This is a genomic window from Chloroflexota bacterium (genome assembly GCA_015478725.1).
Lineage (GTDB): Bacteria > Chloroflexota > Limnocylindria > Limnocylindrales > CSP1-4 > C-114.
The window spans coordinates 1-55,952 of record JADMIG010000005.1; the positions used below are offsets into that span (position 1 = coordinate 1).

Sequence of the window (55,952 nt, forward strand, 5' to 3'; positions counted from 1 at the left end):
ATCAGGAAGGGTCGTGACAGGCCCCGATCAGGCCCGCCGGGCGCTGGAAGTTCGGCCTAGCGGCCCTTCTTGTGGGCTCGGGCATCCGCCTCGAGATCATGGCGCCTGAGATGCGCCTGGATGTCCCGCTCGCGGGCCTGGGCGATCGGTCGGGAGAGGCCCATGTTCGGGAGCATCGAGTGTCCCTCGACGTCGTCCTCGGTACCCTCGCGAGTCGTCGCGCCCTCGCGGGCCGTCGCGCTCTCGCGCGCCGTGATCCCTTCGCGCGGGCCCTTGCGGCTGCGCTTCACCTCGTCGGCTGCCATCGTCGGTCTCCTGTTCGGACATGCTCCCCGGCGTCGGCGATCCGGGCTGGGGCCATCTTCTGCCAGCGCGACTCGGCCGTCCAGTGACAGTCGAGACTCCGCCGGTGTCATCCATCTGACGCCCATCGTGGGCACGGCCCCCCGCTCAGGACCGCGGGATGGGTCGCATCGGGAAGACGCCCACGACGATCGGGGTGACCGGATCGTGCGACAGCTCGAAGCCCACCTCTCCCGCAGCGAGGAGCTCACCGAGCATCCGCCCTTCGCGATCCGGCAGCCCGAGGTAGATGCACGATCCGTCCACGATCACCGCGGTCACGTCATCATCGCCTCCGTCGATCGCGAACCGACGGCGGATCTCGTGCATCGGCAGATATGCCCGGCTCTTGACGAACCGCCGCAGCTGTGCCGTGGTGCACGTGCTCTGATGGATCTGCTCCACGGATCCGGGCGCCGAGGTGTCGGCCGGTGGCACGTCTGCCGATGGCGCGGGGTCGGTCGGCGGCGGTGGATCTGCTCGCGACACCGGATCCGGCAGCGGCTCCGGACCGCGCTCAGGTCCGGACGCCTTCGTCGACTCCGCCGCCGGGCGTTGGACGGACGATCCGTCATCGAGCACCACCGCGGCGAGCGGCGGGCGGGCGACCACGGCAGCGGTCGGTGCGCCGCCGGTCTCGGACGGACGGGCCGCCTCGACGCGATGCGACCGCGGGTGCGGGCGCGCTCGGTCCACATGGCGATGGGCGTGGCGACTCATCGGATCGCTCCGCTCCACGCAGGTCGGGCGTTGCGCCATGGTACTGATCGCTGCGACGCAGCTGCATCGCGGATGGGCTCGGTCATGTCGTCAGCGCTGCTGGTCCATCCTCTGGGCGGGCGGGACCGTCCGAGGATGATACCCCGCCGCAACCACCGGGTCCGGACTACCGTCCGTCGACGACGCGCAGAGCCCGATCGGCTTCGTTGAGCACGTCCGGGCCTTCCTCACCGCAGACCACGATATCTTCGAGCCGCATGCCCCACCGACCGGGGTAGTAGATGCCGGGTTCGATGCTGAAGGCCATGCCCGGCCGCAGGGGCTCCGACGAGCCGGCGACGATGTACGGGTCCTCGTGCGCTTCGAGACCGATGCCGTGACCCGTCCGATGGATGAATGCCGGGCCGTGACCGCCGGCCGCGATGATCGAGCGAGCCGCCGCATCGATGGCCTCGGGTGCGACTCCCGGCCGCACGGCAGCCGTGGCGGCCGCCTGGGCTCGACGGAGCAGGTCGTATGCCGCGACGAACTCCGGCGGCGGGCCCGCCGCGGCGTCGCCGCCGGCGACCCAGACGACGCGGGTGATGTCGCTTCCGTAGCCGCCGAGTGGCCCGCCGATGTCGAGGACCAGCGGCTCCCCGGTGTCGATCCGCCGGTCCGAGGCCGCGTGATGCGGGGAAGCCGAGTCGGGGCCCGCGGCGACGATCGCGAACTCGGCCGTGTCGTGTCCCTCGTCCATGAGCCGGTCGCGGACCTCGCGGGCGACGTCCGCCTCTGTCCGGCCGACGAGGCGGCCGGCCGCGATCGCGCCGATGACCCGGTCTGCGGCATGAGCCGCGAGGCGGAGCAGCGCGATCTCGTCGGCGTCCTTGACGATCCGAAGGGGGGCCGTGACGGTCGATCCGCGAACGAAGCGCGAGCCTGGCAGCATCGCCTGGAGGCGGAGCACGTGGCTCGCCCAGAGCGTGTCCGTGACCGCCACGATGGGCGACGGGAGCGACATCCGGCCGCCCGATGGCACGCCGACGGCTCCTCGCCCGGCCGTGGCGCGCACGAGATCCGCGACGATCGCATGCGGATCCTCGCTCTCCTCCCAGGTCCGGATGGACACGAGACCTACCGGCGCCGCCGCCGACCGGGCGGCCGGATCCGCCTCGAGGCGAGGGGCCACGAGCGTCGGCACCGTCCCGGCGTCGGCAGTGACGACGAGCATCGTCAGGCGCTCGAGCGGGATCGCGTCGTAGCCGGCGAGGTAGCGCAGGTCCGGCCCGACGCCGACGAGCAGGGCGGCGAGACGCTGCTCCGCGAGGAGTCGGCGGGCGGCGGCGAGCCGCTCCGCGTACCTGGAGGCTGGGATCGTCGGGCGCTCGGCGAGCGCGGTCATCGGGAGCCGACCGGAGTTCCCGGCGCACGATCGGCGAGCCAGGCGGCGATCGTCGCGGGACCGTGGTCCGCGAGCCGGCGATAGGCGAGGACGCGTCCCGCGCCGGCCGCGAGCGCGCGCCGTCGGAGCGCAAGGTCGTCATGCTGTCCCACAGCGAGGACGCTGGCCCCGATCGCGACCGCCGCGGCCACCGCCTCGACGCCGTCGTATGCCCGGGCGGTGAGATCCACGATGGCGGCGGCATCCTCGTCGACCCGCAGGGCCACCTCAAGCGCGTTCAGCGTCCGGACGGCGACCGGTTCGCCACCGGCGGTCCGGATCGCCGCGACGAGGCGGGTCGACCAGATGAGGTCGTCGGCGAGGACGACGACCCGCCGTTCCGTCACCTCAGCCGACGATCTCGGCGATGCGGTGGAAGACGTCCCTCGCGGTGACGATCCCGGTCGGGCGGCCGAGCTCGACGAGGGGGATGTGCCGGAAGCCGCCGACCGCCATCTTGTTGATGGCGACGGCGACGGTGTCGTCCCTGCGGAGGACGACCGGGTCACGGGTCATGACGTCGCCGACGGTGAGCCCGGCGAGCCTGCGGCCGGCGAGCTTGAGGAGTGCGTCGCGTTCGGTGAAGATGCCGACGAGCCGGCCGCGGTCCACGACGAGCAGCGCGTCCACCGCCTCGTCCCGCATGGACTCGAGCGCCTCGCTCATCGGGGTATCCCGGGCGACCATGAGCGGGGCCTGGGACGCGAGCCCGGAGAGCCGCGCATCGAACCGGGTGTGGGGTGCGAGGCGGTCGGACCCCGTGAGCGGTGTGCCGCACCGGTCGCACTCATCCTCGCCGGCGATGTTGTCGAAGCCGCAGGCGGGACAGATCATGGTCGGTCGTCCGGTTCGACCGTCCAGGTCTCGCCGCCGTTGAGGAGCTTCTCGAGATCGCCCTCGCCGCGTTGCTCGACGGCGGCCGCGAGCTGGGCGCTGAGGAGCTCGTCGTGGGTCGGGCGTTCGACGTCCCGGATGACGCCGACGGGGACCGGGAAGTCCGGGAAGAACATCCGGCTGAGCATGAACGCGAGGTAGGGGTCCTCGGCGTGCTCATCGTGGACGAGGATGTCGTCCTCCGCGACCCCGTCGACACCGAGCTGGACGACCTCGGGGTGGAGGCCGCGGAGCCGGATCCCGCGATCGCGGTCCTTGCCGAAGAGCATCGGGCGGCCGTGCTCGAGGACGAGCATCCGATCGTCGCGGACCTCCCGGTCGGTGAACGATCGCCAGGCCCCGTCGTTGAAGATGTTGCAGTTCTGGAGGACCTCCGTGAACGCCGAGCCGCGATGCCGGCCGGCCCGCTCGAGCGTCTGTTGAAGATGCTCGGTATGCGTATCGACCGAGCGGGCGACGAACGTGGCCTCCGCGGCGAGGGCGACCGAGAGCGGCATGATCGGGTGATCGATCGTCCCGTCCGGCGTCGACTTCGTCCGCTTGCCGAGCTCGGAGGTGGGGCTCGCCTGGCCTTTGGTCAGGCCGTAGATCCGGTTGTTGAACATGACGAGCTTGATGTCGACGTTGCGGCGCATGGAGTGCAGGACGTGATTGCCGCCGATCGAGAGCGCGTCGCCGTCGCCGGTGATGACCCAGACCATGAGGTCCGGGCGGGCGGCCTTGAGGCCGGTCGCAAGCGTCGGCGCTCGACCATGGATCGAATGGAAGCCGTACGTGTTCATGTAGTACGGGAGGCGGCCGGAGCAGCCGATCCCGCTGATGAAGACGATGTTCTCCTTCGGATACCCGAAGTCCGGCATGACCTTCTGGGTCTGGGCGAGGATCGAGTAGTCGCCGCAGCCGGGGCACCAGCGGACCTCCTGGTCCGACACGAAGTCCTTGCGGGTGAGCTGGGTGAGGACCGCCTGGTTCGCCGGGCTGAGCGCCGGCGGCTCGAGGGGGGTCGGCGCGGTCGGCGGTGTGGCGATGGCTCGATCGGTCATGAGACGGTCTTCCCTTCGAGGGCGGCTTCGGCGGCTTCGACGATCTCGGTGATCCGGAACGGCTTGCCGCGGACCCGGTCGTAGCTGATCGCGTCGACGAGGTAGCGACCCCGGACCAGCAGCGCGAGCTGGCCGAGATTGATCTCCGGGATGAGGACCCGGCGGTAATTCGACAGGATCGTCCCGAGGTTCCGCGGGAACGGATTGAGATGGCGGAGGTGGGCGTGGGCGACGCTCTGGCCAGTGGCCTGGAGTCGTTCGGCGGCGCTCCGGATGGAGCCGTACGTCGAGCCCCAGCCGAGGATGAGGAGGTCGCCGCGCTGCGGACCGAAGACGGTGAGCTCCGGGATGTCGTTCGCGATGCCGGCGATCTTGGCCTGGCGGAGGAGCTGCATCCGATGGTGGTTGTCCGGGTCATAGCTCACGTTCCCGGTGACATCCGCCTTCTCGAGACCGCCGATCCGATGCTCGAGGCCGGGCGTCCCGGGCACCGCCCACGGACGGGCGAGGGTCTTCGGGTCGCGATCGTACGGGTGGAAGCCCGCGCGTTCCGTCCGGTTCTCGACGCCGATCTCGGGCAGGCTCGCGACCGACGGGATGAGCCACGGCTCGGCTCCCGTGGCGAGGAACGCATCCGAGAGGTAGATGACCGGGGTCATGTACGTGAGGGCGATCCGGACGGCCTCGAACGCCATGTCGAAGCAGTCGCCCGGCGTCGCCGGGGCGACGACCGCGACCGGCGAGTCGCTGTTCCGTCCGAAGAGGACCTGCAGGAGATCCGCCTGCTCGTTCTTCGTGGGCATCCCGGTGGACGGGCCGGCCCGCTGCACGTCGATGACCACGAGCGGCAGCTCGACCATCACCGCGAGGCCGATCGCTTCGCTCTTGAGCGCGATCCCCGGCCCGGACGTGCCGGTCATCCCGAGGGCACCGCCGTAGCTCGCGCCGATCGCCGAGCCGATCGCGGCGATCTCGTCCTCCGCCTGGAACGTCTTGACCCCGAAGTGCTTGTAGCCGGATAGCAGGTGGAGGATGTCGGAGGCCGGCGTGATCGGGTACGAGCCGTAGAAGATCGGGCGTCCGGACTTCCGGCTGGCCGCGACGAACCCGAGCGCCGTCGCCTCGTTGCCGGTGATGTTCCGGTACCGGCCGGGCGGTAGATGGGCCGGCGCGACCCGGTAGTGCGTATGGAACATCTCGGTCGTCTCGCCGAAGGCGTAGCCGGCCTTGAGCGCCCGGGCGTTCGCCTCCGCGATGACCGGGCGGGCCTTGAACCGATCCTCGATCCAGCGGAGCGTCGGATCCATGCTCCGCTCGTAGAGCCAGAACATGAGGCCGAGGGCGAAGAAGTTCTTCGTCAGGTCGATCTGCTTGTTCGACATCTCGAGACCGTCAAGCGAGCGCGCGTTGAGGCTCGAGATGGGGATGGGGAAGACCGTGTACTGGCTGAGCGTCCCATCGTGAAGGGGGTTCTCGGCATAGCCGACCTTGTGAAGGTTCGTCGGCGTGAAGGCGTCCTCGTTGACGATGAGCGCGCCTCCAGCCGGCAGGTCGCCGATGTTCGCCTTGAGGGCCGCCGGGTTCATCGCGACGAGGACGTCCGGCTGATCGCCCGGGGTGTGGATGTCCGTGCTGCTGAAGCTCAGCTGGAAGCCGGAGACACCGGGCAGCGAGCCAGCTGGCGCCCGGATCTCTGCCGGGAAGTCCGGGAGGGTGCTGATGTCATTGCCGAAGACGGCGGCGGTCCGGGTGAACTGCGTGCCGGTGAGCTGCATCCCGTCGCCGGAGTCGCCGGCGAACCGGATCGTGACGCGTTCGAGCTCCTGCGTCGGAAGATGACGCTCGGCGATGGTCACGCTCCCTCCGACTCCTTCATCTGCTGGTGCGGGCGGGGCGGAAGGTTGAGGACCTCCTCCGGGAACGCCTCCGCGAGATAGCGCAGGACGTCCTGCGGCCGGACGATCCCCTGGAGGGTGCCGGTCGCGTCGACGATCGGCACGTTCCGGTAGCGACCCGTCTCCATGAGCGCGACGGCGGCGGCGATGGGGTCGTCGAGCCGGAGCGTGTGCGGCTCCGCGTTCATGAGCGCCTCGACGGGCCGATCAAGCTCCTCATCCGTACCGACGAGCTGGGCGACGATGTCGCGCTCGGTGAGCACGCCGAGCAGCCGCCCCTTCGCGTCCGCGACGACGACGCTGTCTCCGGTCCCCGTCCCCTGGATCGCGAGGAGGCACGTCGCGAGGCTCGTCCCGGGCGCGACACGGACGGGATCACGGCGCCGGAGGACCTTGATCGGCTCGTCGAGGAGCGTGGGGACCCGCTCGGCGACAGGGCGCACTCGTGTTACATCGCTCACGTCGCGAAGTGTAGGACCGCATCGGAAAACCGACCAGCCGCTGGAGGGGCGGTTGGCGTGGCGTGGCGCCGCCCGTCCTCCGGAGCGGCGGCGGCCGCGCCGGCGTTTTCCCCGCAGATCGACTCCTGCGGACCGTTAGTGAGCCCGCGGCCTCGGATTCGATCAAGACGCCGCGCAGACTCGCAGTCCACGCACGAATCGGCGGGGCGGCTGATCGATCTCGCCGTTCCGAGCGCGACTCCCGTCGGTAAGCGCCTGGAGCAGTCGATCAGCGATGAAATCGGCCCGACGACCTCGCGGCCGCAAGCGGTCGGGGCAGGCCGGACTGCGAACCCCTGGTGTCGGGCGAGCCGAGTACGTCGGGCGTCAAGAGCGTCCGGTCCGATACGTCGGGCGTCGAGAGCGTCCGGTCCGATACGATCGGGCGACCATGGATCGTCGTCGCGCCGTCGGGGTGCTCATCGTCGTCGTCTCCGCCTGCGGATTCGGCTCGGGAGCGCTGTTCGCCAAGCCGGCCTACGACGCGGGCATCGACTGGCTGACGCTCCTCGCCTGGCGCTTCGCGATCGGGGCGACCCTCGCCTGGCTGTGGCTCCTGATCTCGCCGGCGCGGCGGGCCGGCCTCCGCGCGATCTCGCGCCGCCAGGTGGCCGGTGCGCTCGCCCTCGGCGCCCTCTACACGGGGAACGCGTCGACCTACTACGCCGCGCTCGAGACGGTCTCTGCGTCGCTTGCAGCCCTCATCGTCTACATCTACCCCGTGCTCGTGGCGGTGCTGACGCTGCGCATCGGGCAGCCCCTCGAGGGTCGTCGCGCATGGGCCGCCCTCGGCGTCGCGACGCTCGGGGCGGTGCTGGCGATCGGCGGCATCGACACCACGCATACGCCACCCCTGAGTGGACTCCTCCTCGCGGTCGCCTCGCCGCTCATCTACGCCTGCTGGATCGTCCTGTCGGCGCGTCTCGGCGGCGAGCGGCGGGATCGGGCGGGCCACGAGGACGAAGCGGGAGCCGCTGCTGCCGTAGCGAGCGCGCTCATGATGACGGCGAGCGCGACGATCTTCTGGGTCGTCGGACTCGCGGCGGACCGGCCGCTCGCCCCGACCTCCATCCCGGCAGCTGCGTGGGCGCCGCTCCTCGGCCTCGGCATCGCCTCGACGTTCGTCGCGATCCAGCTGTTCTACGCCGGCGCCCGGCGGATCGGCGCCGCCCAGGCGGCCCTCATCAGCACGGTCGAACCGGTCTACACGATCACCCTTGCGGCGCTCCTCCTCGGCGAGTTCCTCACCCCGATCCAGCTGGCCGGCGGGGCACTCATCCTCGGAGCGGTCCTGCTCGCCCAGACGTCCGGACGGGCGCGGACCGCGGCGCCGGAGCTCCGGCTCGCCGACGAGTGACCATCCGAGCGCCGCGCGGTCAGTCCGGGAATGCCTCCGCGCCGCGGGAGGCGAGCTCGGAGGCCTCGCGACCGCCATCCTCCGGTGGCAGCCACGAATACGGGTAGGCTGGGTCGTCGAGCTCGGCCGCCTGGCGCGTGAGCCGCAGCGGGTGGAAGGTGTCCACCATGACCGCGAGCTCGTCCGTCCGTTCCTTGCCGATCGACGCCTCCGCGGTCCCGGGATGTGGGCCGTGAGGGATCCCCGCCGGATGAACGGTGAACGAGGCGATCTCGACGCCGCGCCGGCTCATAAAATTGCCGGCCACGTAATAGATGACCTCGTCGCTGTTGATGTTGCTGTGGTTGTACGGCGCGGGGATCGCGAGCGGGTGGTAGTCGAACTTCCGCGGCACGAACGAGCAGACGACGAAGTTCCGGCCCTGGAATGTCTGGTGGACCGGCGGCGGCTGATGGACGCGGCCGGTGATCGGCTCGAAGTCGCCGATGTTGAAGATGTACGGCCAGAGATAACCGTCCCAGCCGACGACGTCGAACGGGTGGTGGCGGTAGTGGTAGGCGGTGATTCGACCGCGGACCTTGACATCGACGACGAACTCGCCGGTCTCCGTCCGTGGCGGGACCGCCTCCGGGATCCGGATGTCGCGGGCCGAGTAGGGCGCGTGTTCGAGCAGCTGGCCGTACTCGTTCCGATAGCGCTTCGGCGACTCGAGCTCGGACGGGCATTCGAGCCACAGCATCCGCTGTTCGGAGCCGGCATCCGGGGCGAGCCGCCACGTCGTCCCGATCGGGATGACGATGTAGTCGCCCGGGCCGTAGCGGAGCGGCCCGAACACCGAGTCGAACAGCCCCTCCCCCTCGTGGACGAAGAGCATCTCGTCCGCCTCGCCGTTGCGGTAGAAGCGGTCCTCCGGCATCGACTCGTCCGGCCTGACGATGCCCATCACGACATCCGCGTTGAAGTACAGGGGGATCCGCCCGCCGATCGCGTCGCCGCCCGGTTGGACCGCGCCGGTCTTCGTCAATCGGTGGCGGTGGAGGCCGTCGACCGCCTCGTCGAGCCGCACCTCGCGGACCGCCTCGACCCGGTGCGTCCGCGTCGGCGGCGTCACGTGGTAGAGGAGGCTGCTCCGCCCGACGAAGCCCTCGACACCGAAGAGCTCCTCGGCGTAGAGGCTCCCGTCCGGAGCCCGGTGCTGCGTGTGGCGCTTGTGCGGCACGTTGCCGCGCGAGATGTAGAACATCGGGCGAGCCTCCTTGGCGGACGAGTCTAGTCCGGCGTCAGCCGCCCGGATCGTCGCCCACGATCGCACTCCGCCGCTCGAGCAGGGCGACGTCGCGCCAGCGGCTCGCTGCGTCGCGGCCGAGTCGCCGCTGGACGCCGACGATCCTGAAACCGGCCCGCGCGTGGAGGGCGAAGCTCGCCGCGTTCTCGGCGAGGATCCCGGCCTGGAGTGTCCAGACCCCGGCAGCCTCCGAGGCCGGGATGAGCTCGCCGAGGAGCGCCGTGCCGACACCGCGTCCGTGCGCGGCGGGATCGACATACACGCTCTCCCAGGCGACCCCGGCGTAGACGGGTCGGTGCGCGTACGGACCGAGTGCGGTCCAGCCGATGATCCGCTCATCGAGGTCCACCGCCACGAACCGGCACTCCGTCCGATGCGCGGCGTCCCACCCGTCCCACTCCGGCGCGTCGCGTTCGAGCGTCGCGTTGCCGCTCGCGATCCCCGCCTCGTAGATCCGGCGGACCGACGGCCAGTCCGCGGCGCGCATCGGCCTGATGAGGGTCATCGGCGATCGCGCGATGGCGGGCGGTCGACGATCGGTGTCCGGAGCTCGCCGAGGCGCTCGATGCCGAGCACGACCTCGTCGCCAGGTTCGAGGTAGCGGCCGAGGGTCTCGTCCCTCACCTCGAGGAGGCAACCGGTCCCGACGGTCCCACTGCCGATGAGGTCGCCCGGCCGGAGGCCGACGTCGGCGGACGCACGGGCGAGCATCTCGCCGAAGGAGAACCGCGCGTCGCTCCACCTGCCCCGGCCGATGGGATGCGTGATGCCTGCGGCGTCGAAGACGGTCGCGGTCATCGCGAGGTCCGGACCGGTCGCCCCAGGTCGGCGCGCATCGGCGATCTCGTCCGGGGTGACGAGCCACGGGCCGATGGAGCTCGCGAAGTCCTTGCCCTTCGCCGGCCCGAGCCGGACGGTCGTCTCGTCGCGCTGGAGGTCGCGCGCCGACCAGTCGTCGAGGATGCAGTAGCCGCCGATCGCCTCCTCCGCCCTCGCCGGGTCGAGATCGCGAGCCGGCGTGTCGACGAGGGCGCAGACCTCGAGCTCGAGATCGAGCTCGGACGAGCCGCGAGGTGCCCAGACCGAATCATCCGAGCCACGGAGCTCGGAGACGTTGCTGAAGTAGAAGACCGGCAGTCGATACCAGGCCTCGGGCACCTCGCCGCCGCGACGCCGCCACATGGCGGCGACGTGGCCCTCGAAGGCGTAGAAGTCGCGGAGGCTCGGCGGGCGCAGGATCGGCGGCCCGAGGCGAAGATCGCTCGCGGCGAGGATCGCGTCGTCGTCCGGATCGTCCGGATCGTCCGGATCGTCCGGTTCGCTCGGCTCGGTGAGCGCGAGGAACCCCTCGAGGATCGCCCGCAGGGCTTCGACGCGACGACCGGCGGCGAGGTGATCGTCGAGGGTCGTGACCGGCGAGCGGAAGAGGCCGTCGTTGTGGGCGAGGCGCGGATCTGCCGCGAGCAGACGGCGTCGCGCGACCTCGAGGTCGAGCCACCCTCCCGGGGACGGCGCGGCGGCAGCCGGACCGCCGAGTGCGGCGGCGAGTCGCCACGGCGTCCCCGCGGGCGCGTGACGTTCGCGGACGTGCGCGATCCTCATGGGGACTAGAGGTTCCCGCGCCGCGCCTGTTCGATCTCGATGGCCTCGAAGAGCGCCTTGAAGTTGCCGACCCCGAACCCGCGCGACCCGTGCCGTTCGATGACCTCGAAGAAGAACGTAGGCCGATCCTGCACCGGACGGGTGAAGATCTGGAGCAGGTAGCCCTCCTCGTCGCGGTCCGCCTCGATGCCGAGCTCCTCGAGCGTCGCCATCGGCACGCCGACATCCCCGACGCGTTCGGCAAGCGTCTCGTAATACGCGTGCGGCATGCCGAGGAACTCCACGCCGTTCTCTCGGAGCGTTCCCACGGTCGCCACGATGTCGTCCGTGCGGAGGGCGATGTGCTGACAGCCGGGCATGCCGTACCAGTCGAGGAACTCCTGGATCTGGCTCTTCTTCTTGCCGCTGGCCGGCTCGTTGATCGGGAACTTGATGCGGCCGGAGCCGTTCGTCATGACCTTGGACATGAGCGCCGAGTACTCGGTGTGGATGACCGAGTCGTCGTAGTGGATGAGCTGGCTGAAACCGAACACGTCGCGATAGAAGTCGACGAAGCTGTCCATCTCGCCGAGGGCGACGTTGCCGACGCAGTGGTCGACCTCGAGGAGGCTCATCCCGGCGGCGGCACGGGCGGGCCTGCCGATGCGGCGATACCCCGGCGCGAACACGCCGCTGTAGGCGGACCGATCGATGAAGCTGTGGCGCGTCTCGCCGTAGGTCCAGACTGCCGCACGACGGAGGACGCCGTCCGCGCCGCCGTCAAGCTCGAGCGGCTCGCTGGCCGAGCGAGCGCCCCGCGCGGTCGTCTCGCGCCAGGAATGGGTGACATCCTCGACGGTGAACGCGATGTCCCTGACCCCGTCGCCGTGAGCCCTGACATGCTCCGCCACCTCGCCGTCCGGGGTCAGCGGCGCGGTGAGGACGAACGTGATGTCGTTGCGCCGCATGACGTAGCTCGCCCGGTCGCGGACGCCCGTCTCGAGGCCGGCGAAGGCGACCGGAGTGAAGCCCCACAGCGCTCGGTAGTAGGCGGCCGCCTGGCGCGCGTTGCCGACCCAGAACTCGATGTGGTCGATCCCGGCGAGCGGCAGGAAGTCGGCGGCTCGGGCGAAGGCTCCCGGATCGAGCCGCGCACCCGCCTGGTTCGCCGTCCCGAGGTCCGTCGGCAGTATCTGGGTCATGGGTGTGTCCTCCGATGCGACGCGGTCCGCGCACATGCACGAGGGACGGTGCGACACTTCGGTCGCCCATCGATCCGGGCCAGTATGGAACGCGGTCATGGAGCGTCAAGCGACGGCAGAGGAGCCTCATGTCCGATCGACCGACCCGGTCAGCCGCGATCGAGCGGCTGGAGCACGCCGGACGCGACATCCACGACCTCGGGCCGCGCGTCGAGGCCGGCGCGCCGTGGCCGCTCGCCGACCGGTTCGGCACCGAGCCCGAGGCACGTTGGGGGCCGCCCGAGATCCTCGCCCACCTCGCCGAGATGCTCCCGTTCTGGCTCGGTGAGATCGAGCGGATCGTCGCCTCCGCGCGTCCGTCGCCGTTCGGACGCGTCGCCACCGACGCCCTCCGGCTGGCGACGATCGAACGGGACCGCTCGCTCCCGCCACGTGAGTTGTTCTCGCGGATCGCGAACGACCTCGAGCGCTACGAGCGCCGCCTGCCGGAGCTTGCCGAGGCCGACCTCGCCGCGGTCGGGATCCACCCGCGATCCGGCGAGCTGTCCGTCGCGGACGTCCTCGAGCGAATGGTGGTCGGCCATCTCGAGGAGCACGTGGTCCAGATCCGCGAGGCGATCGGCTGACCCGATGTTCATCCTCTACGCGGTCGTCGTCGGAATCGTCGCCGGGTACCTGACGGGCGGCCGCCTCGAAGGCCTGGCGACCGTCCGGTTTCGCTGGGCCGGGCTCGCGATCGCCGGCTTCGCGATCCAGCTCATCCTCTTCCTCGGTCCGGTCGCCGAGGCCCTCGATGGCGCGCCGGCGCTCGGTGTCGCGGCCTATGTCGGATCGACGGCACTCGTCCTCGGCGCCGTGCTCGCCAACCTCCGACTGCGGGGACTCGCGATCGTCGCGCTGGGCGCCGCGCTCAATGCGGCCGCCATCGTGGCGAACGGCGGGATCATGCCCACCACGGTCGGGGCGCTCGCCATCGCGGGGCGCGCTCCCGGCATCGGTTTCTCGAATAGCGCGGTGCGGGTGGATCCGGCGCTTCCCTGGCTCGTGGACCGGTTCGGCCTGCCGTCATGGCTTCCGCTCGCGAACGTCTTTTCGCTCGGCGACGTCATCATCGGGCTCGGCATCGCGATCGCGGTGGCGGCCGGCATGCGCGCCCGCTCGAGGACCGCGGACGCAGCCCCCGTCCGACCCGGACCGCGGTAGTACGAACGGGCCATTGGGCGTCGTGCGCGCACGCGCTACCGTGCGCAGCCTGGAAGCGGTGTCGCTTCCCATCGGAGTCCCGTCCAGGGCACACCCGTCGCAAGGCGGGGTCGCAAAGCCAGGGATCTCCCCCGCGAGGGCAGAGACCGCCCGGCCGCCGGAACGACGATGCTGGACCGCTCAGAGGTGACGATGTGGACGCGGACCTGGCGCGCTTCACCGTGGTACCGGCGCCATACGGCGGCGGCGCACTCACCCTGGGGAACAGGAAGACAGGTTCGTCATGAAGCTCGTGATCAAGTCGCAGGCGCTCCGCGTCCTCCTGGCCCTGGGCGCGCTCGCCAGCTCGGCTCTCGTGCTCGAGGCCGGCAGGCGCTGGTGGTAGGCCGTTCCGGCCGCTGAGGCCGGGGCCGCAGCCCGAGACCGCCGGCTCGTCCGGCGGTCTCGTCGCGTCCGGGGCGGGACGAGCGAACGCGAGACGACGCGGATGGACCCGCTCGCGATCGCGGCGCCGGCGCGTATCGTACGGACGGCGACCGCTCCGCGTCCCCGGCGGGGCGACCGTCGCCAGCCGACGAGACGACGTCATCCGACGGAGAGGAGCCCGACGTGTTCACCCTCGCCGTCTCCCCCCTCGAGCTCGTCGTCCGCTCGATCCTCGTCTACGTCGTCTTCTTCGGTGGTCTGCGGCTGTTCGGCAAGCGCGAGATCGGCCAGTTCACCCTCTTCGACCTCGCCCTCGTCCTCCTCGCCGCGAACGCGGTCCAGCCGGCGGTCACCGGTCCCGACGCGTCGGTCCCAGGAGGCGTCATCATCCTCGTCACGCTCTTCGCGACGAACCGGCTCGTCGCCGAAGCACGGACGCGTCTCCCGTGGGTCCGCCGGCTCCTGGAGTTCAGCCCGACCGTCATCGGCCGCGACGGCGCCTGGCTCCCAGACGTCCTCGAGCGCGAGGGCCTCGACCTCACCGACTGCGATGCCGCCCTCCGGGAGCACGGTCTCGACGACGTGAGCGACGTCAAGCTCGCGACCCTCGAGGAGGACGGCTCGATCAGCATCGTGCCCGTGGAAGGGATGACGGTCGACGCGGCACGTCGGCGGCGGCGCCGGTTTCGCCGGTCGCGCTGAGCGGCGCTCTTGATCCGGCGCTCCCGCCCGCCCGATCAGGACCCGGTCGGGACCGCTGCCTCGAGGACGTGGCGGCGGAGGAACTCGCGGGTCCGGGTGAACGCATCGCGCCGGTTCTCCCGCGACTGCCAGCCGTGGGCCTCGTCGTCGTACCAGTGGACCTCGTGATGCTTGCCCTCGATCTCGAGCGCCTCGATCATCCGCTCGGACATGAGCGGCACGACGCGCTTGTCCCTGCGGCCGTGGAGGATGAGGAGCGGTGCCTCGAGCCGCTCCGCCCGATAGACCGGCGAGCCGCGACGGAAGAGGTCCCCCCGTCCGGGATCGTCCGGTGAGCCCATCTGGCGATCGAGGTCGATGCGACCGGGCCGGTCGCCGTGGCGGTAGCTCTCGGCGATCTCCGAGTCGCCATAGAGGTCGATGCCGGCCGCCCAGAGCGATGGCTCCTCCACGAGCGCCGAGAGCACGAGGTAGCCGCCGTACGAACCGCCCCAGATGGCCAGCCGTCCGTCGCACCACGGCTGCTCGCGGAGCCAGCGCGCCGCATCGATGACGTCGAAGACGTCGGCGTGACCCCACTCGCCCATGTTCGCCTCGCGGAACGTCCGGCCGTAGCCGGTCGAGCCGCGGAAGTCGACATCAAGGATGGCGAACCCGTCACGGACGAGCACCTGCCTGAACGGGCCCCAGCCCCGGTACGACTGCCAGGTGGGGCCGCCGTGGACGTTGACGATCGCCGGGACCCGTCGTCCGCCGCGACGTCCGCTCGCGGTCGACGGCCGGAGGAGCGTCCCCTCGATGCGGAGGCCGTCACGGGCGCCGACGGTGACGCGCTCCTCGGGCGCGAATCGCGCGACCGCCGGAGCGAGGACCGCCGGAAGGGAGGTACTCATCGGCCGCGGCCGGGATCCCTCCGGAGCGACGCCCGGGACCGGGAGCAGCCACAGGTCCTGCGGTCGCGTGGCTGACTCGCCGATCGCTGCGATCCACGCTCCGTCGGGCAGCCAGCCCACCGCTCGCCAGACGCCGGCCCATGGCTGGATCGGCGTCCCTCCCGCGACACTCGGTCGCGGGAGCTTCGGCGGACGACCCCGTCCGCGCTTCAGCGGTCCGCTGCCGGCAACGGCCGTCACGACGAGATCGACGAGGCCATCGTGGACGGCGATGTGCACACAGCGCGAACCGTCCGGCGACGGAAGCGGGGCATAGCCGAACCCACCGCCCGGCTCTCCGTGCTCTGGCGGGCCGGCCGTCACGACGGTCCGCGCCTCGAGATCCGGAGCGAGACGCACCACGTCGAACCAGCCGCTCGCATCGGTGAGGAAGAGGAGGCCGCCATCCGGCAGCCAGTGGGCGCCGCACTCCCAGTCCCCGCCGCCGCCGATGCGGCGCTCGTCGCCGGTCGCGACGTCGACGATGGAGATCCGCGATGCGTGGCGGACGCTCGGCCCGCGCTGGCCGGCGACTGCGAGCCGGGTCCCGTTCGGCGACCACTCGAACTCTTCGACGTCGAGGCCAGCGGCCGTCACCGGGCGCGGCTCGAGACGCCGCGGCACCGCCGCAGGCCGGCCGCGCCGGGGCACGGGTGCCTCGATGACCCAGACCTGCGCCCAGCCGCGCCGGCGCGAGATGCAAGCGAGTCGCCCGCCGTCCGGGGACCAGTGCGGCGCGGTGTTGCCGGCCGGATGGTCGGTGACGGTCGTGAGCCGCGTCCCATCGATGTCGACGATGCAGATCGCCATGTCGCGGACGAACGCGAGCCGCCGACCGTCCGGCGACCAGCGCGGATCCGAGATCGGCTTCTCGGACGAGGTGATGCGGACCGGCATGCCGCCCCTGACCGGCTGGATGTACAGCTGTCGGGCGCCTCCCGACTCCTGGGTGAAGGCGATCGATCGTCCCCGCGGATCGATCCGGAACTCGCGCGGCGCCTCGACGGCGACGATGTGCTCGATGGTGAGCGGGTCGCCCGACGGCGCCGGGGTCGGGGTCGAGCCGCCAGACGAGCCTGCGGTCGGACCGCTCGATGGGGGTGCCGGGTCCCGCCGCCCGGAGCCGCCGATCACTCGCCGCATCAGCGGCCCGCGTCGCGGCCGACCGTCGCCTCGAGCTCCTCGCCGAGCTCGACCGTCCGCCGGAACGCCGCCCAGACGGCCTCGGAGAGGACGGTCCGGAGGCGGCCGGACTCGAGCTCGTGGAGCGCCGCGGCGGACGTCCCGCCGGGCGAGGTGACCATGTTCCGGAGGACCGCCGGGTGATCGCCCGACTGCTTCGCGAAGTGGGTGCTCCCCTCGAGCGTCTCGATCACGAGGTCGTGGGCGATGTGACGGGGGAACCCGAGATGGACGGCCGCATCGATGAGCGCCTCCATGACGAGGAAGACGTACGTCGGTCCGGTGCCGCTGACGGCGGTCGCCATCGCCACGAACCGCTCGTCGTCCACCTCGATCTCGTGTCCGAGAGCCCGGAGCAGGGCGCTCGCCTGAACACGCTGCTCGGCGGTCGTCGCTGGCGTCGCGTACCAGACGGTCATCCCGCGACCGAGCCGGGCGGGGGTGTTCGGCATGCTGCGGACCACCTGGCCGTGGCCGAGGAAGCCGATGAGCGCGGCCGTCGTTGCGCCGGCGATGACGGACAGGACGAGCTGGCCGTCCCGGAGCGTCGGCCCGATCTCGCGACCCACGCGGGCGAGCATCTGGGGCTTGATCGCGAGCAGGACGACGTCCGCCGCGGAGACCGCCTCGACATTCGAGGCGGTCGTCCGGATGCCATAGAGCCGTGCGAGCTCGTCGCGCCGATCGGCGCGCGGGTGGCTCGCGACCACCTGGGCGGGCTCGACGAGCTCGCCCCGCAGGAGACCGGCGATCATCGCCTCGGCCATCACGCCGGAACCGACCGTGGCGATCGTGCGATGGGTCAGGGGGGACATCGCGCCGAGTATACCGATGCGCCTCGCGGCTCGACCTATGCCGTGGCCCGGCCGAGCAGGAAGAACCGGCTCGTCGTCGCCACGGTCGCGGTCCGGAAACCGGCCGCGAGGAGGGCGGTCTCCAGGTCCGCGGGCTCGTGATAGACCTTCCAGATCGTGAAGGTGCGGCCGTCGTCGAGCCGACGGACCATCGTCTCCGAGGCGGGATCCACCTCGTGGTCGACCGCCGACGACCGCGGGTCGTGGCGCGAGTCGATGAAGGCGAACGTCCCGCCGGGTCGGAGCCAGCGACGGACGAGGTCGAGGAATGCCACGAGGCGCGCCCGCGGCACGTGGCTCAGCCAGAAGCCGGCGAACAGCGCGTCGGCCGGTGGTGCCTCGGGCTCCGCCCACACGTCGCGGACGTGAAGATGAGCCCGAAGACCATGGGCGAGCAGCCGGTCCCGAGCGCGATCGAGCGGCGCCGACGCGCCGTCGTACGCCGCGAGCTCACCCTTGCTGGCCAGGAGCGGCGACCACCAGCCGGTCCCCGCGGCGAGCTCGACGATGCGCCCACCGATCGGCAGGCCATCCAGCCAGACGGTCGCCGCGTCGAGATCGACCGCCCAGGCCATGTCGTCGAGCGGCCCATGAGCGAACCTGCCGCGCCGCAGGTACCAATCGTCGTACTCCGGAGCGCGCGCTTCGTAGTAGGCGAGCATCTCGCGGGCCCGCTCCGGGTCATCCGGAAGGGGCCCGAGTGCCGATCCCGCGGCCGGCAGATCCGGCGCTGCTGCGGTCGGTGACTCCGCTGATCTCGCGGTCTGTACGCCCGCTCGGGCGGCTGCCGCACGAGCGGCCAGCGCGTCGCGGAGGCGGAACCGGAGGAACGGATTGTCACCGGCGCGCCCGAGGCAGTCCGGACAGAGCTGCGCCCAGCCCTCGAGATCGTCCGGGCCGCTGGTCGCGTGCGCCGACCCACACCACAGGCAGTCGAAGGACGCCCGGAACGGCATGGACCGGGTCGGCGGCGGCATGCGGCTCAGGCCGGGACCGGCACCCAGCTCATCGGCGGCGACACGTCGATGAATCGGCTCGGATCGAAGATCTCGGCGAGGATAGCGATGCCGTCGACGACCCGCGGTCCCGGGCGGCTGAAGTACGCCGAGCCGTCGACCGCGATGACGTTCTGGCGCTGGACCGCCGGGATGTCCGCCCAGCCGGCCGGTTTGCGCAGTCGCGCGAGCTCGAGGACGGCATCCGCGAGCCCGAGCCCGCAGGGCATGACGAGGAGCATCTCGGGCTCGAGATCGCGGATCGTCCGCCACGTCGTTCGGACGGATGGCTCACCGTCGCGGCCGAGGAGGTCCCAGCCGCCCGCGCGGCGGATCTGCTCGGGCACCCAGTGCCCGACGGTCATCGGTGGGTCGAGCCACTCGAGCGCGACGACGCGGACCGGCCGGTGGCCCTGCGCCCGACCGCGATCCACCTTCGCCTCGATCCGCCCGAGCCGGCGTCGAAGGCGTCCGAGCAGCGCCACCGCCTTGCGTTCCGTGTCACTCATCGCGCCCACCGTGGCGATCGAGTTGAAGATCCCCTCGAGCGACGTGGGCTCGAGCGAGACGACCGCGATATCGCGATGGATGGACCGGGCGATCCCCTCGACGGACGCCCGATCGGGCGCACAGACCGGGCAGAGGGACTGGGTGAGGATCAGATCGGGCCGCGCGCGGCGAAGGGCCGCCTCGTCGAGGACGTGGAGGGGGGAACCGCTGGCGAGCGCCCGCCGGACCCGCCGGTCGATCGTCGCGCTCGCTCCGCCGGTCCGAACCGCGGGTCGCGTCATGACGGGCTTGCCGACCACCCGGGCCGGCCAGTCGCATGCATGGCTGACGCCGACGAGCTGCCGGCTCAGGCCAAGCGCGCAGACGATCTCCGTCGCCGACGGCACGAGCGAGACGATGCGCATCGGTTGAGTCTAGCGACGGACCACGTACCGCCCGATCATCGGGGCACCGAGCGGGCGGAGTCGTCAGCGAGGCTTCATCTCGTCGATCGCGACCCGGGTCACGGCGCGATCCACATACCACTGGGCGTCGAGCGTCGTGTACCGAATCCATTCGGCCGGCAACGATTCCTCAGGGAAGATCGCGTTCACCGGGCACTCCGGCTCGCACGCGCCACAGTCGATACATTCATTCGGGTCGATCTGCAGCTTCCGGTCGACGCCTTCCTCATAGTGGATGCAGTCGACCGGGCAGACCGAGACGCACGAGAGGTCGAGCACATCGATGCACGGCTCGGCGATGACGTAGGTCATGGGACTCGGGCTCCTCCGCGATCACCCGCCTCGACGGGTCTCGATCATCCGCACGGTGCACCGGTCGTCTGCCCGACCGATGCGCGGGGAGCGTATCACCCTGGAGCCAGGCGAGCCGAACGCGGCCGGGGTCCGACGGCTCGACCCGGGCGCTCAGGGACCGACGAGGCGGACGGGCACCTGCATCCCCTTCGCCCAGTGGCCCGGGATGTGGCAACCGACGATGAGCGCGGGACCGCCCGCCGGCACCGTCCAGCGGACGTCGACACGCTGGCCGGACTGGACCACGATCCGGAGCCCGGACACCCCGGGGGGCACGGTGACCACCGGGGTGGGGCCGGGTGGTGCCCCCTCGACCGCCGCCTCCGCCGCCTCCCAGGCGTCCTGAGTCGCCGCGTCGCCGATCACGGCCTCGTGCACGTCGAGCCCCGCATTGATGACGTGGAGAAGGACGGTCTCGCCCGGGATGAGGTCGACGACCGGCGGTGAGAACGCGTACTCGCGGGCGATGATGTTCACCTCCCGCGGCCGATCCACCGTCCCGGCAGTGGGGGTCGGCGTGAGCGTCGGGCCGCCGCTGTCGCAACCGCTGACGATGCTCGCCGCGGCGATGACGAACAGGGCGGCGGCGAGCGTCTGGCGGGAGCGGGGTTCCATCTCCGCACGAGTCTACGGCCGCTCCCGGGACGTGCGCCCATGGCGCGCCGCGAGGCGCAGGGCGGCGACCCGACTCGTCTGCCGGCCATGCGCGGCAGCCACCCAGCGCCTTCCACGCGGCTCGGTCGTCATGGTTCTCGATGCCCAGCGCCTGCCCCGCGGCTCTGCCGCCTTCGACGTCGACGCAGCGGTCACCTGCGGTCCCGATGCGGGCGATCCGAATGCCCAGCCGACCGTATCGGAGGATCCGGCCATGACGGTCGCCGCGATGGCCCCGGCGACGATGACGAACCTCGCACTGCGCACGGTGCTCCTCCAGCGTGCCCCTTCCCCGAGCGGCGTCGTGCACCGACGCCCGTCTCCTCGGAATGCGGAGTGTCGGGCCGCCCGCTTAGCTGCGACTTATCGCCTCGCCGCCGGGCCGGGCCGCGCTACCATCCTCGCGTGGATCCCCTCGCTCGATCGCCCCTCGACCTGGCGGCCCGCCCGGCCCTCGAAGCGGCTCGGGCGGCGCTCCGCGAAGAGATCGCGGCGACGATCGAATCACCCGGGCCGATGACGTACGGATCGCAGGCGGCGGCGGCGAGCCACGTCTTCGAGCAGCAGCGCGACCTCGCCCTCCGCGACCGTGCCGTCGGTCAGCTCGCGCTCGTCGAAGGGGCGCTTGCGCGGCTCGAGGCGAGAACGTTCGGTCGATGCCTCCGCTGCGGCGGACCGATCGGTGCCGACCGCCTCGAGGCACTCCCCTGGGCGGAGATGTGCATCGGGTGTGCCCGCATCGTCGGTCCCGGCGGATCCGGGTGACGGAGGGCCTCGTCGGGCTCGACGCGATCGAGCGTGCCGCGGCACTCCTCGTCGGCGTCGCGGCCAGGACACCGCTCGTCCCCTTCCCCGCCGTCGAGGGCGGCCTCCTCAAGGCCGAGTCCCTCCAGCCGATCGGGGCGTTCAAGATCCGCGGCGCCCACGTGGCGATCGCCGCGCTCGGCCCCGCCGAGCTCCGACGCGGCGTCATCACCTACTCGTCCGGCAATCATGCCCAGGGCGTCGCCCGGGCCGCCCGGCTGCTCGGTGCTCCGGCGGTCGTCGTCATGCCGTCCGACGCGCCGCTCCTCAAGCGTCGCCGCGTCGAAGCGGACGGCGCGGAAGTCGTCGTGGTCGGGCCGTCAAGCTCGGAGCGGCGGAGCGTCGCGGAGCGGATCGCCCTCGAACGCGGCCTGTCCATCATCCCGCCATACGACGACGATCGGATCATCGCCGGCCAGGGTACCGTCGGTCTCGAGATCGTCGAGGACGCGCCGGACGTCGCCGTCATCCTCGTCCCGATCGGTGGCGGTGGCCTTGCCTCGGGCGTCGCCGCCGCCGTCAAGGCGCTGCGTCCCGGCACCCGGGTCGTCGGGGTGGAGCCGGAGCTCGCGGCGGACGCTCGCGCGTCGCTCGAGGCCGGACGGATCGTCGAGTGGCCGGCAGAGCTCGTGAGCCGGACGATGGCCGACGGGACGCGGACCCAGGCGCTCGGCACTCGGACGTTCGCCCATCTCCTGGCGCTCCTCGACGCGATCGTCACCGTGACGGAGGCGGAGATCGCGGCCGCGGTCCGGCTCGCCGCCGAGCAGTCGCGGCTCGTGGTCGAACCATCCGGGGCGCTGTCCATCGCCGCGCTCCGCTACCGTCGCCGCGAAGCGGGGCTCGACGGGCTCGATGGCTCGCTCGTCGCCGTCGTCAGCGGCGGCAACGTCGATCCCGAGCGCTACCGGGAGCTGCTCGCCTCGCCGATCCCCGACTGACGCCCGAGCCTCACGAGGTGTGCCATCAGCCGTCGGCGCGTTCGCGGGCGAGTCGATCGGCGAGTGCCGCCTCCCGCTCCCGGATCGCCGCCATCGCGACGTCCGCCCGGCGTTCCTCGCGCGCCGTGTCTCGCTGCTCGCGGCGCATCCAGCCGGCGACGACGAGGACGATCGCCGAGATGAAGACGAAGTCACCGATGATCCACATGAGCCCGCCGGCGAGCTGCTGATCGGCGAGCGCGCCGAGGCCCCAGCCGAGATGAAGGTTCGCGTAGTGGGGATAGAGCGGGGCTCCGGCGGTGAGGATCGCGAGGGCGAGGAACGTGTTCTGCGGCATCTGGAGGAACACATACATGACCCGCGCCGGGTGCGGCATCCGCCACGGGCTCGGGTCGAGCGCGACGGCCGGCCACCAGAAGAGGAGCCCCACCGAGAGGTAGAGGGCATGCTCGATGTCGTGGACGAACGGGTCGCTCAGCGATCGGTCGAACATCGGCGAGAAATGGGTCCCCCACATGACCCCCGCGAAGAGCGACCACGAGACGACGGGGAAGGCGAGGACCTTGACGAGTCGACTGTGGAGGATCGGGAGGATGAAGCGCCGTCGCTGCTCGGGCCGCGCGACCCTGAGGAGGATGGTGATCGGGGCCCCCAGGGCCAGCAGCGGCGCGGCGACGAGGGTGAGGAGGACGTGCTGGACCATGTGGACCGAGAAGAGCGTCGTGTCGTAGCGCTCGATCACCGACTGCAGGGCGATCTCGATGGCAAGGAGGCCGCCGATGAAGGCGGCGAGGCGCGCGCGCGGCACCGGGCTGTCGGGGTGCCGCGCGTCGACGTGGCGTACCGCCCAGAGATACGCCAGGGCGAGGATCGCGAGCGGGACCGCGATGAGCGGATCGAAGGACCAGTCGAGGAGGACGTCGGAGAGCACGGGCGTCATGACCCGTCCATCGTGCCACGGAAGGCGGCGCCGGCTTCCCGGATCGGCCCCGATGGCCACGCCGCCCGGTGGCTCGGGTATCATGGCGCCGGCCGTGCCGAGGAGGCGGGCCTATCGCCAGCCCCGCCGGAGTGTCGGCGTGTCCGGGCCGCCCGACACTCGACCGTTCGAGGACCCCGCATGCCGACGACGAGGAAGAAGCCTCCGCGCCTCGCAGCGATCGCGCTGCCGTTGCTCGCGCTTCTGGTCGCCGGCTGCGCCTCGCAGGTCCCGGCCCTCTACCCGCCGCAGGACGTCACGACGCAGGGAGCGGCGACCAGAAGCCTCTACGACATCGTCTTCCTCATCGGCGCGGTCATCTTCTTCTTCGTCGAGGGGCTCATCGTCTTCGCGGTCCTCCGCTATCGCCGCAAGCCCACGGACACCGAGCTGCCGCCCCAGATCCACGGCAACAACCTCATCGAGATCGTCTGGACGGTCATCCCGACGGTGATCGTCGTGTTCCTCTTCGTCATCTCGTGGCAGACGCTCAACACGGTCGATGCGAAGTCCGCGGATCCCGCGGTCCGCGTGGCCGCCGTGGCGAAGCGCTTCTCGTGGAACTTCCTCTATCTCGGGGCAGACGGCAGGCCGCTGTTCACGACGGACGCCGCCGGCGACGGCAACTTCGGCGAGATGGTCGTCCCGGTCGGGGTGCCCATCCAGGTCGAGCTCTACAGCCCGGATGTCATCCACGCCTTCTACGTCCCGAAGTTCCTCTTCAAACGCGACGTCGTGCCGGGTCGCACGAACGAGTTCGACTTCACGGTGGACGCCCAGGATGTCGGCCAGACGTTCCGCGGCCAGTGCGCCGAGCTGTGCGGCGTGGGCCACGCGGGGATGACGTTCGACGTGAAGGCCGTGAGCATGACGGAGTACCAGACCTGGCTCCAGCAGCAGATCGCCCAGGCCGCGGCCACGCCCGCCGCGCCAGCGAGCGGCAGCCCGGCGGCGCCCGGCGCGCCGGGCGGCAATCCCTCGCCGAGTGCCGGGTCCGGCGGCACGAGCATCCAGATCGGCGCCCAGAACCTCGCCTTCGACAAGGCGACCCTCTCGGCTCCGGCCGGACAGCCGTTCCAGATCGTCTTCGCCAACAACGACCCCGGCGTGCCCCACAACGTCGAAATCAAGAATCCCGATGGAAGCATCGCCTTCAAGGGCGCCATCGTGACCGGACCCACGACCACGACGTACGCCGTTCCGGCACTCCCGGCCGGGACGTACCCGTTCCAGTGCACGGTCCACCCGACGATGACCGGCACGCTCACGGTGCAGTAAGGAGCTCCCGATGGCGACCACCGCGCTGACGCCTGCCGCCACTGCGTACCGGAGCAGCCTGTACGAGTGGGTGACGACGACCGATCACAAGAAGATCGGGATCCTCTACGTCGTCAACTCGTTCCTCTTCTTCCTCATCGGCGGCGTGCTCGCGCTCGGTGTCCGCAGTCAGCTCGCGGTGCCGGACAACAAGCTCATCTCGCCAGAGCTGTACAACCAGCTCTTCACGATGCACGCCTCGATCATGATCTTCCTGTTCATCATCCCGATGCTCGCGGGCTTCGGGAACTACATCGTCCCGCTCATGATCGGCGCGCCGGACATGGCGTTCCCGCGCATCAACGCGCTCTCGTTCTGGATGCTGCCGCTCGCCGGGATCATCATGCTGAGCGGCTTCCTGACCCCCGGGGGCGCGGCCGCCGAGGGATGGACGTCGTACAGCCCGCTCGCCCAGCGGGCCTACTCGGGCATCGGGACGGATCTGTGGATCGTCGCGGTCGCGCTCATCGGCACGAGCTCGATCCTCGGCGCCGTCAACTTCCTCGTGACGATCTTCAAGATGCGGGCGCCGGGCATGACGATGTTCCGGATGCCGATCATGGCGTGGACGGTCCTCGTGACGAGCGTCCTCGTGCTGCTGGCGACGCCGGTCCTCACGAGCGGCCTCATCATGCTGTTCATCGACCGCAACTACGGCGGCCATTTCTTCGACCCGGCGACCGGCGGGAACGCGATCCTCTGGCAGAACATCTTCTGGTTCTACTCGCATCCCGCCGTCTACATCATGATCCTGCCGGCGATGGGGATGATCAGTGAGATCCTGCCGGTCTTCTCGCGGAAGCCGCTCTTCGGCTACAAGGCGTTCGTCTTCGCGACGGCCGGCATCGGCGCACTCGGGTTCTCCGTGTGGGCCCATCACATGTTCACGACCGGGGCGGTCTACCTGCCGTTCTTCAGCTTCATGACGTTCCTCATCGCCGTGCCGACCGGCGTGAAGATGTTCAACTGGATCGCGACCCTCTACCGCGGGCAGCTCACGTTCTCGACGCCGCTCCTGTTCGCCCTCGGCTTCCTCTCGATGTTCCTCATCGGCGGAATCGACGGCGCGTTCAGCGCGGCGGTCCCGGTGGACTTCGCCCTGCACGACACGTACTGGGTCGTGTCGCACCTCCACTACGTCCTGTTCGGCGGCTCGGTCTTCGGGGTCATGGCCGGCACCTACTACTGGTTCCCCAAGATGAGCGGCCGCCGCCTCAACGAGACGCTCGGCAAGATCCAGTTCGTCCTCATGTTCATCGGCTTCAACCTGACGTTCTTCCCGATGCACCTGCTCGGCCTCGACGGGATGCCGCGGCGGATCGCGGTCTACGCCTCGACCGCCGGCTGGAGCCAGCTCAACCTCGTCGCGACGATCGGCAGCATCATCATCGCCACATCGATGCTGCCGTTCCTGTGGAACGTCTTCATCTCGCTCCGCAACGGCGAGCCCGCCGGGGACGATCCGTGGGAGGGCAACACCCTCGAATGGGCGACGAGCTCCCCGCCGCCGCCGTACAACTTCGACCACCTCCCGCAGATCCGGTCCGAACGACCGGTCTTCGACGCTCGCCACGGCCGGGTCGCCGATCACGGAGGCGAGGCGTGAGCGCCGGCACGGCAATGATCGTGGCCCACGAGGACCCCCACGCCCTCGATCATGGCAACCGGGGGATCAGCAACCCGATCCTGGGGATGATCCTCTTCATCTGCTCGGAGGTGATGTTCTTCGCCGGGCTGTTCGCGGCGTATTTCAACGTCCGGGCGAACGCGCCCACCTGGCCGCCGTCGGTCGCCGAGGTCGGGCCGATCGCCGAGCGGTTCAATCTCCACGCCGAGCCATGGTTCGGCGCCACGCTCACCGTGATCCTCGTCATCAGCTCGTTCACCTGCCAGCTCGGCGTCTGGGCGATCCGACGCGACGATCGGCGAGGTCTCGTCCGCGCGATCGGCGTGACGCTCATCCTCGGCATCGTCTTCCTCATCGGCCAGGCGTACGACTACAGCCAGCTCGGATTCGGCCTCGCGGACGGGACGTTCGGCACGACCTTCTACACGCTCACCGGCTTCCATGGGGCGCACGTCCTCGCCGGGGCGATCATGCTCAGCGTCGTCCTCTACCGGGCGATGAGCGGCCAGTTCTCCGCGCGCCACCACGACGCGGTCGAGGCGACGTCCATCTACTGGCACTTCGTCGACGTGGTCTGGGTCGCGCTCTTCTCGATCCTCTACGTCATCCCGACCCGCTAGGAGAGGGCGATGCGGCTCAAGCACCCGCGGAACGCGATCGGGGTCGGGCTCGTCTTCGTCGTCATCGGCGTGGCGTACTACCTGTTGAGCCGTGATGCCGGCGGTACGACGACCCTCGTCTTCCTCGGCATCGCGATGTCCATCGCGGCGTACGCCCTCGTCGTGGGCACGCCGGACGACCTCTAGGCCGCGGGCCCCGGAGCGGATCTCCGATGGCGCAACTCCAGGCGGCCTGGACGTCGATCCTCGACATCCTCGCCAAGCTCGTCATCCCGGACTGGGGCGGACTCATCGCCCTCATCCCGGTCGGACTCGCGGCGATCGTCGTTCTCTGGCTGCTCATGGTCGTGCGCGCCTACGCGACGGTCGGCCCGAGAGAGCGCGGCATGCCGCGCCGCGATCTCGTCCCGCCGTCGGGCGTTCACATGCCGGGCCCATCGTTCGCGCCGTCCTTCGCGGCGGTCGGAGCCGCCCTCCTCTTCTTCGGCTTCGTCTGGGGCGGGGCGATCCTCCTCCTCGGCTTCGGCGCGCTGGTCCTCACGCTCCTCTACTGGCTCCGCGAGGGGATGCTCGACTACGACCGGGTCGCCGGCGTGGCATCCGTCCCCGCTGTCGTGGGAGGCGGCGGGCCGCCGGCCGGCGTCCACATGCCCGGTCCGTCGTTCCTGCCGCTCGTATCCGCCGTGTCCGCGGCGATCCTCTTCGCCGGCTTCGTGCTCGGCGGGTGGGTCCTCATCGCCGCCGTGCTCTGCCTCGTCATCGGCCTGCTCGGCTGGCTCCGGACGGCCGGCGTCGAATACCACCTCACCGAGGAGGCGGACCGGACCGGGCACCTCCGGAATGCGGCGGCGCCGCGTTTCCCGGCGCGGATGTTCGCCTCCTTCACGGTCATCCTCCTCGTCGCGGCGGCGTTCCAGACCGGCATCTTCCCGCCGGCGAACTCCTCGGCCGGCGCGGCCGCCCCGGGAGCGTCCGCCGGGCCCGGCGCGTCCGGGACCCCGGCGAGCCCCTCCGCCGTCGCCGCGGACGTCGCGATCACCGCCCAGAACATCTCGTTCACGACGCCGACCGTCACCGCACCGGCGGGACGGCCGTTCACCATCGCGTTCCAGAACCTCGACAGCGGCACCCCCCACAACGTGACGATCCGGAACCCGAACGGGAGTGACGCGTTCGACGGTGCGATCGTCACCGGCGTCATCACGACGCTCTACCAGGTCCCCGCCCTGGCGGCCGGGACGTACACCTTCTTCTGCAAGGTCCACACCTCGATGACCGGGACGATCACGGTCAGGTAACACAGGTCTCGACCACGCGAATCTTCAGCGCTCATCCGCGCCCATCGACCCTCGCTCGGCGGCTCGCACTCGCCGTCGTCGGTGCGATCGCGCTCGCCTCGATCCTGTCCGCCTGCACGAGCGGCACGACCGCCGCTGGGTCGGGGTCGCCGGACGTGGGCATCGGTGTCGGTCAGCTCGCTCCGCCGCTGAGCGGGACGACGCTCGACGGCGGGTCGCTCAGCCTCGCCTCGTTCCGTGGCCGACCGGTCCTCGTGAACTTCTGGGCGAGCTGGTGCGTCCCGTGTCGCTCGGAGTTCCCGCTCTTCAAGGCTGCCCTCGCCCGGCACCCGGACCTCGTCATCGTCGGCGTCATCTTCCAGGACGACCCCGCGTCGGCGAAGGCGTTCGTGTCGTCATTCGGGGCGAGCTGGCAGAGCATTCTCGACCCGACGGCGGCGATGGCCAACGCCTACCGGGTCGTCGCGCCGCCCCAGTCGTACTTCATCGATCGGAATGGCATCGTCCGGTCGCGCCAGATCGGCGAGCTGACGACGGACGACTTCGAACGCCAGTACGCCGCGATTGGCCCGTGACGTCGGTCGACGCCGGGGCGGCTCCGTCGGCCGGAGCGGGGATCGTCGCGTCCGTTCACGACCTCGTGAAGCGATACGGTGGTCGGACGGTCCTTGACGGCCTGACCTTCGATATCCGGCGCGGTGAGCTCCTCGCACTCCTCGGCCCGAACGGCGCCGGCAAGACCACGACGATCGAGATCCTCGAGGGCTACCGCCGGCTCGATGGCGGGTTCGCCACGGTCCTCGGCCGCGACCCATGGCGGGCGGGTGGCGCGCTCACCGGGCGAGTGGGCCTCATGCTCCAGGGCGGAGGAATCTACCCGCAGGCGCGACCGCTCGAGATCCTCCGGCTCCACGCGAGGTTCTTCGGGACGCCGCACGATCCGGCCGAGCTCCTCGACCTCGTCGGGCTTCGCCATGCGGCCCGCACCAGGTACAGGGTCCTCTCCGGTGGCGAGCGGCAGCGACTCGGTCTCGCGCTGGCCCTCGTCGGACGGCCCGAGCTCCTCTTCCTCGATGAGCCCACGGCCGGCATGGACCCGGCGGCGAAGGCGGCGACCCGGGCCCTGATCGGCGATCTGCGGACGGCGGGCGTGACGATCCTCCTCACGACCCACGAGCTCGCCGACATCGAGCGCCTCGCGGATCGCGTCGCGATCATTGATCGCGGTCGGCTCGTCGCCCTCGGCTCGCCGGCAGAGCTGACGGCGGGCGCGGCGCCGTCCGTGCGGCTTCGACTCGACCGACCGCCGACCCCGGGCGCGATCGCCGCGTTGGCTGCGTCCATCGGCGAACGGTTCGAGGGCGGGCGCGTCGCCGTCGACGGAGCGAGCGGGCTTCGGGTCGTCGGCGTCCCGCCGTCTCCCGCGGTGGTGGAGCGGATCGCCGTCGCGTGCCGGGCACGGGACCTCCTCATCGTCGAGCTTCGGACGAGCGCCGGCTCGCTCGAGGAGCGCTACCTCGAGCTCGTCGGCGGCGATGACGAGGACGTGGACGCCGGCGAGGGCGCGTCGGCATGAGTGAGGATCCGCGGACCCGCTGGGCGCCGGGATCGGGCCGTGTCGCACCGCGCTGGCGGGCGGTCCTCGGGCAGACCGCCATGGAGCTGCGTCTCACGTCCCGGCGCGGCGAGAACCTCCTCGTGATGCTCGCGATCCCGATCGCACTCCTCGTGTTCCTCTCATCGGTCAATGTCCTCCCGGCAGGGAGCGGACGACCCATCGACTTCCTGGTCCCGGGCATCCTCGCGCTCGCCGTCATCTCGACGAGCCTCGTCAATCTCGGCATCGCGACGGCGTATGAGCGCTCGTATGGCGTCCTCAAGCGGCTCGGCGGTTCGCCTCTCGGACGGGGCGGACTCGTGGCGGCGAAGCTGATCGGCGTCCTCGTCGTGGAGATCGGCCAGCTCGGTGTCCTCGTCGTCGTCGCGGGAGTCGGATTCGGCTGGGGCCCGGGGACCGGCGCGTCCATCGTCGTGGCGGTCCTCGCCGTCGTCCTCGGAACGCTCGCGTTCGCCGGACTCGGACTCCTCATGGCCGGCGCGCTCCGGGCAGAGGCGACCCTCGCCGGGGCGAACGGCCTGTACCTCCTCCTGCTGCTGCTCGGCGGCATCGTGGTCCCGATCGATCAGCTGCCGTCCGCCCTCGCCGCCCTCGCCCGGATCCTGCCGGCGAGTGCGCTCTCGGACGCGCTCCGCATCGGCGTCGGCGCGAGTACGGGCGATCCCGTGCTCCCGCTCATGGTGCTCGCCGGCTGGGGCGTCGTCACGGCCGGACTCGCAGCGCGGACGTTCCGCTGGGATTGATACCGCGCAGCGGCGACCATCCGCAGCTCCAGGATCCGATGGCACCGTGCAAGGGTGGATTCGGTCGTGCCCGGCGACGGGCTGCCACTCCGCCGGAACCGTCGGGAATCACGAGACCCGGCCTCGCGGCCGGGTCTTCGCATCGGCGATCTGGTTGCGGGGGACGGATTCGAACCGCCGACCTTCGGGTTATGAGCCCGACGAGCTGCCGCTGCTCCACCCCGCGTTGGGCATGATAGGGAGGCGGGAGGGGCGCGTCAAACTCGGGTCCGAGCCCAGGACGGCCGCCGCACGCGGCAGGCGAGACCCGACGGGCGAGCGGCGTCGGGCGCGGCGCCAAGGGCCGCGCCCGGTGCGCGTATGAGCTACTCCGCCGTCGGCCGTGGCCGCGCCGCCGTCGGCCGCGCGGTGGCCCGCGCCGTGGGCCGCGTACGCACCGTGTGCGTGCAAGCTCGCCGAAGCGATGCTACGGGCCGGCGGGCGGCACGCCCGGTGCGTCGCGACGACGCACGGTGCATCCAAACGATGTTCGTCGCCACGCGTACGCAAGACGTGCGCCCGGCACGCATCACGTGCGTCCCCGACCGCACGGCACTCGGGGACGACCCGGGCCGGGAGCCGCCGGAGACGGCCGCGCCGCCAAGTACGCAACCGATGCGTAGGCGGATTCAATGCCAGGCGAACGGCTCGCGCAGGCGGGTCGGGCGTGGATTCAATGCAGGCCCGGCTTCAGGACCGTCACAACTCGCTCAGCCGCCGAACAGCCCGCGCAGGTCCGTCGCGCCGCACGAGCCGCCGAGGCAGCCGAGACCCCAGGCCTCCTCGATGGTGCGGAGCAGCGAGTAGTGGTTGCGGAACACCCCGTCCGTGCTGCCGGCGCGAACGAGCGGACTGATGACGAGGGTCGCCACGCGGCCGCCGCCGTGGACGTTGGAGGTGCCCTCGTCGACGGTGATGAAGAGGACGCTGTCGGCGAACGCCGGGCTGGCGACGATCCGCGGGACGAAGTCCGAAAGGAATCGGTCCCCGGTCGCCACGGAGCAGTCGTGCATGTCGTGGCACATGTTCGGGATGATGAGCTGGAAGTCCGCTGCGGCCGGGTCGAAGTGGCTGAAGTCGGTGATGTTCGCGCAGCGCTTCGTGTCCCCGGAGATGTTCGTGAAGCTGATCGCCGGTTCGTGCTTCCGGGCGTACGTGCCGAGCCCGTCCGGGCCGCCGTTCGCGCTGTAGCCGGTGTAGCAGCCGAGCGGCACGTTCTCGGCGAAGACCCGCCAGGTCTTCCCACGCGCCTCGAGCTGGTCGACGAGGTTCCGGCCGGGCAGGTCGTGCGACAGATCGTCCGTGACCCCCTGCGTGGATCCGCTGAACAGGGCGATGTAGTTCGGCTCGGAGGGGTGAGTCTCGGCGTACATGTCGGTGAGGCTCGCGAACCGCGTCCGAAGGCTGTTGAAGTACGGCGCGGCCGGGTTCCCGACGAGGTCGCCGTACGACTTGTTCTCGAGGACGATCTCGTAGATGTGGCGGAAGGCCGGAACGCCAGCGACGGGTGAGACGCTCGGGGCGGCCGAGAGCGTCGGCGCGGGCGTCGGGCGGGGTGTCGGCGCGGGCGTCGGGCGGGGTGTGAGAACGCCAGACGTCGGACGGGGCGTGGAACGGCTCGTGGGCGTCGGCCGGACGGGCGTCGACGCGGGCGCGCCGCCAGGAGGACCACCCGACGGCCCGGAAGACGCTGCGGGGGCGAGCGTCGCTGGCACGCCGGTGGTCGACGCAGCGGTCGATGCGGTGGTCGTCGGGCTCGGCGGCGACCCTGCCGGGAGGATCGATGCCGGCGACACCGCGGCCCCGATCGGACCGTCCGATGCCGGTGATGCGACGGGCGCCGACGGCGCGGCGCAGGCACCCGCGACGAAGACGATCACGAGGAGGACGGCGAGCGCGGCGGGGCCTCGGGTCACCTCACCAGGGTGACACGCTGACGCGATGAGCACCGCCGCGGCGACCACACCACGATCGTCTCAGCGGATGCGCGCCCGAAGCGCCTCCCGCCAGACCTCCACCGCCCGCGGCCACCAGACGTCGATCGCCTCCGATGATCCGTACCACGGAGCCCCGCCCAGCTGGCCGTGGACGATCCGGTCCAGGACGAGCACCTCGCTGCCGCCGAGGCTCGCCGATCCGACCGGCACGAGCCCGTCGCCCGCGGGCTCCGCGTTGCCGTCGACCGGCAGGAGTCCGGCGTACAGGCGATGGGCAGCCCGCTCGCGACGAGTGCCGGCCATCCGGCCGATGACGGATCGCGAGGCGACCGCGAGATAGCCGGTCGTCGGTGCGAACGCGGATCCCGGAACGACCCGCTCGACGAACTCGGTCGCGGCGCGGGCGAGGGGGCGGCCGAGCGCCGTCGTCGCGGTGACATGGTGCGGCGTGCCGAGTGTCACGATCGCGCCGATCCGGCCAGCCGCGGCGAATCGCCGTCCGGCGAGGGGCTCGGGGGACGTGAGCAGGCGTGCGGTCATCCCCCCGGCGGAGTGACCCACGACGAGGATCGGCGCGCCGCGACTTCGCGACGATGCCGCAGCGAGCTCGCCCGCTCGGAGGAGCGCCCGGCCGGAGCGACTCGCGATCGCGCCGAAGCCGCGACGACTCGCGAGCAGCCAGTCCGGCAGCCAGATCGGGGCGACGACGACCGCGGCGGCCCCGCGAGCGAGCAGGCGCTGTCGCATCCGCGCATAGAGCGGCGGCGACGTGAGGAAGCCGCCGAGGATGAGGACGGTGGGCGCCACCTCGTCGATCGCCGAACGCCACCAGCGATCGGCATCGGGCGTCATGTCGCTGCGACCTCGGGATCGCCCGGTTCGGCACCCATCCGCCGCCCCGGCCGCCTCGAGTCGCTCGCGAGCAGCGGCCGCCCTCCCACGAGCAGCGCCCCGATGAGGGAGGTGAAGATGACCGCCGAGAAGAGATAAAAGGGGAAACGCAGATCGATCCCGGCGAGCGTTCCGGTCACGAGCGAGGCCACGACGAAGCCGACCGTGCCGGCTGCGCCGAAGACCCCCTGGGCGGTGGAGGACCGTCCATCCGGACTCCCGCGTCCCACGATCGCGTACAGGGCCGGGTTGAGGATCGCGAAGCCGGTCGCCTCCACGAGGATGATCGGGATGGACCAGACCGGATCGACGATGAGCGTGTAGGCGAGGCTCGAGAGGCCGACCATGACCGATCCGACGATGAGGAACCGAACGCTGCCGCGCCGGTCCACGATCCGACCGGCGAGCGGCCCGAACAGGAGCACCGGGATCGCGAACATCGAGAACGTGAGGCTCACGAGCGTGAGGCTCGCCCCCTTCGCCGTGAGGAAGATGCTCCAGATGACGTCGTACGTCCCGCCGCCGAAGTTCCCCCCTGCGTTGACGAGGATCGCCGCCGCGAGCGGGCGATTGCGGAGCGACGACGGGCGATCCACCCCGTGGCCGGGAGGCGGCGTGACCCCGAGCAGACCGTCGGCGGCCGGATCGTCGCCGCGCGGACCGTCGCCGGCCGGAGCCGAGCCTCCGTCCCTCGCCCACCCATCGGGATCGGCACCCTCCTCGAGCGGCGGGAGGTCGCGACGGAACTCGGCGAGACCGACCGCCGCGGCCTGCGGGGTGTGCCCCCGGCGGGGGACGTCCCGCACGGCGACGGCCACCGTGACAGCCCCGAGCAGTCCGAGGACGCCGCCCATGATGAACACGAAGCCGATGCCGCCGAAGAGGCTCGCCCCGATGCCGCCGAGCGCCGGCCCGAGCAGGAGGCCGGACATCTGGGCCGCGCCGTACCAGCCGAAGGCCTCACCGTGACGCTCGGCGGGCATCGCATCGATGAGGACGCCGCGAGCGGCCGGATCGTAGATCGAGGTCGACAGTCCGTCGAGGGCCCGCAGGACGAGGAACGCAGCCGGTCCGTGGAGCACGAGTGGCAGCGTTAGGAATACGGATGACAGGGCGAGTCCGGCGACCATGAGAGGGACCCGCGGCACCCGGTCGGCGAGCCAGCCGAAGATCGGCTCACCGATGAGGCGCGCCGCGGGCCAGGCCGCGATGACGACTCCGAGCGTCGCCAGGTCGACGCCCTGCTCGGTGAAATAGAGGGGCAGGACCGGGAGCAGGGCTCCGAACCCGATCCACACGACGATCTCCGCCGCGAACAGCGGCGCGACCGGTCGCCAGCGGGCGAGCCAGTCGCCGGGGATGCGGCGGAGGCGGTCGAAGGTGGTCATCGGGCGCCCGTTCGGCACGAGTGGGCCGGCCCATCGTACCCGACCGACCGCGCTCGGCCGGGGTCGTATCATCGGGCGGTGCCGATCACCCTGACCGTCGCCCTCGTGTTCGCGGCCGTGCTCGTGGCAGCTGTCCCGGCCCGTCGGCTTCGGCTGGATGGTCGGTCGGCGCGGGCGATCGCGATCTACCTGATGATCCTTGTGACACTCGCCCTCGGCGTGGTCGAGCTCGAGCGGTTCGCCCGCTATCTGCTCCCGCTCCTCGGCCTCGTGTTCATCGCCCCGTTCCTCACGTGGCCGGGCGGCATCGATCGTCTCCTCGGGTCGCACGGCCCGGTCGGACCGCCATCCCACACGGCAGGGCGGCAGGCCCCGAGGAACGTCACCCCTCGCGACGGCGATCCGGAGCGACGGGATCGGGAGCCGTGACCGAGGCTCTGGACAGACCGCCTCGCCGCCGGGTGGCGACGTGGTCGGCATCGACGGTCCGCTCCGTGACGGCCGCGTAGATCGCACCGAGGAAGCCGGTCGCCACCCGGCCGACCCCAATGTCCGCCGGGTTCCACGCCGCCGCGGATGAGCGCGACGTGATCCGGATGGTCCATCGAGGCGTCAGGCGGCGGTGAGCCGGGTGGGGCTCGAACCCACAACCCAGCGCTTAAAAGGCGCTTGCTCTGCCATTGAGCTACCGGCCCCTCGGGAAGTCTAGCCGTGATTCCCACGGACGTGGTCGACAGCGCAGACCTGCCCGGCTTCCGCCGGATCCGGTTCCATCGGGCGGGGTACGGCGCGGCACGCCGTTCCTGACCGATGACCCCCAGGCGGGGTTGGTCACCGACTCCCCACGCGGCGCTCGTAGACCTGAGCGTGGATCGGGCCGGGCCGGCACGTCGATCCTGCCAGATTCCCGGGTGAGGGCCACCTGTCACCGACATGCAGACCAGTGCCCGCCTCATGGCCATCTGCCGGAACCTGGGACGGAGGGCTCGATCCGATGGGCATCCTCGTCAACGACGTGTCCGGCAATCACCGGGAGCGGCCCGTCGGGAGTCTACCGGACCGGAGTCTACCGGACGGGAGTCTACCGGACCCCCGGGTTGACGGGGGTCGGGAGCCGCTCGCCGCGTACGCCGGCGATGAGATTCGCGGCCGCCATCTCGGCCATCCGGCCGCGGGTCGCGTGCGTCGCCGACGCGATGTGGGGGACGACGAGGCACTGGTCGAGCGAGAGGAGCGGATCGTCCGGCGCGATCGGCTCCGGATCGGTCACGTCGAGCGCGGCTCCCGCGATCACCCCGTCCCGGAGCGCCTCGTACAGCGCCCGCTGGTCGACGACCGGGCCGCGCGCCGTGTTGACGAGGATCGCTGTCGGCCGCATCGATCGAAGGCGCGCCGCATCGATGAGCCCGCGCGTCTCCGCCGTCAGGTTGACGTGGAGCGAGACGAAGTCCGAGTGGGCGAGGAGCTCGTCGAGGTCCACCCGCGTCACCCCGAGCGCCCGTTCGGTCTCTTCCGGCACCGGCGTCCGGTTGTGATAGAGGACCGTCATCCCGAACCCGGAGGCACGCCGGGCAACAGCCTGCCCGATCCGCCCGAAGCCCACGATCCCGAGCGTCGCGCCGTGGATGTCCGCGCCGAGGAGGAGGAGCGGGCCCCACGTCCGCCATCCCCCCGTCCGGACGAACCGATCGCCCTCCGGGAGTCGCCGGCCGGCGGCCATGAGGAGGGCGAAGGCGAAGTCGGCGGTCGTCTCGGTGAGTGCACCCGGCGTGTTCCCGACCGCGACGCCCCGCGCCGTGCACGCCGCAACGTCGACGTTGTCATAGCCCACCGCGTAGTTGCTCACGACTCGCAGTCGCGGGCCCGCCACGTCGAGCAGCTCGCTGTCGACCCGATCGGTGAGGAGGGTGAGGATCCCGTCGCGACCGGCGACGCCGGCGAGGAGATCCGCCCGCGATGGTGGCAGCTCGTCCTCCCAGACGAGCGCCTCGCAGGTGTCGCGGATCGAGGCGAGGCCGGCCTCCGGGATCCGGCGCGCGACGAAGACACGCGGCCGGTCCACCACGCCGGGTCTCAGACGGCGACCGTCGCGAGGACGGCCCGGATCCGCCCGAGTGCCTCGGCGATCTTCGCCTGCGAGTTCGCGTAGCTGATCCGGACGTGGCTCCGGCCCACCTGCCCGAACGCCGTGCCGGCGAGGAGCGAGACACCGCCCTCGTAGAGCATCGCGTCGGCGAAACGCTCGCCGGTCATCCCCGTCCCTGACACGTCCGGGAAGACGTAGAAGGCGCCCTCGGGACGGAGACACGAGATCCCCGGGATCGCATTGAGGCCGTCGACGATGAGCTCCCGGCGGATCCGGAACTCGCGGACCATCGCGTCGACCGAGTCCTGCGGTCCGAGGAGCGCCTCCGCGGCGGCGACCTGGCTGAACGAGCTCGTGCAGCTGACGCTGTTGATGATGAGCCCGCTGAACGCGGCGACGAGCGGCTCCGGGACGATCGCGTAGCCGAGCCGCCAGCCGGTCATCGCGAACGTCTTCGAGAAGCCGTCGAGGACGATGGTCCGCTCGGCCATGCCCGGCAGGCTCGCGATCGAGACGTGCTCCCCGTCGTAGACGATCCGGCCGTAGATCTCGTCGGCGAGGACCACGAGATCGTGCTCGATCGCGATCGCGGCGATCGCCTCGAGATCCGCTCGCGGGATGACGCCGCCGGTGGGATTGGCCGGCGAGTTGAAGATGAGGAGGCGCGTCCGCGGGCTCACGAGGCGGGCGATCTCCTCCGGGTCCATCCTGAAGCCGTGCTCCTGGCGGATCGGGACCGGGACCGCGGTCGCTCCCACGAAGCGCGCCATCGACTCGTAGATCGGGAAGCCGGGATCCGGGTAGATCACCTCGTCGCCCGCGTCGACGAGGCCGAGGATGGCGTAGAACATGATCGGCTTCGCACCCGGCGTGACGACCACCCGATCGGCGACGACCGGGAAGCCCTTGCGGCGCGACGCGTCGAGGGCGACCGCCTCGCGCAGGACGGGCAGGCCGAGCGCCGGGCCGTAGTGGGTCCAGCCGTCGGCGAGGGCTCGATCTGCCGCCGCCCGGATGTTCGGCGGCGTGTCGAAGTCGGGCTCGCCGATCTCCAGGTGGATGATGTCGCGCCCGGTCGCCTCGAGGGCGCGAGCGCGAGCGGCCGCGGCGAACGCGGTCTCGGTGCCGAGTCGTTCCATCCGTGAGGCGAGGCGCATCGGTGCATCCTAGAGCATTGACGTCCCGACGATCCCCTCGTCCTGGGGTACGATCCCGACCGTGACGACGTTCTACGACATCGACGCCGCGAACGCCCGGCTGCCGCTGGTCCGCGACCTCCTCACGCTCCTTCGCGAGGCGCGGGCCGAGCTCATCCGCCTCCGGGATCTCGCCGCGGATCCCGGCGTGGACGAAGCCGAGCTGCGGCGGCTGCGCCTGCGGATGCAGGGCATCATCGACCAGATGCAGGCGGCGGTCGTCCGACTCGACGCGATGAGCATCACCCTCCGCGACATCGAGAGCGGCCTCATCGACTTTCCGGCCCTCGTCAACGGCCGCCAGGTCTGCCTCTGCTGGCGGCTCGGCGAGCACGAGGTCGTCTGGTGGCACGAGCTGAGCGCCGGTTTCGCCGGCCGGCGCGAGCTCGCCGAGCTCGTCTGACGATGGGCCCCGCATCCCGGACCCCATCGATCGACCCGTCGACGGCGGACGCCCGACGCCGTTCGACCGAGACGCCGAGCCCGGTCTTGCTCGACGTCCGGGAGGCGGACGAGCACCGCAGCGGTCGACCCGAGGGCGCCGTCCTCGCCCCACTGTCCACGCTCGCGGCCCGACTCGGCGAGATCCCGCGCGACCGCCCGATCTTTGTCATCTGCCACTCGGGCGGGCGGTCCGCGACGGTGACCGACTACCTGCTCGCGAACGGCTGGTCGGACGTCCTCAACGTCGGCGGCGGGATGATCGCCTGGGAGCGCGCCGGCATGCCTGTTCGGACCGGCCACCGGACGCCCTGGAGTACGAACTCCCGGCGTGAGCGTCAGCCGCCGGCGTGACCGCGGCGCGCGCGGATGCGCCGGATGAGCGCCCGGGTCTGCTCCTTGTGGGCAAGCGCCCAGCCGATGAGGATGAGCAGGACGAAGTTCACCGTCGCGACCCCGGCCGCGGCGAGGTAGCCGAGCTGCTGGCCGATCTCACCGTCGATCTTGAGGGCCGGGATCGTCACACCGAACGGTCCGCCGAGCTGGAAGAACGGGGGCATCGGCGCGAGGTTCGCGCGGACGCTCGCCGCCGTCACCCCGTCCGCCGTGGCTCCGCCGATGAGGTACGCGTTCGACCCGGAGGCGACCGCCGAGCTGCCGGCGAGTCCGCCGGCCGGCAGATCCATCTGCGGCAGCTCGCTCCATCCGGTGATCGCGCCGTTCGGGTCCGGCGTCGTCCACCAGGCCTCGCTCCGCGGCGTCGTGCCATCCGTCCCGCCCACGAGGTAGAGCGAGCCGTTCGCCGTGAATCCGGCGGCATCCGTGCGGGGTGCCGGGAGGTTCGCCCCGGCGTTGCTGGGCGTGCCCCAGCGGACGACGGACCCGGCCTGAGTGCCGCTGCCGAGGTCGCCGCGCTGGACGACCGCCGTGGGGCCCTTCGCGTCCACGCCGCCGTAGACGAAAATCGATGGGCCGGTGAGGATCGCCGTCCCGTCGGCTCGCGGCGCGACGAGCGGTGCGTTCGTCTGCCATGTCCCGAGGTTGCCCTTGGCGTCCACGGTCGACTTCCAGACGGTCGTCGTTGGACCGGTCGCGTCACGACCCCCGACAAGGATGACGCCGTCGCTCGCCGCGATGAACGCGGTCCCGTCGCGCGGCGCCGGCAACGTGAGGTTCGGGCGCTTGGTCGTCCCGTCCGCGGCCGTCCCCCCGTCGGCGACCTGCCACTGGCCGAGGGCGCCCGTCTTCGCGTCCGGCGTGATGTAGTACGCGGTCGTCGTCGGGGCGCCGGATGCGTCCGCGCCGCCGATCACAAGGACGGAACCACCGAAGAACCCGGCCGCGACCTTCGTTCGGGGCGCCGGCAGCGCCGGGCCCTGGCGCCAGGCCGAGAAGTTGCCGGTCGAGTACAGGTCCGCCTCGAAGACCGTCGACGTGGCCGTCGTCCCATCCGTCCCGCCGATGTAGAGGAGGTGGGTCCCGACCTGGACAGCCGTGCCGTCCCGGCGGCCTGCAGGCAGTGCGAGGTCCTTCGGCGAGACCTGCCAGGGGAGGAAGGCGCCCTCTGGCGCCGGGCACGGCAGGGTCTGGTTCGACGCCGGACAGAAGTTCACCGGCGTGAGTGCGTCGGCGCGGATGCCGATGGGGATCGTGGAGAACACGGTGAAGTAATACGCCCGGTCGGGGATGTAGCCGAGGATGAGGATGATGAAGATGAACCAGCCGAAGGCCTTGAGGGACGCCCAGGCCCAGCCGTCACGGTCGAGCAGACCGAACATCGCCCGCCGTTTCGTCGCACCGCGTCCGAGCGCCTGCTGCGCCATCGTCCTCCATCCTCACCGCCGACCCATGCGGTCCGCGGGCCCGTCTACTTGACCGTGAGCGTCCCCGTCATGTTCGGGTGGACCGTGCATTGGAAGGGATACGTTCCCGCCGCGAGGGCCGGGACGGCGTAGGTCGTCTTGATCACGCCGGTGACGATGGCCCCCTTGAAGACGACGGCGCCCGTCGAATCCTTGATCTCCACGTTGTGGGGAATGCCGGCGTCCTGGTTGTCGAACGCGATCGCGAACGCCTGACCGGCCGGTGCCGTCACGGCGGTCGTCGTGAAGGCGATGCCCTGGGCCGTGATGTCCACGGTCGTCGCGCCCGGGGCGGGCGTGGGGGCCGGACTCGAGCCACTCGATGCGCCGCTCGAGAAGGCGGAGCTCCAGCAGTCCGGGAACGGCGTCGCGCCGGGGGCCGGCTTGTAGCTGGGATCCACCCAGCCGGTGAACGTCTCCACCTTGCCGGTCTTCGGGTCGATGACCGGCTCGTTCGTCGAGGGATCGCGAACGACGTACGTCTGCGTGTTCGTCGCCCGGAGGTAGGCGATGAGATCGTCGATCTGGGCGTAGTTCAGGGGACCGCCGTTGTCATTCGACCAGACGGGCATGAGGCTCTTGGCGTTGCCGCACACATAGCGGCCACCTTCGCGAAGGACGTTCGCCAGGTACGTCGGATTGAGGTGGGCGAAGAGCTTGTCCTGCTCGTTGAGCGGCGGAGCGCCGGCGTCGTTCGCGAAGCCCTGGCCGTTCACGCCGTGACAGCGGGCGCAGTTCGCCTGGTAGATGTTGTAGCCACGCTCGATGGACGTCACCTGCTGGGCGGCCACCTCCGCCCCGAGCCGACTGGTGTCGGGGACCCCCGGAACGCCGAGCTCGTAGAAGTAGTAGCCGATGACGAACAGGACGACGACGAGGACGGCGAGGAAGCCGACCCAGCGGGCGTTCGCCGTCTGTCGGACGATCCCGGCCGCGCGCTCCGGCGTCAGCTCGAAGGCGTGGGCGCTCGGCGGTGCGGTAAACCGCTCGGCCGGGGCGGGCACCGCGTCCGGTCGCCGTGCCGGGAGCTGCTGCCCGGGGCGTTCCGGCTGATCGGTCATCGGGGCGCTCGGCAGGTGGTCGCTGACGTCCGCATCAGATGCATCCGGTCGGCGACTTCGGCGGGATGAGGCCAGGCTGGCCGAGCGCGACAGGGAGCGGCCCCAGGGTGATCTTTCCGGTGTCGAGCCAGAGGGAGCCGTCGCCCTTCACGGTGGCCGAGAAGCGGTCCATGGACCGCGGGGCCGGACCGAACCGCGCCCCGTCCGCCTTGATCCCGAGGCGGTCGTAGCGCGACCCGTGGCAAGGGCACTCGAACCAGAAGTTCTTCAGGCACGGGTTCGGCCGGCAGCCCAGGTGCGGACAACGCTGGTAGAGCGGGCGGACGTTGAGCGCGGTCCCGTCGCCGGTCGTGTCCGTTCCCGGGACGAACTGCTGGCGGTTCGTGTCGACGAGCACGATGTACGCCCGGGCATCCGGCACGTAGGCCGGGAAGCCGTCGGCGATCGGCAGGTTGCTGTTGGCGAGCTTGAGATCGGCCAGGCTCCCGACCTTCACGATGCCGCCGAAGCCGCCGGCGAGGTTCGGCCAGAGGAAGCCGAGCGTGCCCGCCCCGAGCTCGGTCAGCCAGAGGGCCATCGCGCCGCCGACGGATCGCCGGATGAGCGATCGCCGGGACATGCCCTGGACCTGCTCGTGGCGGCGAGCCTTGAGCGCCTCCTTCGTGAGCGCCTGGGGGCGCGATGCGGGTTCGACCTGGTAGTTGCTCATCGGGTCGGGTGATCTGTCGTCACAGGTTGAAGTGGAGGCCGGGGGAGTCGATGAACGGGATGACGAAACTGTAGCCGGGGCCACGGAAGAACACGCCGATGAACGTCACGACGAGACCGAGCCCGCAGAAGAGAGTGAAGAGCATGACCGCGGTCTTCCGTTCGGACGGCCGGAAGGCGAGGACGTTGCCGCGGTCGACGAACGGGATGAGGGCGGCGCCGACGAGGACGAAGATCGGGGTGAGGGCGCCGGCGACCGTCGGGTGGAAGTACGCGAGCAGCTCCTGGAGGCCGAGGAAGTACCACGGCGCCTTCGCCACGGCGGGCGTGACATTGCCGTTCGCGAGCTCCTCGAGCGGCGCGTTGACGAACAGGCCCATGAGGAGCAGGAAGATACTCATCATCCCCGCGGCGAGGAACTCGATCGTCAGGAGATGCGGCCAGGTCATGACCGTGTCGTCCGGTTCCTTCTGGACGCGGACGACGGCATCCTGCTTGACCAGCGCGAGGAGCCGGTACGGACGGGCGGACATCGGCACCCGCTGCTTGTCGATCTCCGTCCGGCGGGACGGGTCGACCGGGGCGACGACGCGGCGCTCGGATGGCGGCTTCGTGTCCGTCATAGCGGGCCGGAGATCCCGCCGTCCTTGCGGATGCGCCAGAAATGGACCGCCAGGAAGATCGCCATGATGAGCGGCATGACCATGATGTGGAGGACATAGAACCGCAGCAGCGTGTTCTGGCCGACCTCCAGGCCGCCGAGGAGGAGGAGCTTGCTCGGCGTGTTGAAGAGCGGCGCGTAGCCGGCCATGTTCGTTCCGATCGTGATCGCCCAGTAGCTGATCTGGTCCCACGGCAGCAGGTAGCCCGTGAAGCTCACGAACAGGGTCGAGAAGAGGAGGACCACTCCGACGACCCAGTTGAACTCACGCGGCGGCTTGTATGCGCCGTGGTAGAAGACCCGCATCATGTGGAGGAAGACGAAGAAGACCATGAGGTGGGCCGCCCAGCGGTGGATGTTCCGGGTGAGCAGGCCGAAGGCGACGTGACTCTGGATGTTGAGGATGTCCGTGTAGGCGAGCTTGTCCGAGGGCACGTAGAAGAACATGAGATAGACGCCGGTCACGGTGAGGACGAGGAAGAGGAAGAAGCTCAACCCGCCGAGACAGAAGGTGTAGGCGAACTTCACGGCGTGCTGGCGGACCCGGACCGGGTGGATGTGGAGGAACACGTTGTTCATCACGGCGTACGCGCGCGACCGCTCGTCGCTCGGGTACGGCTGGCGGAACAGGGATCGCCACACGGCGCTCCGGCGGATGCTCTGGTCCACCCGCTCGAGGAAGCTCACCCATGCCCTCCTGCGACGCCCGCCAGACCGGCGAGTTGCGCGTCCCGGTACGACTCCTTGTAGAGCCGACCGTCCGTCGAGATCTCCTCGAGCTCGAACCGTTCCATCGTAATGGCGTCGAACGGGCATCGCTTGACGCAGAGAGCACAGCGGATGCAGCGCTCCTCATCGAGGATCATCGCCGCGCCCTGGCTCCAGCCGTACGCCTCCTCGACTTCCGGCAGGACCCCCTCGGACTTGAGCTGGTTCACGTCCACCATGTGGATGACGCCCTCCGGACAGACATCCGCACAGGCGCCGCAGAGGACGCAGCGGAACGGATCGAACCAGATGTTGAAGTTGCACATGAGGCACCGCGTCGACTCGGCGACCGCCTGGTTCGTCGTGTAGCCGAGCTCGACCGGGGTGGTGAAGTTCACCTCCGGCTGGGTCGACGGCATGCGCGCGGCGAGCGGTGCCATCGGGATGTGCTGGCGCGGCAGGACGTCGTACAGCTCGGGCATGTCGTGGCGCCACGAGCTCGTGATCCTGACGTTCGCGGCGACGGTCACGTCCTGGCGACCGCTGAGATAGCGATCGATCGCATAGGCGCACTTCTTGCCGTGACCGGCCGCCTCGATGAGGGTCGTGGGGCCGGTCACGAAATCGCCACAGGCAAAGACACCCCGGACGTTCGTGGCGTACGTGGCGGGGTCCACCTTGACCCGTCCGCGGTTGATCTCGAAGCTCGCCTCGACCGGCAGGAACGTCAGGTCCGCGGCCTGCGAGACGGCCGGGATCACCGTGTCCGCCTTGACGACGAAGTCGGAGCCGGGGATCGGGACGGGCGAACGACGACCGGATGCGTCCGGCTCGCCGAGCTTGTTGCGGATGAACCGCACGCCGGTGAGATGGCCGTCCTCGCCGATGAGCTCGACGGGGCTGACGAGGAATTCCATCCGCACGCCCTCGCGCTCGGTCTCGCCGAGCTCCTCCTCGTCCACCACGAGCTCGGAACGCGTCCGGCGATAGGCGATCGTCACGTGCTCCGCGCCATGGCGAAGGCTCGTCCGCGAGCAGTCCATCGCGGTGTACCCGCCGCCGATGACGACCACGTCGTTGCCGACCTCGAGCGGCTGGCCCAGGTTCGCCCGCTTCATGAAGTCGACGCCGTACTGAACGCCCGCGAGCTCCGAGCCCGGGACGTCGAGCTCGACGGCGTTCATCGCGCCGGCAGTGATCGCGACGGCGTCGAACTCCGCTTGCAGGCCCTCGAACGTGATCTCCGTGCCGATCGTCGTGTTGAATCGGAACGTGACCCCGAGCCGTTCGATGAGCCGGACGTCCATCTCGATCGCCTCGCGCGGGAGACGGAAGGCCGGGACCCCGATCAGCATCGTCCCGCCGGCGTACGGCAGGCTGTCGAAGACGGTGACGCCGAACCCCTTGAGGGCGAGCTCGCGAGCGACGGAGAGACCGGCCGGCCCGGCGCCGACCACGGCGACCCGCTCGTCGCGGGCCGTGATCCGCGGCATGACGTCCGGGATCCCGGACGCCTCGTGCCATTCGACGAGGAACCGCTTCATCGCCCGGATCGCGAGCGGGCGATCGATGTCACCGCGCCTACAGGCGCGCTCGCACGGAGCCGAACAGACGTACGAGCACATCGCGGCGACCGGGTTGGGATCCCGGCTGAGGATGTAGCCCTCCTCGAATCGTCCCTCGGCCGCGAGGTTGAGATAGCCGCGGCAGTTCGTCCCGACCGGGCACGCTTCCTGGCACTCGATGTTGCACTGGAGCCAGGACGCGTCGACCGGTTGAACGAGGAATTCCTGGTACGGGTCGATGGCCACGAGGTGGTCGAGCCTCTCCTGCGTGAGCGGATGCGAGGGGGACGAAACGGGGGCGCGCGCCGATCAGCGGCTCTCGGAATCTACCATCCGCGTCGGAACGGGCGCAAAACGTTGCCCGGCGGCCGTCCTCCGAGCGCCGCGGCGTTTGTCTCAACCGCTCATCCCCGGAGCCTTCGAGTCGGGAGCGAGGTCCGGCAGGCCCGGCCTGACCTGCCAGGATGCCTGGCCAAGCGTGGTCGACCCCCGCGGAGGCCGCCATTCGACGCGGATCCGTACCGAACGTTCTGCCGGCGAGCGAACGAGACCTCGGCGACGCGCTCCGTCCTCCGACCGCCCGACCGCCCGACTGCCTCTCGGACGATCGCGACGGGCCGCTGGGACACCGATCGGCGACACCGAATGGATCGTTCGTCGGGTTGACCCCACACCGAGTGGCAGCTACGCTGCGGGACGGGTGAGGCGTCGGCATGGGACACGAGCCGGGTCGGTCGAGGAGGTCGGCGGTGGTCGCGAGCGAGTTCGCATTCCTGGTGCTCGGACTGATCCTCGGGATCCCGAGCGGCGCGGCCATCCTCGTCGTCATCCGGGCTCGGCCGCAGACCCCGCATGAGGTCCGCCTCATCGTCGCCCCGGACAGTGTGCCCCGGCGGCGACCCTCCACGCTTGCCCACGACCCGTTCTCGGCCCGGGAACCGGCGATCGCGACGGCGGGGCCAGCGGACGTCGAGTGGCACGGCGGCCCGCCGGTGCCGGTCGGCGGAGCCAGCGGTCGTACATCCGTTCGGCCGAGCGTCGCCGTCCCGGTGGCGGTCGGCCTGGATCCGGTGCTCGCCACGATCCGCCGCGGGGCGCCGATCGCCGCGAGCCGGGCCGTGGCTCAACGGGAGCCGAGCCGGACCGCGGCGGCGGCCGGGATCGCCATGCTCGAGACCGGGATCGAGGTGAGCTCACTCGAACGGGCGAGCGCAGCATCCGAACCCCGGGCGGTCGACGACGCGCCCACCGGCATCCAGGCGTCCGCGCCCGACGCCGAGCCCACCGGCATCCAGGCGTCCGCGCCCGACGCGACCTCCGCGACCTCCGCGACCTCCGCGACCTCCGCGGCACAATGTTCCGACGAGCGGCGAACGGTCGACGAACGATGTGCGCTCGCCGACCGGCTCGCCGCCGGAGCCGAGGCTGCGGCCGTGACCCTGCGGACCGCGCGTCGCGAGTACGACGACCATGCCGCCCGGGCGGATGCTGGCGCGGCGATCGCCGACGTGCGGTCGCAGCGAGCGGCGAAAGATGCTGCCCAGGCCGCGTTCCGCGAGGCGCGGGCAGTGGCGTCGACGCACGATCCCGTCGAGGCGGCCGCCCGGGCGTGGCTCCAGGAGATCAACCGGATCAACACGACCGCCCGCGAGGCGAGCTCCGATATGACCCTCGAGCGGGCGGCAGCGGTCGCCCTCATCGGGACGATCGAACACCTCACCGTGGAGGCGGATGCTGCCCGCGTGCAGGCCGAAGCGGCACAGACGGCCTGCCTCGAAGCGAGGGATGCCCTCGCGGCGTGCGAGGAACAGGCGGCCACGGCGAGCTCACCGCTCCAGCCGTCGCTCGCGCCGGACGAACCGCCGGGTCCCGGAGCCACCCCGGTCACGGCCGCAGGCGTCGCGACAGGCGTCGCCACGCAACCCGACGAGTCGGCGCTCGGCGGATCGCTCGTGACTGCGGCCATCGCCGAACGCTCGCGGGTCGGATCCGCGACGATCCTCCGCCTCCTGTCCGGCGATCGCAGCGCGCTCGACCGCGTCGCCGCGAACCTGTCCGCGGGCGACCCGGCGGAGGAGCACCGCTGGCGGCTCGCTCTGAGCGATCTCGTCGACGCCATCGTGGGCCGGGCGATCGAGGCATGCTCGTTCGTCTTCCCGGATGCACACCCGTTCTGGGGTCTGTTCCCGCCCGCCCAGAGCCACGACATCGCCCTCGCCCTCTCATCGCTCGGCTTCCGGACCGACAGATCGGGCAGCTTCATCGACGACCGGGCGCCGGGCCAGCGCGAGTTGTCGCTCGCGCTCGGCTATGCGGGGATCGACCCGATGCGGATCCGCCACTGGCCCACGGAAGCCGAGCTGCCGCTGCTCTATCGAGACGTGATCGTGGCGGCCGGCGAGTACCTCGTCGCGACGGCACCGGGGCTCACCCTCGGCGAACTCGTCGCGGTCCTCGGCCGGCAGGCTGACGCGCTCACGGATCTCTGGAATGCCTGGGGGACGATCCGGCCGCTGCTCATCGAACCGGCCTGACGGGGCTCACCCGCCGCCGTCCTCCTCGTCGTCGTCCTCCTCGTCGAGGATGATCCGGCGGAAGGACTCCGCCGCCGCGACACCGATCCGGGCGCCCTCCTCGGCGGCGGAGGATCGGATCCGGTCGGCAAGCCGCTCGGGTTCGCGGATCTGGCTCTCGTGGACCCGGAGGGCGTCGATCTTGCGGTCAACGGCCAAGCCCACGTCCACCCATACGTTCGGCTGTTCAGTCCAGAAGAGGTACAGGCGCCGGACCCGGTGCGCGGCAAGGCCGTCGCGGGCCAGCCAGGGGAATGCCATCGGGTTGCGCGCCGCCGGATAGGCGGCGTCCACCGCGGCGATCCCGGCGGTCCGGTGATCGGCGTGATTCACGCCTCCGTCCGTCCAGAACACCATCTCCGGGTCGTTGCACAGGATCGCGTCGGGGCGGAAGGCACGGATCTCGCGGACGAGATGCTCCCGGAGTGGCAGATCATTCGCCAGGGCGCCGTCCGGCTGGTGGAGGAAGACGACCTCGTCATAGCCGACGATCGCCGCGGCCGTTCGCTGCTCCCGTTCTCGTGTCGCGGCGAGAGCCAGGGGATCGGCGTCGGGATCCTCGCCGCCAGCGTCGCCGCTCGTGCAGCACACGAGGCGACCCACGGACCCCCCGGCGATCCAGCTGGCGGCGGTCGCCGCCGGCCCGAAGTCGGCGTCGTCGGGGTGGGCGACGATGACCATGAAGCGGGAGGGGCGCCAGTCTTCGACGACGGGCGATGCGGGTTGCGACGGTTTCATTCCTCGGGTAGCATCCCGGTCGAGGCTTCGCTCGTCTCCCCCCACGCGCGAAGCCTCATTCGATTCCTCCGCCCGACGCGATCGAGCTGCCGCCCGATCATCGGATCGACCGACCGGTCATCCGCGGGCCGCGTCGCGAAGCGATCGATAGGTCTCGAGGACCTCGGCCGCGTGACCATCCGCCTTCACCTTCGGCCAGACGTGCGCGATCCGTCCCTCCGGATCCACGAGGAAGCTCGAGCGGATGATCCCCTCGTATTCGCGTCCGTACGACTTCTTGAGCCCCCAGGCGCCGTAGACCTCGGCGACCCGATGACCGTCGTCCGCCAGGAGCGTGAACGGGAGCTCGAACTTCGCCCGGAACCGGGCATGGCTCGCGGCTCCGTCCGGACTGACGCCCCACACGGCGAGACCCTCGCCGGACGTCACCGGGTGGAGGTCGCGGAACTGGCACGCCTCCGTCGTGCACCCGGGCGTGTCGTCCTCGGGATAGAAATAGACGAGCGTCCATCCGCCGTGCTGTTCGGTGAGTCGGTGGAGCACGCCCTCGTCGTCCGCGAGTGCGACCTCGGGGGCCAGGTCGCCGGTCGCCGGCATGCTCATCGCGTCAGCGTAGCAGGGGCCTCGACGATGAGCAGTCGGCCCGCCCGGATGGCGACGGTCGCGCGTCGCCCGAGCCGGATGTTCGAGATCCCTCGCGCGGGACCAAGGCGGAGCGGCTCGTCGGAGAGCGGATAGCGGAGGCCGGACGTTGTCACGCCCATGACGTCGTCGCCGAGCGGCAGGAGCGACACGAGATCGCCGGGCCGTCCCTCGAGCTCCCGGCTGGCTGGGCCGCGAAGGAGGACGATGCGCGCCCGCGGGTCGACGATGGCCGGGCTGCGCTCGGCGAGGGCCGGGTGGGCGAGCAGCGCGACGTTCGCCAGGGCGTGATCGAACCGTGCACCGCCGAGCGCGCCGACGATGACGACCCCCGTCGCCCCGAGCTCGACGGCTGCCAGGATGGCCAGCTCGGTGTCCGATTCGTCCTTCGCGACAGGTGCGGTGCGGACCTCGACGCCGGCCGCCGCGAACCGGTCCAGGTCCTCCGCGCCGAGCGAGTCATCGTCGCCGACGATGAGGTCGATCGCGAACCCGAGCCGCTCCGCACCGCGAGCGCCGCCGTCCGCGGCGACCACGAGCGTCGCGCCGTCTGCCCATCCAGGCCACGCGGCGTCGATCGCCGCGCGATCCGGGACGTCCCCATCCGCGACGACGATCGCGAGGCGGCCGCCGGAAGCCGCGAGCCCGGTACGCTGGTCCACCGTCACATCCTACTCATCGACCCCTCCTCGACCGCGGGACCGCGCTGCCGGATCCCCGCAGCACCGAGAATCCCCGCCCAGGGCGGCCTGAGCCGCATGCTAGACTCCCGTCCGTGCCCGACGACGAGCTCCATCCCGCGATCCAGCGCGTCCTCGAGGCGGCCGCGCGGAAGGGGGTGACGCTCGAGGTCCGCGTCTTCCCGGAGACCACCCACACCGCGGCGGATGCCGCCGCTGCGGTGGGTGCGGAGCTCGGCCAGATCGTCAAGTCGCTCGTCTTCGTCGTCCCGGCTGATGGCGGGACCATCGAGCCGATCCTCTGCCTCGTGGCGGGCCCGAACCGCGTCGATCTCGCGCGGCTCGCTGCCGTCGTGGGGGATCAGCGCATCCGGCGGGCGAGCGCCCGCGAGGCGAACGAGCTCACCGGATTCGTCATCGGCGGCATCCCTCCGATCGGCCACGCCCGTGCGATCCGGACGATCATGGACCCCGATCTCGGACGGTTCCCCGTCGTCTGGGCCGCGGCCGGGACGGATACCGCGGTGTTCCCGGTCCCGCCGGCCACGCTCCGGACGCTCGCCAACGCGACGGTCGCGCCGATCGTGGAGGATCGCCCACGCGAACCTGCGGGCACGATCGAGGGGGCGAGGCAGGGGGCCGGCGCCTGAGTCCGGATCCCGGATCAGGGGAGGCACAGCAGGCCGTCGTCCAGTACCCGGGTGGGATCCGGGCCCGGTACCGCTGGGCGGGGAGCGGCGGCGCACGAGCGGTCTTCGCGCTCACGGAGGCCGGCGGCACACTCGAGGATCTCGGCCGCCTCGTCTCGGATGAGCCGGACCGGTTGTGCCGCGCGGAGGTCCGCGTCGAGCGGCCGGGCGGCGCCTGGGCGGTCCGGCTCGCCTCGGCGATCTCGGACGTCCCCCAGGGGATCCTCTGGGACGTCCCGGCGCTCCTCGTCGTGCGGTACGGCTTCGCCGCATATGGGCTCGAGTCGCGCAGCGGGATCCTCCGCTGGCTCCATCGGAGCGGAACGCCGCTCGTGACGGTCGTCGGCTCGCCGCGTCTCGAGCACATCCTCGTCCAGTCCGAGCTCGAGACGTTCGCCGTCGATGCGGATGGTGCCACCGTGTGGCGAGCGGCCCACTCGGACGTCGTGACGGCGGCGGAGCTCGTCGGCGGTCGTCTCGTCCTCACGAGCTTCAGCGGCGCCATGAGCGCGCTCGACCCGGTGACCGGACGGGCGGCAGGTTGAGGCGCACCGCCAGCAGCGCGGTCGGGATGTGGACGTTCGGTGGATAACCCGGCGGATAACCCGGCCGTTCGCATGGATCTCGTGGACAGACGGCGTTGACGTCGCGCGGTCGCAGGCCTAGCGTGGAACGCAGCCCGAAGGGGCCGAGCGTACGCTAACGGCTGAGATCGCCTCAAGGCCCACGCGTCGGGTAGGTTCCTTCGGGCCCTTCTGTGCCCTCCGGACTATCATCGCCGCCGTGACCCACCGGATCGAGCCGTGACCCCGCCCCTGCTCGCCGGCCTCGGTGTCGCGGTCCTCGTCGGAGCCGCCATCGTCCTCCGCTCGTTCGGCCCCGGCTACCGCATCGGCCGCCTCCTCGCCACCGTCCGGAGCGTTCCCATGGCGAGCGCCCTCGAGGCGGCTCGCGCAGCGGACGGGCGGTACCTCCGCATCGACGGCCGGATCGACTCGGAAACGGATTTCGAGGACGAGCACCACCGGCCGCTCGTCCTCCGCCGCTTCCGACTGGAAGTCCGCGAGGGTCGCGACTGGCGGGCCGTGGACGATCGACGGGAAGTGGTGCCATTCCAGGTCCGGAACGGCCTGAGCGCCATCGCCATCGATGCGGACGCATTGGACGAGGGCCTCGTCGTCATCCCGCGGGAGGCCGTGGGGACGGCGGCGGACGCCAGCGACCGCCTCCCGGCCGGCGTCCGCGAGGATGCCCCGACGCGGATGAGGATCCAGCAGGTGTCGTCGGTCGAACACGCGATCGTCCTCGGCGTGCCCGTCGAGCGCCCCGACGGCACGGTCACGATGACGGCGGGTGCCGGTCGTCCGCTCATCCTCTCGACGCTCGAACCGGACGAGGCGATCCGCATGCTCGCCGGTGGACGTCGAACGCGTCCGATCCTCGCGACCGTACTGCTCATCGTGGGCGCCGGATTCATCGCGATCGCGATCGGGTGGGCGCTCGTGGAAGCACTCCGATGATCGGCATTGCTTCCGCCCTGAACCCCCGACGAGCGTCCGGACTCACCCGGGCACGAACGATGCTCCTCGGCGCGATCCTCGCCGTCGTCGCGATCGTCCTTCTCGGCGCCGCCCAGGCCACCGCAACCGCTGCGCCCGGGCCCTCGGCTGCCACCGGAGCGGCCGTGCCGGCCGCGTCATCGGCGCCGCCCTCTGCTGCGCCGTCCGCCGCACCATCGGCGGCGATCGGTGGGGACATGCGCTCGGCCGGCGACGGACCCGGACTCGTCGGAGCGCCGTTCCTCGCGATCGGCGGTGTCGTCGTCCTCGGGCTCGTCGCCGCGGGCGCGACGCTCCTCTACGTCCACGTGACCACGGATCGTCGCCGTCCCGCTGACCGCCCCGACGAGACGGCCTCGACCCGACAGTGACGGAGCGCTGACGCGATGATGACACGCCGGATCGCCGCCGCATCGGTGGTCGTCATCGCCGCGCTCGCCGTCGCGATCGCGTCAGGTGCACTGTCCCTTCCGCCATCCGGTCTCGGCCCCGACCGGACGGCCGCGGTCGGCGGCACCTCCGCGATCGGTAGCCCTTCCGCGGTCGGCAGCACCTCCGCGGTCGGTAGCCCTTCCCCGGGCACCATCGGCGGCGCGCCGTCCGCGGTCGGCGGCGCGTCCGGTTCGACATCGGAATCGCCGGGGGCGGCGAGCGCCACGCCCGGCGGTCGCCTCGCCGGTGGCGCACCCACGTCGGCGCTCGGGTTCAGGCTTCGCGCGACGGTCGTCCCGATCGGGTATCCGCTGCCCGCGTCGGCGTCGTATCGCTACGGCCCAGGCTGGCACGCGTTCCGGCTCGGTGCCCCGCTGCCCTACGAGTCGGTCCTCGGGATCAGCCGCACGGGAGCGCTGCTCCGGGCTCACGACGGCGTCGACATCCAGGTCCGCGTCGGGACGCCGATCCTCGCGGCCTTCAGCGGTGTCGTCATCGACCCCCGGACCCACTGGTATCCGTGGGCGCCGCAGCTCTACGGGAACGTCGTCGTCATCCGCAGCACGGAACCCACATCGATCGGCTACTTCGCGATCAACGCCCACCTGTCCGTCGTGAGCGTCCGCGTCGGAGCCGTCGTCCGACGCGGCCAGGTCGTCGGTCGCACCGGAATCACCGGCAACGCCCGAGGGACGATCCCGCACCTCCACTTCGAGTTACGGGCGCCGTTCAAGATCGATCAGACGTGGGGCGGCGTCTTCCGCCGCATCGATAGCTTCGATCCCCTCCCGTCGCTGCTCGCCGCCGATCGGCACCCGTAGGACCATCGTTCTATTGGCAGGAACTGTGAAACTTCCGTAGTGTCCGACACGTCAACCTCACATATCCTCCACCGAGCGCCGTGACCACCACCCTTCTCCCCCGGCCTCCGGACGCGACCCTGTCCGTGACGAAGGCCGCCCGCCTCCTGGGAGTCCATCCGAACACGGTCCGGGCGTGGAGCGAACAGGGTCGTCTCCGCTACTACCGGATCAATCCCCGTGGCGATCGGCGCTACCGGCTCGGCGACCTCCAGAGCTTCCTCGCCGCCGCAGAGGCCGGCAGCGGGAACGATCCGACGACCGGGGCGGGGCGGATCGGCCCGCGACACGGCCAGGGCAGTGGAGCCGGCCGCACGATGGCCGGGACGGTGGGCGACGCGGCCGAGCGCGATGGTCGGAGCGGGGACCTGCGCGCCATCGCGGAGATCGCGGCCATCACATCGGACGGTCGCGATCTCGATCACCTGCTCGGCGCGGCGGTCGCCGTCATCCGCGCGGCGCGCGGGTATCGCGCCGTCGCCGTGTACGAGCTCGACGATGCGCGGCTCGTCTTCCGCGCCGCATCGCCCGCGGGTGGTCGGATCGGTGACCTGGCACGCTCGTTCGGTGCCGCGGCAACGGCGCTCGACGAGGGCCGAGCGGTCCACATGCGCGCCGACATGGCGGGCTGGACGCCCCTCATCGCGGATTCCGCCACCGAGATCGCGATCCCGATCATCGCCGGGCCGACGCGCTGGGGCGTCCTCGTCGTGGCTTCGGAGCGACTGGACGGCCTCACGGAGTCCGACCTCGAGTTCCTCGACACGGTCGCGCGGCAGTGCGCCGTCGGGGTCCATTCCGCGGAACTGCTCGGCGAGGCCGCACAGCAGGTCCACCGACTCGAGGCCCTCCGCCGGGTCGCCGGCGACGTCGCGAGCAAGCTCGACCTCGAGCAGACACTCGCGGGGGTCGTCGATCACGGGATCGCCCTCTTCGCGGCGGACCGGGCGGCGATCTTCCTCCGTCGGCCGGACGGGCACCTCACCGAGGATGTCTCGCGTGGCCTGTCCGCCGGATACCTTGCGGCGGTCCGGGACTTCCCGAGCCCCTCGCTGCCTGCGGCGTCCGTCGCGGCGGGGACGCCGCTCTTCGCGACGGACTACGCGAATGACCCGCGCGTCGGCGTGATGCGCGCCGCCGTCATCCAGGAAGGCTTCGACACGCTCGCGTCCGCGCCGCTGTTCGACGGGTCCGAGCTGCTCGGCCTCCTGTGCATCTATCACGATCGCGCGCACCCGTGGTCCGAGAGCGAGCTCGACACCCTCGCGACGTTCGCGGCGCAGGCATCCGTCGCCATCAAGGCCTCCCGCAACTACAGCCAGATGGCCACGTGGGCGGCGCAACTGCAGTCCATCCAGCAGCTCGGCGCCCGCCTCAACCGGCTCACGAGCGTCCACGAGATCGGACTCGCGATCGCGACCGAGCTGCGCCAGCTCCTCGACTTCCACAACGTGCGCGTCTACCGCCTGTACGGCGACGACCTCATCCCGGTCGCGATGCAGGGCCAGGTCGGCGAGTACGTGGACGAGACCCCGGACCAGCTCCGGATCAAGATCGGCCTCGGGATCACCGGCTGGGTCGCGCTTCACAAGGTCGCGCAGAACCTGCCGGATGCCGCGAAGGACCCCCGGGCGAACACGATCGCCGGGACGGAGCCGGACCTCGACGAGTCGATGCTCCTCGCCCCGATGATCTTCGAGGACCGCGTCCTCGGCGTCCTCGTCCTCGCGAAGCTCGGCCTGCAGCAGTTCACGGAGGACGACCTCCGCCTGCTCGTCATCTACGCGAGCTTCGCCGCCCAGGCGATGGCGAACGCCGACTCGACCGAGGCGCTCCGAGGCAAGACGTCCGCCCTCGAACGCCAGATCGAGAGCCAGCGACTGCTCCTCCAGATCACCGAGTCGATCCTCACGACGCTCGACGCTCGCGCCGTGCTCGACCAGATCACGGACCGCCTCGGCGTGGTGGTCCGAGCGGACAACATCTCGATCGAGCTCGTCGACCCGCTGACCGGGCTGCTCCGCCCGCTCACCGCGAAGGGCGTCCACGCCGCCCAGTTCCTCCAGCCCTGGGCGCCGGGCGAGGAGGGCATCGCGACCTGGGTGGTCACCCACAACGAACCGCAGCTCATCGTCGACGAGAGGGCCGATCCGCGGATCAACGATTTCCGCGGGATCCCGGACCTCGAGGCGAGCCTCATCGTCGTGCCCCTCCGCGGTCGCGACGGAGCGATCGGCGTCCTGACCCTCGAACGGCTCGGCGCGGACGACCGCTTCCCGGAAGCGGAGTTCGACCTCGTCAAGCTCTTCGCCGCCCACGTCTCGATCGCCCTGCAGAACGCCGAGGCCCACCGGGCACTGGCCGTCCGGGCTCGGACGGACGCGCTGACGGGACTGCTCAATCATGGGACGTTCCAGGATCGACTCGCTGAGCGCGTCGCCGCCGGGAGTCCGTTCAGTCTCATCATGGCGGACCTCGACGACTTCAAGGCCGTCAACGACGCACTCGGCCATCAGGCCGGCGATCGACTCCTCCACGAGATCGCGACGGCGATCATCGGGGCCGGGCGGGAGTCCGACCTCGTCTTCCGCTACGGCGGCGACGAATTCACCATCCTGCTGCCGGGGACGAACCGCAACGGGACGCTCCGAGTCGCCGAGCGGGTAGGGTCCGCCGTGCACGCCGTGGGAGCGAGCGGCACGGGCTGGGCGGCCGCAGGGATCACCGTCAGCGCGTCCATCGGCCTGGCGACCTTCCCGGAGGATGGGTCGACCGCGGCCTCGATCCTCCTT

General features: G+C 71.0%; 58 protein-coding genes, 2 tRNA genes and 1 riboswitch (1 of these 61 running past the window's edge). Of the genes, 24 read left to right on the forward strand and 36 right to left on the reverse strand.

Translation table 11 applies throughout. The features are described 5' to 3' along the window. Window positions 1–56 precede the first annotated feature (56 nt). From IVW53_05520 to IVW53_05555, 8 genes are all read right to left on the reverse strand, one after another. On the reverse strand, window positions 57–305 hold the full coding sequence (locus IVW53_05520) for a hypothetical protein (protein MBF6605026.1): 249 nt from the start codon (window positions 303–305) through the stop codon (window positions 57–59). 145 nt (window positions 306–450) lie between these two features. Beyond that, window positions 451–1,062 carry a hypothetical protein gene (locus IVW53_05525; protein MBF6605027.1) on the reverse strand — a complete coding sequence of 204 codons (612 nt, stop codon included), beginning with the start codon at window positions 1,060–1,062 and terminating at the stop codon, window positions 451–453. Window positions 1,063–1,228: 166 nt separating this feature from the next. Further along, the gene (locus IVW53_05530) at window positions 1,229–2,446 is read right to left on the reverse strand and encodes an aminopeptidase P family protein (GenBank protein ID MBF6605028.1); all 1,218 of its coding nucleotides are present in this window, start codon (window positions 2,444–2,446) and stop codon (window positions 1,229–1,231) included. Then, window positions 2,443–2,832: a hypothetical protein gene (locus tag IVW53_05535; GenBank protein MBF6605029.1), complete on the reverse strand. Its 390-nt coding sequence runs from the start codon at window positions 2,830–2,832 to the stop codon at window positions 2,443–2,445. Before IVW53_05535 ends, IVW53_05530 begins: the two co-directional genes overlap by 4 nt. A gap of 1 nt (window position 2,833) precedes the next feature. Beyond that, complete coding sequence (locus IVW53_05540; GenBank protein ID MBF6605030.1) at window positions 2,834–3,319, reverse strand: CBS domain-containing protein; 486 nt, start codon at window positions 3,317–3,319, stop codon at window positions 2,834–2,836. Beyond that, window positions 3,316–4,422 (reverse strand): 2-oxoacid:ferredoxin oxidoreductase subunit beta, encoded by a 1,107-nt coding sequence (locus tag IVW53_05545; protein ID MBF6605031.1) that lies wholly within the window; start codon window positions 4,420–4,422, stop codon window positions 3,316–3,318. Before IVW53_05545 ends, IVW53_05540 begins: the two co-directional genes overlap by 4 nt. Further along, window positions 4,419–6,272: a 2-oxoacid:acceptor oxidoreductase subunit alpha gene (locus tag IVW53_05550; protein ID MBF6605032.1), complete on the reverse strand. Its 1,854-nt coding sequence runs from the start codon at window positions 6,270–6,272 to the stop codon at window positions 4,419–4,421. The genes IVW53_05545 and IVW53_05550 overlap by 4 nt, the downstream gene beginning before the upstream one ends. 2 nt (window positions 6,273–6,274) lie before the next feature. Beyond that, window positions 6,275–6,778, reverse strand: coding sequence for a CBS domain-containing protein (locus IVW53_05555; GenBank protein ID MBF6605033.1), 504 nt, complete (start codon window positions 6,776–6,778; stop codon window positions 6,275–6,277). A gap of 430 nt (window positions 6,779–7,208) precedes the next feature. Here IVW53_05555 and IVW53_05560 point away from each other — a divergent pair, with 430 nt between their 5' ends. Continuing rightward, entirely contained in the window at window positions 7,209–8,174 is a 966-nt protein-coding gene (locus tag IVW53_05560; protein MBF6605034.1) for a DMT family transporter, read from the forward strand. A 19-nt stretch (window positions 8,175–8,193) separates the two neighbouring features. On the opposite strand, the gene IVW53_05565 is transcribed toward IVW53_05560, so the two are convergent. Genes IVW53_05565 through hppD form a run of 4 tightly spaced genes read right to left on the reverse strand, consistent with a single transcriptional unit; the run spans window position 8,194 to window position 12,242 of the window. Further along, complete coding sequence (locus IVW53_05565; GenBank protein ID MBF6605035.1) at window positions 8,194–9,417, reverse strand: homogentisate 1,2-dioxygenase; 1,224 nt, start codon at window positions 9,415–9,417, stop codon at window positions 8,194–8,196. A 37-nt stretch (window positions 9,418–9,454) separates the two neighbouring features. Next, window positions 9,455–9,964: an N-acetyltransferase gene (locus tag IVW53_05570; GenBank protein MBF6605036.1), complete on the reverse strand. Its 510-nt coding sequence runs from the start codon at window positions 9,962–9,964 to the stop codon at window positions 9,455–9,457. Further along, complete coding sequence (locus IVW53_05575) at window positions 9,961–11,061, reverse strand: fumarylacetoacetate hydrolase family protein (protein ID MBF6605037.1); 1,101 nt, start codon at window positions 11,059–11,061, stop codon at window positions 9,961–9,963. Before IVW53_05575 ends, IVW53_05570 begins: the two co-directional genes overlap by 4 nt. 5 nt (window positions 11,062–11,066) lie before the next feature. After that, the gene (gene hppD / locus IVW53_05580; GenBank protein ID MBF6605038.1) at window positions 11,067–12,242 is read right to left on the reverse strand and encodes a 4-hydroxyphenylpyruvate dioxygenase; all 1,176 of its coding nucleotides are present in this window, start codon (window positions 12,240–12,242) and stop codon (window positions 11,067–11,069) included. A gap of 128 nt (window positions 12,243–12,370) precedes the next feature. Between hppD and IVW53_05585 the strand changes: the two genes are divergently transcribed. The 3 genes from IVW53_05585 (at window position 12,371) to IVW53_05595 (ending at window position 14,573) form a co-directional block, all read left to right on the forward strand. Further along, entirely contained in the window at window positions 12,371–12,868 is a 498-nt protein-coding gene (locus tag IVW53_05585) for a DinB family protein (protein MBF6605039.1), read from the forward strand. 4 nt (window positions 12,869–12,872) lie between these two features. Beyond that, complete coding sequence (locus tag IVW53_05590; protein MBF6605040.1) at window positions 12,873–13,445, forward strand: DUF5317 family protein; 573 nt, start codon at window positions 12,873–12,875, stop codon at window positions 13,443–13,445. 77 nt (window positions 13,446–13,522) lie between these two features. Then, a riboswitch (cyclic di-GMP riboswitch) is annotated at window positions 13,523–13,607 on the forward strand. A gap of 447 nt (window positions 13,608–14,054) precedes the next feature. Then, complete coding sequence (locus tag IVW53_05595; protein MBF6605041.1) at window positions 14,055–14,573, forward strand: DUF421 domain-containing protein; 519 nt, start codon at window positions 14,055–14,057, stop codon at window positions 14,571–14,573. Window positions 14,574–14,608: 35 nt separating this feature from the next. Here IVW53_05595 and IVW53_05600 read toward each other — a convergent pair whose 3' ends face one another. From IVW53_05600 to IVW53_05630, 7 genes are all read right to left on the reverse strand, one after another. Then, entirely contained in the window at window positions 14,609–16,648 is a 2,040-nt protein-coding gene (locus IVW53_05600) for a S9 family peptidase (protein MBF6605042.1), read from the reverse strand. After that, window positions 16,648–17,502, reverse strand: coding sequence for a pyrroline-5-carboxylate reductase (locus IVW53_05605; GenBank protein ID MBF6605043.1), 855 nt, complete (start codon window positions 17,500–17,502; stop codon window positions 16,648–16,650). Before IVW53_05605 ends, IVW53_05600 begins: the two co-directional genes overlap by 1 nt. 35 nt (window positions 17,503–17,537) lie before the next feature. Beyond that, a complete protein-coding gene (locus IVW53_05610; protein MBF6605044.1) occupies window positions 17,538–18,518 on the reverse strand; it encodes a class I SAM-dependent methyltransferase in 981 nt (326 codons plus the stop codon). A 5-nt stretch (window positions 18,519–18,523) separates the two neighbouring features. Continuing rightward, a complete protein-coding gene (locus IVW53_05615) occupies window positions 18,524–19,450 on the reverse strand; it encodes an ABC transporter substrate-binding protein (protein ID MBF6605045.1) in 927 nt (308 codons plus the stop codon). A gap of 63 nt (window positions 19,451–19,513) precedes the next feature. Beyond that, window positions 19,514–19,801: a ferredoxin family protein gene (locus IVW53_05620; GenBank protein MBF6605046.1), complete on the reverse strand. Its 288-nt coding sequence runs from the start codon at window positions 19,799–19,801 to the stop codon at window positions 19,514–19,516. 153 nt (window positions 19,802–19,954) lie between these two features. Beyond that, window positions 19,955–20,458 (reverse strand): hypothetical protein, encoded by a 504-nt coding sequence (locus tag IVW53_05625; protein ID MBF6605047.1) that lies wholly within the window; start codon window positions 20,456–20,458, stop codon window positions 19,955–19,957. Between the two features lie 12 nt (window positions 20,459–20,470). Continuing rightward, window positions 20,471–20,764: a hypothetical protein gene (locus IVW53_05630; protein MBF6605048.1), complete on the reverse strand. Its 294-nt coding sequence runs from the start codon at window positions 20,762–20,764 to the stop codon at window positions 20,471–20,473. Window positions 20,765–21,013: 249 nt separating this feature from the next. Between IVW53_05630 and IVW53_05635 the strand changes: the two genes are divergently transcribed. Continuing rightward, window positions 21,014–21,262 carry a TraR/DksA family transcriptional regulator gene (locus IVW53_05635; protein ID MBF6605049.1) on the forward strand — a complete coding sequence of 83 codons (249 nt, stop codon included), beginning with the start codon at window positions 21,014–21,016 and terminating at the stop codon, window positions 21,260–21,262. Then, on the forward strand, window positions 21,154–22,242 hold the full coding sequence (locus IVW53_05640) for a threonine/serine dehydratase (protein ID MBF6605050.1): 1,089 nt from the start codon (window positions 21,154–21,156) through the stop codon (window positions 22,240–22,242). Before IVW53_05635 ends, IVW53_05640 begins: the two co-directional genes overlap by 109 nt. Window positions 22,243–22,267: 25 nt before the next feature. Here IVW53_05640 and IVW53_05645 read toward each other — a convergent pair whose 3' ends face one another. Beyond that, entirely contained in the window at window positions 22,268–23,182 is a 915-nt protein-coding gene (locus tag IVW53_05645; protein ID MBF6605051.1) for a cytochrome c oxidase assembly protein, read from the reverse strand. Window positions 23,183–23,362: 180 nt separating this feature from the next. Between IVW53_05645 and coxB the strand changes: the two genes are divergently transcribed. The 8 genes from coxB to IVW53_05685 all read left to right on the forward strand — a co-directional run bounded on the left by coxB (window position 23,363) and on the right by IVW53_05685 (window position 30,444). Continuing rightward, window positions 23,363–24,499, forward strand: a complete 1,137-nt coding sequence (coxB, locus tag IVW53_05650; GenBank protein MBF6605052.1) for a cytochrome c oxidase subunit II — start codon at window positions 23,363–23,365, stop codon at window positions 24,497–24,499. 10 nt (window positions 24,500–24,509) lie between these two features. Next, window positions 24,510–26,144, forward strand: a complete 1,635-nt coding sequence (ctaD, locus tag IVW53_05655; GenBank protein ID MBF6605053.1) for a cytochrome c oxidase subunit I — start codon at window positions 24,510–24,512, stop codon at window positions 26,142–26,144. Next, on the forward strand, window positions 26,141–26,785 hold the full coding sequence (locus IVW53_05660) for a heme-copper oxidase subunit III (protein MBF6605054.1): 645 nt from the start codon (window positions 26,141–26,143) through the stop codon (window positions 26,783–26,785). Before ctaD ends, IVW53_05660 begins: the two co-directional genes overlap by 4 nt. Window positions 26,786–26,794: 9 nt before the next feature. After that, entirely contained in the window at window positions 26,795–26,971 is a 177-nt protein-coding gene (locus IVW53_05665) for a hypothetical protein (protein ID MBF6605055.1), read from the forward strand. 26 nt (window positions 26,972–26,997) lie between these two features. Further along, on the forward strand, window positions 26,998–28,083 hold the full coding sequence (locus tag IVW53_05670) for a cupredoxin domain-containing protein (protein MBF6605056.1): 1,086 nt from the start codon (window positions 26,998–27,000) through the stop codon (window positions 28,081–28,083). A 155-nt stretch (window positions 28,084–28,238) separates the two neighbouring features. Then, window positions 28,239–28,658 carry a TlpA family protein disulfide reductase gene (locus tag IVW53_05675; GenBank protein MBF6605057.1) on the forward strand — a complete coding sequence of 140 codons (420 nt, stop codon included), beginning with the start codon at window positions 28,239–28,241 and terminating at the stop codon, window positions 28,656–28,658. A gap of 41 nt (window positions 28,659–28,699) precedes the next feature. Next, window positions 28,700–29,659 (forward strand): ABC transporter ATP-binding protein, encoded by a 960-nt coding sequence (locus IVW53_05680; GenBank protein ID MBF6605058.1) that lies wholly within the window; start codon window positions 28,700–28,702, stop codon window positions 29,657–29,659. After that, entirely contained in the window at window positions 29,656–30,444 is a 789-nt protein-coding gene (locus IVW53_05685; protein MBF6605059.1) for an ABC transporter permease, read from the forward strand. The genes IVW53_05680 and IVW53_05685 overlap by 4 nt, the downstream gene beginning before the upstream one ends. A 151-nt stretch (window positions 30,445–30,595) precedes the next feature. On the opposite strand, the gene IVW53_05690 is transcribed toward IVW53_05685, so the two are convergent. The 4 genes from IVW53_05690 to IVW53_05705 form a co-directional block, all read right to left on the reverse strand. Then, window positions 30,596–30,670 (reverse strand) — tRNA-Met (locus IVW53_05690). A 523-nt stretch (window positions 30,671–31,193) separates the two neighbouring features. Then, window positions 31,194–32,399, reverse strand: coding sequence for a hypothetical protein (locus IVW53_05695; GenBank protein ID MBF6605060.1), 1,206 nt, complete (start codon window positions 32,397–32,399; stop codon window positions 31,194–31,196). Between the two features lie 60 nt (window positions 32,400–32,459). Beyond that, on the reverse strand, window positions 32,460–33,272 hold the full coding sequence (locus IVW53_05700; protein MBF6605061.1) for a hypothetical protein: 813 nt from the start codon (window positions 33,270–33,272) through the stop codon (window positions 32,460–32,462). Further along, on the reverse strand, window positions 33,269–34,699 hold the full coding sequence (locus IVW53_05705; GenBank protein MBF6605062.1) for an MFS transporter: 1,431 nt from the start codon (window positions 34,697–34,699) through the stop codon (window positions 33,269–33,271). Before IVW53_05705 ends, IVW53_05700 begins: the two co-directional genes overlap by 4 nt. Before the next feature lie 78 nt (window positions 34,700–34,777). Between IVW53_05705 and IVW53_05710 the strand changes: the two genes are divergently transcribed. Then, on the forward strand, window positions 34,778–35,128 hold the full coding sequence (locus tag IVW53_05710; GenBank protein ID MBF6605063.1) for a hypothetical protein: 351 nt from the start codon (window positions 34,778–34,780) through the stop codon (window positions 35,126–35,128). Window positions 35,129–35,322: 194 nt separating this feature from the next. On the opposite strand, the gene IVW53_05715 is transcribed toward IVW53_05710, so the two are convergent. From IVW53_05715 to IVW53_05725, 3 genes are all read right to left on the reverse strand, one after another. Further along, window positions 35,323–35,394: transfer RNA gene (locus tag IVW53_05715), tRNA-Lys, on the reverse strand. 386 nt (window positions 35,395–35,780) lie between these two features. Then, a complete protein-coding gene (locus IVW53_05720; protein ID MBF6605064.1) occupies window positions 35,781–36,761 on the reverse strand; it encodes a D-glycerate dehydrogenase in 981 nt (326 codons plus the stop codon). Window positions 36,762–36,772: 11 nt separating this feature from the next. Next, window positions 36,773–37,942, reverse strand: a complete 1,170-nt coding sequence (locus IVW53_05725; protein ID MBF6605065.1) for a pyridoxal phosphate-dependent aminotransferase — start codon at window positions 37,940–37,942, stop codon at window positions 36,773–36,775. 61 nt (window positions 37,943–38,003) lie between these two features. Here IVW53_05725 and IVW53_05730 point away from each other — a divergent pair, with 61 nt between their 5' ends. Continuing rightward, window positions 38,004–38,384 carry a DUF2203 domain-containing protein gene (locus IVW53_05730; GenBank protein MBF6605066.1) on the forward strand — a complete coding sequence of 127 codons (381 nt, stop codon included), beginning with the start codon at window positions 38,004–38,006 and terminating at the stop codon, window positions 38,382–38,384. A 2-nt stretch (window positions 38,385–38,386) separates the two neighbouring features. Further along, on the forward strand, window positions 38,387–38,776 hold the full coding sequence (locus IVW53_05735; protein ID MBF6605067.1) for a rhodanese-like domain-containing protein: 390 nt from the start codon (window positions 38,387–38,389) through the stop codon (window positions 38,774–38,776). On the opposite strand, the gene IVW53_05740 is transcribed toward IVW53_05735, so the two are convergent. The 6 genes from IVW53_05740 to IVW53_05765 are packed head-to-tail and all read right to left on the reverse strand — an operon-like array spanning window position 38,761 to window position 45,233. Next, window positions 38,761–40,245 carry a hypothetical protein gene (locus IVW53_05740; protein ID MBF6605068.1) on the reverse strand — a complete coding sequence of 495 codons (1,485 nt, stop codon included), beginning with the start codon at window positions 40,243–40,245 and terminating at the stop codon, window positions 38,761–38,763. The genes IVW53_05735 and IVW53_05740 overlap by 16 nt on opposite strands. Before the next feature lie 44 nt (window positions 40,246–40,289). Further along, window positions 40,290–41,345: a cupredoxin domain-containing protein gene (locus IVW53_05745; protein MBF6605069.1), complete on the reverse strand. Its 1,056-nt coding sequence runs from the start codon at window positions 41,343–41,345 to the stop codon at window positions 40,290–40,292. A 34-nt stretch (window positions 41,346–41,379) separates the two neighbouring features. Next, complete coding sequence (locus tag IVW53_05750; protein MBF6605070.1) at window positions 41,380–42,054, reverse strand: Rieske 2Fe-2S domain-containing protein; 675 nt, start codon at window positions 42,052–42,054, stop codon at window positions 41,380–41,382. Between the two features lie 19 nt (window positions 42,055–42,073). Then, window positions 42,074–42,676, reverse strand: a complete 603-nt coding sequence (locus IVW53_05755; protein MBF6605071.1) for a hypothetical protein — start codon at window positions 42,674–42,676, stop codon at window positions 42,074–42,076. Beyond that, window positions 42,673–43,401 carry a cytochrome b N-terminal domain-containing protein gene (locus IVW53_05760; GenBank protein ID MBF6605072.1) on the reverse strand — a complete coding sequence of 243 codons (729 nt, stop codon included), beginning with the start codon at window positions 43,399–43,401 and terminating at the stop codon, window positions 42,673–42,675. The genes IVW53_05755 and IVW53_05760 overlap by 4 nt, the downstream gene beginning before the upstream one ends. Continuing rightward, window positions 43,398–45,233: an FAD-dependent oxidoreductase gene (locus IVW53_05765; protein MBF6605073.1), complete on the reverse strand. Its 1,836-nt coding sequence runs from the start codon at window positions 45,231–45,233 to the stop codon at window positions 43,398–43,400. The genes IVW53_05760 and IVW53_05765 overlap by 4 nt, the downstream gene beginning before the upstream one ends. A gap of 503 nt (window positions 45,234–45,736) precedes the next feature. Between IVW53_05765 and IVW53_05770 the strand changes: the two genes are divergently transcribed. Continuing rightward, a complete protein-coding gene (locus IVW53_05770) occupies window positions 45,737–47,521 on the forward strand; it encodes a hypothetical protein (protein ID MBF6605074.1) in 1,785 nt (594 codons plus the stop codon). 6 nt (window positions 47,522–47,527) lie between these two features. On the opposite strand, the gene IVW53_05775 is transcribed toward IVW53_05770, so the two are convergent. From IVW53_05775 to IVW53_05785, 3 genes are all read right to left on the reverse strand, one after another. Beyond that, window positions 47,528–48,298: a PIG-L family deacetylase gene (locus tag IVW53_05775; GenBank protein ID MBF6605075.1), complete on the reverse strand. Its 771-nt coding sequence runs from the start codon at window positions 48,296–48,298 to the stop codon at window positions 47,528–47,530. 117 nt (window positions 48,299–48,415) lie between these two features. Continuing rightward, the gene (locus IVW53_05780) at window positions 48,416–48,895 is read right to left on the reverse strand and encodes a peroxiredoxin (GenBank protein ID MBF6605076.1); all 480 of its coding nucleotides are present in this window, start codon (window positions 48,893–48,895) and stop codon (window positions 48,416–48,418) included. 2 nt (window positions 48,896–48,897) lie between these two features. After that, window positions 48,898–49,602, reverse strand: a complete 705-nt coding sequence (locus IVW53_05785) for a thiamine diphosphokinase (protein ID MBF6605077.1) — start codon at window positions 49,600–49,602, stop codon at window positions 48,898–48,900. Window positions 49,603–49,715: 113 nt separating this feature from the next. Here IVW53_05785 and IVW53_05790 point away from each other — a divergent pair, with 113 nt between their 5' ends. The 6 genes from IVW53_05790 to IVW53_05815 all read left to right on the forward strand — a co-directional run. Further along, window positions 49,716–50,270, forward strand: a complete 555-nt coding sequence (locus IVW53_05790) for a YbaK/EbsC family protein (GenBank protein MBF6605078.1) — start codon at window positions 49,716–49,718, stop codon at window positions 50,268–50,270. Between the two features lie 173 nt (window positions 50,271–50,443). Next, window positions 50,444–50,854, forward strand: coding sequence for a hypothetical protein (locus IVW53_05795; GenBank protein ID MBF6605079.1), 411 nt, complete (start codon window positions 50,444–50,446; stop codon window positions 50,852–50,854). 258 nt (window positions 50,855–51,112) lie between these two features. Further along, a complete protein-coding gene (locus tag IVW53_05800) occupies window positions 51,113–51,829 on the forward strand; it encodes a hypothetical protein (protein ID MBF6605080.1) in 717 nt (238 codons plus the stop codon). Beyond that, complete coding sequence (locus tag IVW53_05805; protein ID MBF6605081.1) at window positions 51,826–52,239, forward strand: hypothetical protein; 414 nt, start codon at window positions 51,826–51,828, stop codon at window positions 52,237–52,239. Before IVW53_05800 ends, IVW53_05805 begins: the two co-directional genes overlap by 4 nt. 15 nt (window positions 52,240–52,254) lie before the next feature. Then, on the forward strand, window positions 52,255–53,121 hold the full coding sequence (locus IVW53_05810) for a M23 family metallopeptidase (protein ID MBF6605082.1): 867 nt from the start codon (window positions 52,255–52,257) through the stop codon (window positions 53,119–53,121). Between the two features lie 80 nt (window positions 53,122–53,201). Continuing rightward, a protein-coding gene (locus IVW53_05815) for a GAF domain-containing protein (protein ID MBF6605083.1) crosses the window boundary here: on the forward strand, window positions 53,202–55,952 show its 5' portion. The gene runs 138 nt beyond the window's last position; 2,751 of the gene's 2,889 nt are visible here — the first part of the coding sequence; the start codon lies at window positions 53,202–53,204; its stop codon lies beyond the right edge, outside the window.

Coding starts and splice junctions, on each gene's coding strand:
- IVW53_05520 (MBF6605026.1), bottom strand. CDS start 305: ATGGCAGCCGACGAGGTGAAGCGCAGCCGCAAGGGCCCGCGCGAAGGG.
- IVW53_05525 (MBF6605027.1), bottom strand. CDS start 1,062: ATGAGTCGCCACGCCCATCGCCATGTGGACCGAGCGCGCCCGCACCCG.
- IVW53_05530 (MBF6605028.1), bottom strand. CDS start 2,446: ATGACCGCGCTCGCCGAGCGCCCGACGATCCCAGCCTCCAGGTACGCG.
- IVW53_05540 (MBF6605030.1), bottom strand. CDS start 3,319: ATGATCTGTCCCGCCTGCGGCTTCGACAACATCGCCGGCGAGGATGAG.
- IVW53_05545 (MBF6605031.1), bottom strand. CDS start 4,422: ATGACCGATCGAGCCATCGCCACACCGCCGACCGCGCCGACCCCCCTC.
- IVW53_05560 (MBF6605034.1), top strand. CDS start 7,209: ATGGATCGTCGTCGCGCCGTCGGGGTGCTCATCGTCGTCGTCTCCGCC.
- IVW53_05565 (MBF6605035.1), bottom strand. CDS start 9,417: ATGTTCTACATCTCGCGCGGCAACGTGCCGCACAAGCGCCACACGCAG.
- IVW53_05570 (MBF6605036.1), bottom strand. CDS start 9,964: ATGACCCTCATCAGGCCGATGCGCGCCGCGGACTGGCCGTCGGTCCGC.
- IVW53_05575 (MBF6605037.1), bottom strand. CDS start 11,061: ATGAGGATCGCGCACGTCCGCGAACGTCACGCGCCCGCGGGGACGCCG.
- hppD (MBF6605038.1), bottom strand. CDS start 12,242: ATGACCCAGATACTGCCGACGGACCTCGGGACGGCGAACCAGGCGGGT.
- IVW53_05585 (MBF6605039.1), top strand. CDS start 12,371: ATGTCCGATCGACCGACCCGGTCAGCCGCGATCGAGCGGCTGGAGCAC.
- IVW53_05590 (MBF6605040.1), top strand. CDS start 12,873: ATGTTCATCCTCTACGCGGTCGTCGTCGGAATCGTCGCCGGGTACCTG.
- IVW53_05600 (MBF6605042.1), bottom strand. CDS start 16,648: ATGCGGCGAGTGATCGGCGGCTCCGGGCGGCGGGACCCGGCACCCCCA.
- IVW53_05605 (MBF6605043.1), bottom strand. CDS start 17,502: ATGTCCCCCCTGACCCATCGCACGATCGCCACGGTCGGTTCCGGCGTG.
- IVW53_05610 (MBF6605044.1), bottom strand. CDS start 18,518: ATGCCGCCGCCGACCCGGTCCATGCCGTTCCGGGCGTCCTTCGACTGC.
- IVW53_05615 (MBF6605045.1), bottom strand. CDS start 19,450: ATGCGCATCGTCTCGCTCGTGCCGTCGGCGACGGAGATCGTCTGCGCG.
- IVW53_05620 (MBF6605046.1), bottom strand. CDS start 19,801: ATGACCTACGTCATCGCCGAGCCGTGCATCGATGTGCTCGACCTCTCG.
- IVW53_05625 (MBF6605047.1), bottom strand. CDS start 20,458: ATGGAACCCCGCTCCCGCCAGACGCTCGCCGCCGCCCTGTTCGTCATC.
- IVW53_05635 (MBF6605049.1), top strand. CDS start 21,014: ATGACGTACGGATCGCAGGCGGCGGCGGCGAGCCACGTCTTCGAGCAG.
- IVW53_05640 (MBF6605050.1), top strand. CDS start 21,154: ATGCCTCCGCTGCGGCGGACCGATCGGTGCCGACCGCCTCGAGGCACT.
- IVW53_05645 (MBF6605051.1), bottom strand. CDS start 23,182: ATGACGCCCGTGCTCTCCGACGTCCTCCTCGACTGGTCCTTCGATCCG.
- coxB (MBF6605052.1), top strand. CDS start 23,363: ATGCCGACGACGAGGAAGAAGCCTCCGCGCCTCGCAGCGATCGCGCTG.
- ctaD (MBF6605053.1), top strand. CDS start 24,510: ATGGCGACCACCGCGCTGACGCCTGCCGCCACTGCGTACCGGAGCAGC.
- IVW53_05665 (MBF6605055.1), top strand. CDS start 26,795: ATGCGGCTCAAGCACCCGCGGAACGCGATCGGGGTCGGGCTCGTCTTC.
- IVW53_05670 (MBF6605056.1), top strand. CDS start 26,998: ATGGCGCAACTCCAGGCGGCCTGGACGTCGATCCTCGACATCCTCGCC.
- IVW53_05685 (MBF6605059.1), top strand. CDS start 29,656: ATGAGTGAGGATCCGCGGACCCGCTGGGCGCCGGGATCGGGCCGTGTC.
- IVW53_05700 (MBF6605061.1), bottom strand. CDS start 33,272: ATGACGCCCGATGCCGATCGCTGGTGGCGTTCGGCGATCGACGAGGTG.
- IVW53_05705 (MBF6605062.1), bottom strand. CDS start 34,699: ATGACCACCTTCGACCGCCTCCGCCGCATCCCCGGCGACTGGCTCGCC.
- IVW53_05725 (MBF6605065.1), bottom strand. CDS start 37,942: ATGCGCCTCGCCTCACGGATGGAACGACTCGGCACCGAGACCGCGTTC.
- IVW53_05735 (MBF6605067.1), top strand. CDS start 38,387: ATGGGCCCCGCATCCCGGACCCCATCGATCGACCCGTCGACGGCGGAC.
- IVW53_05740 (MBF6605068.1), bottom strand. CDS start 40,245: ATGGCGCAGCAGGCGCTCGGACGCGGTGCGACGAAACGGCGGGCGATG.
- IVW53_05745 (MBF6605069.1), bottom strand. CDS start 41,345: ATGACCGATCAGCCGGAACGCCCCGGGCAGCAGCTCCCGGCACGGCGA.
- IVW53_05750 (MBF6605070.1), bottom strand. CDS start 42,054: ATGAGCAACTACCAGGTCGAACCCGCATCGCGCCCCCAGGCGCTCACG.
- IVW53_05755 (MBF6605071.1), bottom strand. CDS start 42,676: ATGACGGACACGAAGCCGCCATCCGAGCGCCGCGTCGTCGCCCCGGTC.
- IVW53_05775 (MBF6605075.1), bottom strand. CDS start 48,298: ATGAAACCGTCGCAACCCGCATCGCCCGTCGTCGAAGACTGGCGCCCC.
- IVW53_05780 (MBF6605076.1), bottom strand. CDS start 48,895: ATGCCGGCGACCGGCGACCTGGCCCCCGAGGTCGCACTCGCGGACGAC.
- IVW53_05805 (MBF6605081.1), top strand. CDS start 51,826: ATGATCGGCATTGCTTCCGCCCTGAACCCCCGACGAGCGTCCGGACTC.
- IVW53_05810 (MBF6605082.1), top strand. CDS start 52,255: ATGATGACACGCCGGATCGCCGCCGCATCGGTGGTCGTCATCGCCGCG.